Genomic DNA, 57671 nt, shown 5'->3' with positions numbered 1-57671 from the left:
GAAACAGCTACTCATTAAGGCAACACCTTTACCCGAACAACCGAAAACGATCGGGGCGCCAACGTCAGCGAGAGGGCTTTCTTCTTCACATCAACCGCAATTTGCTGCTCTACCGGACTCACATTGGTCGCATTTTCAAACGAGTTTACGGCGTCGAGTACGTTATTTTTCAGTAGCGTTAGTTTACCGTTTGCCGCCAGTTTTTTAACGCCATCGAGTTGAATAATACGTACCTGCGCTTTGTTCGATACGTTAGCTACTTTTAGGATCACCTCATTTGTGGCTTTGTCCCAGGCGGCTGATGCATACAGACTATCCTGCCCGGCCAGGGGCGAATTTTCCTGGGTCAAGTTCAATACGTTCGTGCCCTTGTTAATCGAATACAGTTTCTGAACGTAGTAATTGGGTGTGCCATATACGCGCAGGTTGTCTACCCAAATAAGGTCAGGCGTCCATTGCCAACCGTCCGCATGAGCAAACAAGGGCGCATATGACGCCATGTTCACAACAGCCGCGTTACGTTCGAGACCCGTCATAAAAGCGGCTTCGGACAGGGCGCACTGCCAGTTATTTTTATTATCTACACTGACGGTTTTGTCGCTCTGAGCGGCCCATTCACCCGCAAATACCTTGGACCCTTTACGTGGGTAACTGTCATACCGGCTGGCGTTCTGCAGAAACCATTCCGGCCGACGGTAATAATGCTCGTCGATCAGGTCCGCTTTCATGTCGCGTAACTTGCCATTCAGAAAGTCGAATCGTTCGCCGTTGGGATCGGTGCCCGAACTGCAAACCAGCCGCATAGCCGGGTATTTGTCTTTGATTACCTTCTGAAAAACCGCCAGCCGTTCGATGTATTGAGGACCCCAGTTTTCGTTTCCAACCCCTAGAAACTTCAGATTGAAGGGTTTAGGATGACCGAGATCGGCCCTCACTTTTCCCCATTTCGTTGATACGTCACCATTGGCAAATTCGATCAGGTCAACGGCATCCTGCACGTACGGGTCGAGTTGGTCCATCGGCACCAGCTCGGCGGTGTTGAACTGACACGCCATCCCGCAATTAAGAATCGGCAATGGCTCGGCTCCGATGTCTTCGCAGAGTTGGAAATACTCCAGAAAGCCTAAGCCAAACGTCTGGAAATAATCAGGAGCCGGACGATGACCAAACTCAAAATTCCAGCGGTTAATGATCAGTTGCCGATCTTCAGCCGGACCAAGCGTTTTTTTCCACTGATACCGTTGGTCAAGATCGTATCCTTCGACAATACAGCCACCCGGAAACCGCACAAATCCCGGTTTCATGTCGGCCAGCATCTGAATCATATCCGCCCGCATACCACCGGGACGGCCTTTCCAGGTATCTTCGGGAAAGAGCGAAATCATGTCCAGATCCACTACGCCCGTTCCCTCGAACCATACGCGTAATTTGCCTTTTTGTTCGCCCGCCGTCGATTTAAAACTGACCTGCTGCTTGTGCCAGCCTTTGTCTGTCTGTTCAGGCGTCAATATACCTGAGCCAATCACCTCATCTTTGGCATTGAGTAAATCAACGTGAAGTTTGGCATTCCCTGACTGTACGCGGCACAGCACCGAAAAATCGTAGCGCAGACCCGACTTTATCCCCATCCCCCGAAACCCTTCGTTGGTCAAACTCAGGCCGCCCTGGCTGGCGTTGTTGGCCGTAATCCGAACGTAGCGTGGATTGCTAGTCTGTTTATCCTGCCGGTTCTGCACCAGGATGTCGCCTTCGGTACGTTTACTCCCCTCAACTTTCCAGCCCATGAGTGGCTTAAAAAACTCAAACGAGCGATTCTTGACCATCTCGGCGTAGATACCGCCATCGGCTCCAAAGTTGATATCTTCGAAAAACACGCCCCACATCGTCGGCTGAATGTCGGCAATGGGTTGTGCTACGTTCACTCGCAAAATGGGCGCTGGCTGGGCTTGCCCGAGAAATGGGTTGATCGTTACGAGCAAGCTGGCGGCAATAGAAAAAATCTTTTTCTGTAACATATAGGGTTATGCGTTGAATTAGTGATAAGCATAGTCTCCAAACTGGAGCGCCAGCCCGGTACGCTCAACATGAATCACCTATTCACTACGTGGCAACCATACCTTCATAGGATCGACGCCCCGGTTCGACCAGGTGTAGTAGGGAATCGCGACCAGCGTAAGCTTGCTTCCCGACTGTCCGGTTAATGGCACGGTTCCCGTGATGACGTTGACGCCACCCAGCAGGTTGTCTTTCTTTTCGATACGTAGCTGGGCGGTATCGGGCAGTGTAATGTCAGCCACTTTATTCTGATTATCAATACCTTCTACGCAATAAACCACCGGGCCGTATTCTAACGACACCAACCCTTTATCGTCTTTTACGGCCTCATTGGCGACGACTCGTCGAATGCTCATGGGCAACTTGAGTTCAATTACATCGCCTTTCTTCCATTGACGCGTAATATCTGCATACCCGTTGGTGATGGCGGGTTGTACGGCTTTGCCGTTGACCGTCAGCGTTATGGGTGTTGTGGTGTGATTAGTAAAGCTGTACAGATTTCCCGGTAGCACCTCGTTTTGCGTCCAGCCGGGAATACGAACTTTTACAGTGAAACTGGCCTGCTTCGCTGGGTTCACCCCAATTCTGATCGCCCCATTCCAGGGATATTCGGTCTGCTGTTCAATGTTTACAGCCAGTTTATTTAGCATTACCTGCGCTTTGTTGGATGCAAACAGATTGATGTAAAGTTTGTCGTTCTGGGTAGCGTAAATCAGGTTCGGCACCGATGGCACGAAACGTACTAAATTGGTTGGGCAACACGAGCAATCGAACCAGGGTTGCCGGGTACTGGCGCCAAAGTTGAACTTGTATTCGCCATCCGATTCCAGTGGATTCGGGTAGAAAAACTGGTCGCCACTCAGCGAAATGCCCGAAATCAAGCCATTGTAGAGGGTGCGCTCGATCACATCGTAATATTTAGACTCACCGGTAAGCATAAACAACCGCTGATTCCAGTACACATCGCCGATGGACGCGCAGGTTTCGTTGTAGGCCGTTTTGTTGGGAAGTTCATAATTGTCACCGAAGGATTCGCCCTCGTGCCGCGAACCGATACCACCCGTGATGTACATCTTCTTATTTACCGTATTCTCCCAAAGCGCTTTAATGGCATTCAGGTAGGTTTTGTCGTTGTACAAAGCCGCTACGTCGGTCATGCCCGCATACATGTAGACGCCCCGTACCGCATGCCCAACCACTTCATCCTGCTGAGTCACAGGCTTATGGTCCTGGCTGTAGGGACCGTATAGTTTGTGCGTCGTCGAATCGCCCCGAACGTCGAGAAAGAATTTGGCCAGCTTCAGGTAGTCTTCCTTTTGAGTAATGTTATAAAGTTTAATAAGGCCTGTTTCCACAATCTGGTGTCCAGGAGGAGCCTTCCGTTTGCCCGGTTCCAGACCAAAGGTTTTAACCAGTAAATCGGCATTTTTAAGGGCGATGTCCAGAAAATTCCGCTTGTTGGTCGCTACGTAGTGCGTGGCGGCTGCTTCGTACAAATGTCCGGCGTTATAAAGCTCGTGGCTCATACTTTCGCTTTCCCAACGCGGCCCCGGTTTCACCCATTTGGCCGGTGGATTATTAGGGTCGATGGTGTGCCAGGTCGTGAGGTAGCCGTCAGGTTCCTGTCCAACTTTAATAATGGCGATAATCGAGTCTACATACGTTTCCAGCTTTTTGTCGGGCGAACTGATGAGCGAATTAGAAGCCCCTTCAATGAGTTTATAGACATCCGTATCGTCGAAGGGCATAGCACCCCGCGTTTTGCCTTTCATTTTGCCGCCCGCAATCAGAAAGTTATCCATCCGCCCTTCTTTATACGACTTATCGAAACCAAACGGAATGGTTGTTTTCTGGACTGTCTTGATTTTAGGCAACCAGAACTTATCCGTCAATTCGACGTGGTTGATTGGTACGGCGGCAATCGGGTATCCTTTCAGAGAGACCTGCCCCATGCACTCATAAGCACTTGAAGTCAATAAAAGGGCAAAAACGACTTTTTTCATGTTAGGCTGATTAAACTACTGTATAACAGTGAGTTTTAGCCCAGCGCGAATGGTAAAGATCCGTTGCGCTGAGTTTTAACCCAATGTTGCAAATGCTTAAAATCAAAGAAAGTGTAATGTTGACACAATTATAAAAAAGTAAAACCAATTCTCCAAATAGTTCTATAAATCAACTACGGAGTAAAATTGTATTCAAAAGCCTAAAGATTGGCAAAGTCATTTTAACCTTCCCCCATAATATCGGCAGAAAGGGCCGTTACAGTTTCCCACGAAAAAGGGAGCCATAGGGTTCGAAAGCTGTCGAACACTTCGGTAGCAGCTTCGCAGGGAAACAGCTTATAATCAAATTTGGGGAAATCGTTGGCCATGTAGCCGGGGTAGTAATACGCTTTTTGCTGAAGTCGGGCGTGGTTGATTTTCAGTAGCATCAGGTATTTACCCAGGCTATATTTACGATAGTCGGGGTGGTAAAAATTCATAATGCCGGCAATACTTTGTGCACCATTGTCGAAAATACCAGCGGCAATCAGTCGGTTTTCATCCCGCACTTCGATGACGTACGTATCAAACATGTTGTAGGTGGCTCCATCAAACAGGCAGGCTTCAACCGAGTTGGGAGCGTCGAAATTTATGGCTTCTTTATAGATCGCATAGAGCGTCTCCAGTTCTTCTGACAGCGCTAACGGTTTAATAGCCACAGAGAACTTTTCGTTGCTTCGCAACAGCCTGAGTTGCTTTGCTCCGTATCTGACATTCGCCAGGACAAGACGTAGCCAATGTACGGAGCATACCCGGTAGTCAAAAAGGACGGCATTGCAGGTGAAAATCTCCTGATGCATCCGAAAATAACCCCGACTCAGACATAGATCTAACTTACTTCCTTTCATCGCTCAGCACGCCTTTCTTCTACGGTTATCAATTAGCAGCAAGTTAAAGTCAAATCTTCAATTGGGCGTCAATCTGATCCAATACGTACTTAAAATCAGTTGGCTTGTTGGCATAATCGAGCGCATTCACGTCCAGAACCAGTACGGGGCCAAATTGATAGGAAGCCACAAACTCTTCGTAGAGCTGGTTCAGGCTGGTCAAATACTCGTCGCTGATACGTTGCTCATACGACCGCCCACGCTTCTGGATCTGTTCGCGAAGTTTAGGCAGACTGGCTCGTAAATAAATCATAAGGTCCGGGGGACGAACGAGGCTCATCATGTTCGCAAATAAATGTTGATACGTATCATAGTCGCGCTCGGTCATGCTGGCATTTTGATAGAGGTTACGGGCAAAAATAGCCGCATCTTCATAAATCGTTCGATCCTGCACAACCGTCTTCGGATGAGATGCGACTCGATTCGCCTGCTGGATATCCATGATTTTTTTAACCTGAGCGAATCGACTGTTCAGGAAATAGATTTGCAGATTAAATGACCAGCGTGGCATATCGTCATAAAAATCAGCCAGATACGGATTTCCTTCAACGGCTTCGTATAATACTTCCCAGCCATAATGAGCGGCCAGTTGCTCAGCCAGCGTTGTTTTTCCAGCCCCAATATTTCCGGTGATGGCGATGTGCATAATAGTCGTCAGTCGTCAGGCAATAAGTCGTAAGTGCTGCGCAAATTATACCTTATACATTACAACTTACTACTACTATTGACTAACGGCTGACGACTAATCACTGTTTTGGTTTAATTTTGTATATCTACTTATCATCGGGATAAACGATAAACGTTGCTTTTGCTAATGAAACCGTACCGCGTCCTTCTTTATTATATCTATTCACCCATCGAAAACCCCGAGCAATATCGCGAGGAGCATCATTTGCTATGTCTCCAGTTGAATCTGCTGGGACGTATTATTGTGGCCCCCGAAGGGTTGAACGGAACCGTATCGGGCCTGACCGCTGATTGTGAAGCGTACATGGCCGCGCTGCATGCTGATCCGCGTTTCGCCGGGATTGAGTTTAAGGTAGACGAAGCCGATGGGCACACATTTCAGAAACTGCACGTGCGGGTAAAAGCCGAGATTGTTCACTCCGAACTAGGCGTCAATCCACTTCGTCAAACCGGCATTCACCTCGAACCGGAGGAATTTCGGCAGCTCAAAAACGATCCCGACGTTGTGCTGGTCGATATGCGGTCGAACTACGAACACGAGGTTGGAAAGTTTAAAGGGGCCATTACGTTCGATATGGAAAACCTGCGCGAACTCCCCGAGCATGTGGCCGAAATCGAGCATCTGAAAAACTCGGGCAAAAAAATTGTTACCTATTGCACGGGCGGTATCAAGTGCGAAAAAGCATCGGCTTACTTGCTCGCTCAGGGATTCGAGAATGTGTATCAGCTCCACGGCGGTATCATCAAATATGGCATGGAAGCCGGTGGCGAAGATTTTGACGGCGAGTGCTACGTGTTCGACAACCGCGTAACGGTGCCCGTTAACCACATCAATCCGGCCATTGTATCGACCTGCTACCGGTGCGGAACCCCTACCAGCCGGATGATCAACTGCGCCAGCCCGCTCTGCAATAACCATATTACGCTCTGCGAAAACTGCGGTCACGAGCACGGCGGCACCTGCACCGACGATTGCAAACAGGACCCCAATATCCGTGCTTACGACGGTACGGGTTATTACGGCAAGCAAACCCAAAGCTACTCCCCCATTCAGGGTTACAAGAGTCGGCAGGGGCAACGGGTAGAGGTAGCACTCGGTAGTGAATAAACCGGATGCTACCAATCCATTAGCGATACCACTTTCCTTTGATATTATCCAGGTATTTCTGACCGGAACCGGTGTTCAACAGCAATACGTGCTCATCGGGCTGAAGCCATCCTTGGTGCAATAATTTCTTCGTGGCAGCCCAAATCGCTCCGCCTTCGGGAGCGGCAAAAATGCCCTCGTAACGAGCCAGCTCACTGACGCCTTCCAGCATGTCGTCTTCCGATACGGCAAGGGCCGTCCCTCCCGACTCACGTAGTACATTGAGCATCAGAGGTTCACCAATGGGGCGTGGTACGGCCAGACCGTTGGCAAGTGTTGGTTTGCCAATGTACTGTTTGCTGTTGGTCTGTTTCCCCAGATACGTATCAACCACGGGGGCGCAGTTCTCGGCCTGCACGGCCACCATCCGCGGAAGCTTCTGTTCTTGCGCCAGCCAGCCTAGTGCTTTCATTTCGTGGAAGGCTTTCCAGATGCCAATCAGTCCCGTTCCGCCACCGGTTGGGTACATGATCACATCCGGCAATTGCCAATCCAGTTGTTCAGCAATCTCGTAGCCCATCGTTTTTTTCCCTTCCAGCCGATACGGTTCTTTCAGCGTCGATACGTCAAAATAGCTCCCTTGCTGCATTAATTCCTGCACTTTAACGGCGCAATCATTGATCAGGCCATCGACCAGAATAAGTTGAGCGCCATAGCCAATACACTCTTCCTTAAACGCTTCGGGTGTGTGGCGTGGCATAACCACAACGGCGTCTAAACCCGCCCGAGCGCAGTAGGCCGCCATAGCTACACCCGCATTGCCCGCCGTTGGGATAATGCAGGCAACTTCGCCGTTTTCTTTGGCTTTCGAGATCGCCATACACAATCCCCTCGCCTTGAACGAGCCAGTTGGATTAAGGCCTTCATCTTTTAGCGTAAGGCGTTTAAATCCGTGATTACTAGCTAATCGATTGAGGGTTAAGAGGGGCGTAAATCCTTCGCCTAAACTAATCTGATTTTCGGGTTGAATAACGGGCAACAACTCTTCGTAGCGCCAGAGCGACTTGCTACGTGTTACTAAATCGGCTTTCTGGAGGACGCTTCGATCCAGCGAATAGGTACACAAAAGAGGAGCCTGGCAACAATTAGAGAGGGTTTGACGGATGAGTGCGTCGTGGACCGACCCGCATTGCGAACAATGCAAATCGCTTAAAAGTGATGAAGTTATGACAAGGCTCATGGTTGTATTTTTCCCGAAAAGTGCCGGTTAACAACATATGAAGCAAATATCGTTTTGGCATGAGTTATTCCTTTATGGAATAATGGCGTTGCATAAATTGAATAAAAGCGCTGACGAGCCGACTGTTTTCCGTTCCTTTCCGCTGAATAAAGTAGAAAGTACGCTGAATGGGCAAGTCCTGAATGGGCACTTCTACCAATTCTCCGGCCAGTAATTCTTTCAAAATAGCCCGCTTGGGTAAAAAAGCAAGACAGGTATCGGCCAGCACGAAGTTTTTTAAGGCTTCCGTACCACCCAGTCGAATCAGGATACGTAGCGCTGACAGAGCAATGCCTCGCTTACTCAACACATCTTCCATGATAGCCAGTGTACCCGATCCATTCTCCCGTACCGCCAGTGGAATAGTAGGTAGGTCGTCTATGGTAAGCGTTCGACCACGTAGCGGACTCCGGGCTGAGCAGACCGCCAGCACATCGTCGGTCATAAACGGGGTATAGACGAGCGTGTTGATTCGGGTCAGTCCTTCAACAATTCCAATGTCAATATCGTGAGCCAGCAGGGCATTCTGAATATTCGTTGAATTGCGGTTCAGTACGTTGATCTGAATGTTAGGGTATCGGTTCAGGTAAGCCGAGAGAACCGGTGGCAATACGTATAAACTGATGGTCGTGCTCGCACCAATGGCCAGTTTGGTAGGTGGCGAAAAGTCCTCATTGATTTGCTGTAGTTCCTGATGCAAATCTTCCTGTAGCTGATTAGCTTCCAGCAATTTAGCATACAATGCCTGCCCGGTTTGCGTCAGACTTATGCTGTTACCGTGTCGCTCAAACAGTCCTGTTTTGTAAAAATACTCCAACGATTTGATCTGCTTGCTGATCGCCGACTGGCTGAGGAATAACGTCTGGCTGGCTTTGGTAAAGCTTAACAAACGGGCCACTTCCATGAAAATCAGGTGGCGGGATGAGAGCATGTTTTTTTTTGCTGAGAAGTAGCCTCAAAGATAACGCAACTCAATAAACATAATATAATCGAATCAGGATGACATAGCCGTGCCACGGTTTTAAACCGTGGCACGGCTATGTCATCCTGATTCGATTATTCCCAGCTATCCAGACCCAGCAACTTCCGGCCCAGTGGGGAAAGTTCGGCGGTTTGGTAACGCTCCTTTTCCCAGTTGCGCGGGTCGCCGGGAAACGCGTAGCCCTCAGGAGCCTGCCGATCGCGCCAGGACGTAATGCGCCACTGCCGCAGGGCTTCGTTATCTTCTTCGGCGGGCATCATGGAAATGTATTGCGCCATTCTTACTTTATCGGTGGAGAGATTCGGGCGAATGCCGTGCGGTTGCGTACTGTTAAAAATCAGCAGGTCGCCCGCTTCCATTTTCACCTTCACGAAGTCGAAACCCGCGGTATCAGGTTTGAACCGGTTGCGGTCGGCGGGTTGGGTTAATTTCCAGGTGTCGTAGGTTCGGTAGAGTTCGGGCAGGCACTGAAAACCACCCATGTTCTCGTCGGTCTGATCGGCCAGTGCCAGCACGCCCTGTACGTTCTGCGGACGGGTTTCAGGGTCATAATCCCAGTGAATAAATCCTTTGAATTCGTAACCCGGCCGAACGGGCAAGTTCAGGTTGGCGCGGTCGATGGTCACCCACAATTTCTCGGTTCCCCAGATGTCAACAAACGCATCGTACACGCGTGGGTACTGCCGGTTATCCCATTCGTATTGGTGGTTATACAGTTCAACCATACCGCTGTTGGTCAACTCTTTCATTTTCATTTCGGCGCGGGGTGGCGCATACCAGGTCGTCTGATCGTTCGGGTCTTTTTCCTCAAACTCCCACAGAAAACTGGCGAGTCGATCGGCCTGCTCTTTGGGAACGGCCTGTTTAATTACAATGTATCCGTTGTGTTTCCAGAATTGCCAGTCGGCTTCCGACAGCACACGTAGCGGTTTCTGGTTTGAGCGGTCGTTTAAGTGGATTTTGCTGCTGGTGGCGGTGGATGGGTTTCCCGGAATGTGTTTATGTGCATTATCGGGAATCATTGTCGAAGCCATCGCGGCAGGCTTACCTGTGGGTTGCATCGTTTCCATTAGCGATTAGGATGTTAAGGTGTTTTTATTGAATCAAAGGTAGTTAGCCACGCCACTACGTTTCCACATCAATACTGGCCGTTTTTTGCACTATATTGCTCTAAACTCAGGGTATAGTTATAATTTATGGGCAAGTCTGATAAAAAATTATACCACAGAGATGCACGGAGATACACAGAGGATTTGACATAATCATTTCTCTGTGAAACTCTATCCTCCTCCGCTATCTCTGTGTTAAAGTGTTTAAAACCCTTTTCCTATGAAGCTGGCTTTAGAGCAAATTCGACCCGATACGGACAGCTCCTTTCATATCCTGCTAACGCCCCGGCTGAGCGATGTTTTCCTGTGGCATTATCATCCCGAATACGAAATTGTGTACATTACCGGAGCCAACGGAACCCGGCACGTGGGGGATCATATATCACGCTATGAAGGAAGTGATCTGGTATTCATCGGACCAAATATCCCGCACCTCAACTTCGATTACGGCGTCAAAACCGACCACCGAAAAGTGGTCGTTCAGTTAAAGGAATCGTTCCTGGGCGATCAGTTCTGGCAGGCACCGGAGTTTTCAGCCATTGCCCGGCTATTCGAGATGGCCCGAACCGGCATTTCGTTTCACGGCGAAACCAAACGTACTGTTGGCGAACGACTCGAAGCTTTGGCAACGCTCCCGCCTTTCGAGCGAATCATGGCGCTGCTGACCATTTTCCAGCAATTAGCGACCAGCACTGACGTAACGTTTCTACATGGTAAAACCGTTACGAACGCCTACAATCTGAAAGAGCAGCAGCGATTGAAACGAACGTATCAATTTATTGAGGACAACTACCAGCGCAAACTCGACATCGCCGAAGTGGCCGCCCTGACGAACCTGACAATCGCTGCTTTCTGCCGGTATTTCAAACGCATGACTCACCTGACGTTCACGCAGTTTCTGAACCAGTATCGCATCAGTCAGGCGCAGAAATTGCTTATCCTCGACAGCAACGTAACAGAGGCCTGCTTCGCCAGTGGCTTCGAAAGCTTATCCTATTTCAACAAGATTTTCCGGCGCGTAACGGGCGAGAATCCCCTACAGTTTAAGAAACGACATCAAGTCTGAACGTAACGCAACGAATCCAGTTGCGGGCTTGAACACACAAATTTCATCTACACCTTGCCCGTATTTGCGTAGTTTAGCGTTATTAATAGTCAATACTCCACAATTCATGGCTGAGCAAAAGCCCCTTATTTTAGTTACGAATGACGATGGCATCACGGCCCACGGCATTCGAACGCTCGTTGAGTTAATGAAGCAGTTAGGCACGGTCGTCGTGGTGGCCCCTAATAGTCCGCAATCGGGTATGGGTCACGCCATTACGATTTCCAATCCGATACGTCTCTACCCGTCCGATATTTATGGCGATGTGCCGGCATACGAATGTTCGGGAACACCTGCCGATTGCGTAAAACTGGCCAAACACCACGTATTAAAAGATCGCGCTCCCGATCTGGTCGTCAGCGGCATCAACCACGGCAGCAATTCGTCCATCAGTATTCTTTATTCGGGAACGATGTCGGCGGCCATCGAAGCGGCTATTGAGGGCATTCCGGCCATTGGTTTCTCACTCGGCGACTTCACCCGACAACCCGATTTTTCGCATACACACGAACATATTCTGTCCATCTCCCGTAACGTACTGGAACGAGGGCTGAAACGTGGAACAGCCCTGAACGTCAACTTTCCGGCTCGCACGGCCGAGCCTTTGCAAGGCATCAGGATTTGTCGGCAGGCCAACGCCAAATGGCAGGAGGTGTTCGATGAACGACGCGATCCAAACGGTCGTCGGTATTTCTGGCTGGCGGGCGATTTCGTCAATTTCGATACCCACGCCGAAGACACCGACGAGTACGCACTGTCGCAGAACTACATATCTGTTGTTCCCTGCCAATACGACCTCACGGCCTACGGCATGATGGACGAATTGACGAACTGGCAACTGTAATTATTAATGATAAATGATGAATGATGAATGATTGTGAGAGCAGTTGTTCATCATTAATCATTCATAATCGCACCGGCGACCCGGTCATCATTCAGCAATGGCTTTACTAGGTAACTTGCTCAAAAACGGGATTCGATTATCGAATGTCGTGAGACTGCGGAAGTTCAACGCCCTTCGGCAACAACGCAAAGTATTTCGTAAACTCATCCGCAAGGCTCAGTTTACGAAGTTCGGGGCAACGTACCATTTTGATGACCTGCTCCGCTCGGCCGAATTTGGCACCGACAAGGAGTTCTATTCGAAATACAAGGAATACGTGCCTATCCACGACTACAACAAGATGTTCGATGGGTGGTGGAAGCAAACGCTGGCGGGTGAGAAAAATGTGGCCTGGCCGGGTAAAGTAAAGTATTTTGCTCTTAGTTCCGGTACGTCAGAAGCCGCTACGAAATATATTCCGGTAACGAAGGCCATGTCGAAAGCCATCCAGCGAACCAGCATTCGCCAGATTCTGACACTCGGAAAATATCAGAATCTCCCCTCGACGCTCTACGAAAAAGGCTGTTTGATGCTCGGCGGAAGCACCGATCTGAATGCCCGGGAAGGTCATTTTGAAGGCGACTTGAGCGGCATCACGGCCAGCAGGCTCCCGCTCTGGTTCGAGCGGTTCTACAAGCCCGGCCGCGACATTGCGCAGGAGCGCGACTGGGCCCATAAGCTAGATGAAATCACGGAACAGGCGGCCAGTTGGGACATCGGCTACGTAGTGGGTGTGCCTGCCTGGATTCAGTTGCTGATGGAAAAAATCATTGCCCGCTACAACGTCAAAACCATCCACGACATCTGGCCGAATCTCATGGTTTTTTGTCATGGGGGCGTATCGTTCGAGCCGTATCGGCAGGGGTTCGAGAAGCTCCTCGCCCACCCTATTACGTACATTGAAACGTACCTGGCATCCGAAGGTTTCATCGCCTACCAGACCCATCCCGACGCGGAGGGCATGCAACTGGTATTGAACAACGGCCTGTTTTTTGAATTTATCCCGTTCAATGAGCAGAACTTCTCACCCGATGGCGAACTGGTTCAGAAGCCGCAAACCCTGATGATTGATGAAGTTGAAGAAGGAAAAGAATATGCCCTTTTGCTTTCGACCTGCTCCGGGGCCTGGCGGTATCTGATCGGTGATACGATTCGGTTTGTGGACAAAAAAAGCGCCGAAATCGTCATTACGGGCCGTACCAAGCATTTTTTGAGCATGTGTGGCGAACACCTTTCCGTCGATAACATGAACAAAGCTATCGAGATGGTGTCCGACGAATTAAACATTTCTATTCGTGAATTTACGGTAGCGGGCGTAGCCCACGATACGTTGTTTGCCCACCATTGGTACATCGGTACGAACGACCAGGTGGACGCAAACGAACTCCGCAACCGTCTTGACGCCAAACTTAAGGAACTCAACGACGACTACGCCGTTGAACGCAAACACGCGTTGAAAGATATTTCTGTGACGGTCCTTCCCACTAAAACGTTTTATGACTGGATGGAATCAAGGGGCAAAATGGGCGGCCAGAACAAATTCCCGAGAGTATTGAAAAAGGGACTAATTGGAGAATGGGAAGGGTTTTTAAAGAAATGATGAATTATGAATGATAAATGATGCTGGACTTTAACATCATTTATCATTCATAATTCATCATTGAAGTTCTTACCAGTTCAGCGCTTTCGACAGAGGCTCCAATAAACGATTGTAGGCAATATTAGCGGCTCCGATCAGGAAAACAACACCCGTTACCCGGTTGAAAATGACGACAACCCGGGGTGTGAAAAGGCGTTTCAGGCGGTTGGCATAATAGGCCAGCGCGTTTTCGGTTGCGAAGATGCCGACCAGAGCCGCAATCATAAATCCATATTGCTGTGCCTCTGAATAGTGTAGATGTGAGCGGATATAGGCCACAATAGCCACCCAGGCCACGAAGTTGACGGGATTCAGGGCATTCAGGAAAAAACCAGTCGTGAAGTAATATACAAAATTACCCAGCCGCGTTTTTGGGTAAGCCAGCCGGGGCGTTCCTTTCACAATGTTCATGATTCCGAGGATGACGAGAAAGAGCACCCCAACGGCGGCCATGATATTTTCAAAACCCTGCACTTTGGGAATAAAAGACGTACCAATTAAGGCCGCAATCACAAAGATGATATCCCCCGCAATTACGCCCAGAACCATTTTAAATCCAGAGCGAAATCCATTGTCCACACTGTTCTGAATCAGGGCAAAAAATACCGTTCCGAACGTCAGACAAAGGCCTACACCCAGCAAAAAACCAAAAACAATCGGTAAGAACACAAGTAATGAAGTTTAAATTTTAGGGCTTACGGTACTTGATTTATGATTACGATAGACCATCGCACGTATTTAACACGTCGTTCTACCATAAACCGAATACCGTAAACTGTGTTTTAGATTCCCCGTAGCCGCGCGACAATCAGCAAGCCGCTTACGCTAAGGGCATCGGTGATTCGGCTGGTCATCGCCATCTCGACGGCTTCGGCCAGCGGTAATTTCCAGACATGCAACTTTTCGGTTTCTTCGGGGGCATGCTCGCCCTGCACCAGATCTTCGGCGATGTACAAAAACCCTTCTTCATCCGTGGCCGAGTTGGACGTATGGATTCGTGCAATTTTAGTCCATTTCTGCGCTTCCAGTCCCGTTTCTTCTTTCAACTCGCGCCTGGCCGAATCCAGGGGATCGGTGTCGAGCGGAGAGCCGCCTTCGGGAATTTCCCACGAGTATTCGTTCAGGGGATAGCGATACTGCCCGACGAGGTACGTATTACCGTCGGCATCAATCGGGATAACCCCCACCGCTTTGTTTTTGAAGCTAACGACACCATAAATTCCCGGTGTACCAGCGGGCGTCAATACGTCTTCGTGCCGGATAGAAAGCCAGGGGTTTTCATATTTGACTGACGAATTGAGCGTCTGCCAGGGATTTTCAGTTGTATTCATGCAGGCAATAAACGTTTCAAAAAGCTAACTGTCACTGTAGCCCACCAGATTTTAACGAGGGGCTACAATGGGAGCCACGAAGTTAACGGCTTTCGCGCATACACTTTCGTTGCGTTCCACTGATTCGGTGGATTCTTATCAGACAGCAACGTAGTAACAACAGAATTCAGAGAATCAATAGAACCCATTGAATCATCTGTTATCTTCGGGCTACTACCCAATCGATCAACAGGCATGCATAACAAACTACTCGTAATCGGTCTACTTCTTGGCACTACGCTACTAAGCTATGGGCAGGATGATAAACTGGACATGACGACGATCCAGAAAATTCGCGAAGAGGGTTTACAGCACTCACAGGTCATGGAAACGGCCTTCTACCTGACCGATGTCAACGGTCCGCGCTTGCAGGGTCCCGGTTTTATTAAAGCCGCTAACTGGGCCAAAGGCAAACTCGCGGGCTGGGGATTGCAAAACGCCCGCCTGGAATCCTGGGGTGACTGGGGCCAGGGTTGGGCTGTAGAACATAGCTATCTGGCCATGACGGCCCCTTACTACAAAACGATTATTGCCGTACCCAGAGCCTGGAGCGGTAGCACAAACAAGTTGCAGGCGGCCGATATTCTGTATATCAGCGCATCAGACACAACGGCATTAGAAAGCTACCGCAGCCGGTTGAAAAACAAAATTATTCTGCTGGATCAGTCCTACAAGATCACCCCTACGTTCAGGTCCGATGCCAATCGGTATAACGACGAACAGCTCCAGAAAATGGCCAATGAATCCGTGACGCCACAGGCAGGACCGGACACGACGATGCGCAGCCGGATGCTGGCGATGCGCACGCAGAATGCGTTTAACCAGAAGATGCGAAAATTAGCGAAGCAGGAAGGTGCATTGGGCATGCTTAACACGACGCAGAACAGCGTGGATGGTACGTTGTTTGTCAGTGGTGACTACGCCAACGCTGCTCTGGGTGCCACGCCAGATGATCTGGCCGATCTGTCGATAGCGGTTGAGGATTACCTGACGCTTTGCCGACTGATGAAAGCGGGCATTCCCGTCAAGCTGGAGATCGACGTGAAAACGAAATTTTATAAAGATGATATCAAAGGTTATAACGTACTGGCCGAAATTCCGGGTACTGACCCCAAGCTGAAAGACGAAGTGGTGATGTTGGGCGCTCACCTGGATTCCTGGCATGCCGCCACGGGAGCTACCGACAATGCCGCGGGCAGTTCGGTCATGATGGAAGCCGTTCGCATTCTGAATACCATTGGCGCCAAACCCCGACGGACCATTCGCATTGCGCTCTGGAGTGGGGAAGAACAAGGGTTACATGGATCAAAGAATTACGTCACCAAGCACTTTGTTGATCCGGCTACGAATAAGCTAAACAAAGAGGGAGAAAACGTAGCAGCCTATTTCAACGTCGATAACGGAACCGGTAAAATCCGGGGTATTTATTTGCAGGAAAATCTAGCAGCCGGCCCCATTTTTTCGCAATGGCTGAAACCGTTTGCCGACCTGGGGGCCACAACGGTAACGCCCAAAAATACGGGCGGAACCGATCACCTTTTCTTTGATCGTGTTGGCCTGCCGGGCTTCCAGTTTATTCAGGACCCGATTGAGTACAGCACGCGCACGCACCATACCAACATGGACACCTACGACCACCTGATACCGGACGACCTGAAACAGGCCGCTACCGTTGTGGCCGCTTTCGTTTATAATGCGGCCATGCGGGACCAGAAAATTCCGCGCAAAGCCCCAGCCGCCAATACAGCCCGGTAAGTTTTTCTGACAGGATTTACAGGATTGCTCTTGCCAATAAAATCATCCCTTGTCCGAAACGTCGGCCCGGCTGTAAATCCTGTCAGAAAAATTTAGAGTAGTCCTTATGACTAAAGTAACGTATTACATCTGGCTTTTAATCGCCCTGACAAACACTACGTTTGGGCAAAATACGTCATCAACAAAACCGTTCGTTCTGGGACTTGTTGATGCTATTTCATCGAAAGAGCTAGGCGAAACCAGAACATTAAATATTTACCTGCCGGAAGGTTACTCGAAAGATTCCATCGCTACGTATCCAGTTATTTATCTACTGGATGGTTCGGCGGATGAAGACTTCATTCACATCGCCGGTTTGGTGCAATTCGCCAGTTTTCCATGGGTTAAGTTGTTGCCTAAATCGGTTGTTGTCGGCATTTCCAATGTCGATAGACGGCGGGATTTCACGTATCCGACCACGATTGAGAAAGACAGAAAGGACTTTCCGACAACAGGTCACTCGCAGAAGTTTATCGCCTTTATCGAGACCGAACTGCAACCGTACATCCAAAAAAACTACAGTACCAATTCTTCGAAAACGATTATTGGGCAATCGCTGGGTGGGCTTTTGGCCACGGAAATTCTGTTCAAAAAGCCCACCTTGTTCAACCACTACATTATCGTGAGTCCAAGTTTATGGTGGGATAACGAATCCTTACTATCTGTTGCGCCTGTATTTGCAAAGCCTGATTTTCAACAGAACACAACTGTTTTTGTGGCCGTGGGAAAAGAAGGAAAGATTATGGAGGCCGATGCCAGCCGATTGACAGACTTATTGAAAAAGAGCGCTGCCAAAACGATCAAGACCGACTTTCACTACTTCACAGATGAAAATCACGCGACTATTTTCCACCTGGCCGTGTATAAAGCCTTCGAGAAGCTCAAAAAATAAATCCTCCGTATCTTCGTCAACATGAAAACCACTACACTGCTCCTTCTTTCTTTTTTTCTTTTTCACGTCAGTTACGCCCAGACTATCCGGTATGACGTTTCCTTTCCGAACGCCATTCACCACGAAGCCCGGATTAGCCTGACGGTTTCGCAGTTGCCGAAACAGACCGCTACGTTCCGAATGAGTCGTTCGTCGCCGGGACGGTATGCCACCCACGAGTTTGGGAAGAACGTTTATAATGTTACAGCAGTAGATGAGCAGAATAAGCCGCTGACACTCGTTCGCACAGAGGGCGACGTCTACACGGTGCCTATCCACAACGGTACGATCAAGATCAGCTACACGCTATTTGGCAACCATCCAGACGGCACTTACCTGGGCATTGATCCGCAGAGCATTCACCTGAACATGCCTGCTACGTTCCTATGGATCAAGGGGTTCGACCAGCGGCCGATTGAGGTGAAGTTTAACGTGCCGAGTGAAAATATGGGCGTAGTCGCCACGCAGTTGGAACCTACGGCTGACCGCTTTACGTTTACGGCCCCTAATTTTCAGTACTTCATGGACTCGCCTACGAAAATCGGAAAGTTGGCTGTAAAGGAATGGCAACGTACCAATTCGGATGGCAAGCCCATTACCTTTCGGGTAGCGCTGGAAGCCGCCGTGCCCGACTCAACTGCCGATGGATTCGCGAAGAAAATTGCCCGCATTGTCGATCAGGCGAAGGCCGTTTATGGTGAATTTCCGCAATACGATTACGGCAGCTATACGTTCCTGGCCAGTTTGAACCCCTATGTTCGGGGTGATGGTATGGAACACCGCAACTCAACTATGATCGCCGTTCCCATTGCCTTCACCGGGCCAGAGCGCGTGCTAGGTGTATTTGCGCACGAATTTTTCCACTGCTGGAATGTTGAACGAATTCGCCCAAAAACGCTGGAGCCATTCAATTTCGAGAAAAGCAACATGAGTTATGAACTCTGGTTTGCCGAAGGTTTCACGCAGTATTACGGGGAGTTGCTGCTGGTTCGGGCGGGTTTCACACCCATTGAGGACTATACCAACACGTTGTCGGGTATTGTTTACACCAAACAGCAAACGCCCGGCGCAACGCACTATTCGCCAATTGACGCCAGTAGCCACGCCGTTTTTGTTGATGCGGGCGTGTCTATCGATAAAAACAATTACGTGAACATGTTCACGTCCTACTATACCTATGGAGCAGCCGTTGCCCTGGCCCTTGATCTGGAATTACGCCAGCGCAATCAGTCGCTCGATACGTATATGCAGGCCGTCTGGAAGAAATTTGGCAAAACTGAACAGCCTTACACCGTCGATGGCTTACAAACAGTACTCGGCAGCGTAACGACGCCCGATTTTGCCAGGTCATTTTTCAGTAAATACATCTACGGTCACGAAGCCATCGATTATGCTACGTTGCTGGCGAAGGCAGGCCTTACGCTCAAGAAAGCGCAGGAGGGCAAGGCCTGGCTCGGCAATATCCGCTACAATGAAACCGACAAAGGGTTGGCTATAGGGGCTAATACGGTCCGGGAAACGCCCATTTATAAAGCGGGTCTGGACATTGATGACGTAATCACGGCGGTAGATGACCAGGCCGTTACCAGGACAGAAGCCATTCAGTCAGCGCTTGCCCAGCACAAACCCGGCGATGTGATTCAGGTTGCCTATACGCACCGGGGCGACCCAAAAACGGCGTCAGTTACGCTGGCTGAAAACCCGGCGACCTCCGTTCAGCTGTACGAAAAAACGGGGGGTGCCCTTACGCCAGACATGCAGAAATTTCGGGATAGCTGGCTGGCGCCGAAGGCAGTTAAGTAAGACAGGAGGACAGATGTTACGTTTGGCGTAGTCTCCGACTACGCCAAACCCGGTGGTTAACCAGAAGACAAACTCTTTCCCCGGCTGATTTCAGGTAAACATTCCCCTTTCGAATCGTTACCTTTGCGGCACCAAACGCAATTCCACAGGCCCGCATGAGTGTCAGTCAACAAACGAAATACCGCTGGATGGGCATCTCGCTGGGCCTAAGTATTGTCCTGCTGATTCTCAAATTCACCGCTTACTTTCTGACCTCGTCAACGGCTATTCTGAGTGATGCGGTTGAGTCAATTGTCAACGTAATAGCCAGTGGGTTTGCGTTTTACAGCATTTACTTAGCCGGGCAGCCCCGCGACCAGAACCATCCTTACGGCCACGGAAAGATCGAATTTCTATCGTCTGGATTTGAGGGCGCCATGATCCTATCGGCAGGACTGGTTATTATCTGGCAGGCCATTAACAGCTTTTTCGAGCCCAAAGTGCTTAGTAACCTCGACTGGGGGTTTGCGCTCGTGGGCCTGACAGCCGTAGCCAACGCCTTTGTAGGCTGGATGCTTATTCGGTCGGGCAACCAGGCTGATTCTGCAGCCCTGACGGCCGATGGTAAACATCTGCTCACCGATACGTTCAGTAGTATCGTCGTTATGATAGGCGTGGCCCTGGTTTTGTGGACCGGCAAACACTGGATTGATAGTGCGCTCTCGGTGGTGCTGGCGCTGGTCATAATTTATAATGGATTTCAGATTACCCGCCAGTCGGTGGCCCGGCTTATGGACGAAGCCGATGTGCCGACGCTCCATCGCGTGGTGTCCCTCCTGAACGTCCACAAAGACCGTAACTGGATTGATGTGCACAACCTGCGCGTTCAGAAATACGGTGCCGATCTGCATATCGACTGCCACTTAACCCTACCCTATTACTGGAAGCTAAATCAGGTGCACGAAGAAGTGCATCATTTTGAGGATACGCTCAAAGCTGGCTTTCAGGGCGAAGTCGAAATTTTCGTGCACACCGACCCCTGCGAGAAGGAATGTTGCCATTATTGCCAGGTAGCCAATTGCCCGGTGCGAGCGTTTGCGTTTGTAAATGACGTAGACTGGACCGCTGATAACCTGCCGCTTAATCAGAAGCACTTTGTCCCGTTGGTAGCACCAAACGCCTGAATACCAGGCAACCTGTTAAACTAACTTTCGCCTGTACCAGGGTGCAACAACGGAAGAAATCTGTTTTCCCGGTTAGGAACCAATGGGCAGCGAAATAGTCGTACCAAGACCAGCAGTACTATGGCCGGTCGTTTATATACCTAAAAATAAATTAAGTTTTTTTACAAGAAGATAAGATAGCACGACGCTGGCCCGGCGTCTGGCAACTAGTATTCGTTACTGGTCCTTGACTTTAAGCCATGAACGTTAGTAAAAGCAATATTTTTTACTGAAATAGTTGTATTAAATCTTTTTATTTACCAATTTTGTCCCACTTGCTGCTCAACGAGTAGCATCCAACATTGCTTTTTTCAATTCAGGTTGTATTCAATAGGAAAGCCTGGTCGCCCTACGATCAGGCTTTTTTTACTGGCAGAGGGCATGGGGGTAAGGGCCTAGGGAAAGGCAATCTTCCAGAAACCCTATGCCCCTTCACCGTCCGCAAATGCCTTTAAAATCGCAATATTGGCAGGTCTCGAGCTGGTCTGTCTTCTTAAAAGGCTCGTTCGGATCGAGTAGTTGTTGAATCAGTTGGCGCAGTAACGCTTCTGAATCGTCGATGTATTGCTGCGGACTGTCGTCGTCGCCAAACCGGACGGGATTTGATTTAAACCCACCCGTTACGTCGCGAAACGAATAAAAACCTGCTTCTACGGGTAGACCCACCGCGGGAAAAATATCTTTTTTTGCTTTGTCGCGGGGTAATCCCCCGTAGGCGCTGATGTTTTTAAGGGCCAAATAACGGTAAAGCCACAACTGCCGCATTTTATCCTCCCGGCCATCTTTCAGGAGCTTTTCGGCCAGATCCAGGGGCGTTTTTTCGGGCAGGCTGACCTTGCCTGTTTTGTAATCGACAATCCGGATAATGTCCCCGTAGCGTTCAATCCGGTCAACTTTTCCGGCAATACGTACCTGAATTGACGCTCCTCCATCAATGGGCACGGTCAGATAGGTTTCGAGGGTTTGCTCGGTTCCGATAACGGTCAGGCCGGTAAGTTTGCTTTGCTGGCGTTGAAAGTCGAGCATTAGTTTCTGCGCTAATTCGTACAGCAACAAATTCATTCCCGACTCAATGACCCGCCCTTTCATCGACTTAGCAAACTCTTCGTCAAGCAGCTTTTTGATGATTGACTCATCAATGGGCAACGCTTTTAGATGATACTCAAGGTCTAACCGCTCCATTACTTTGTGCAACCAGCTCCCGAACTCAGCCGCACCCATTTTCTCTTCAATATCTTCGTCTTCACTAATACTGACTATCCGACTGAAATAAAACCGCATCGAGCAACTGACAAACTGGTTCAGGTGTGATGGATATAATCCTTTCGTTGTCAGGCTTTTGATAAGGTCTGCCCGGATAGATTCCGTTTTAGGAACGCGCAGGGCGGTCAGGTCAGCAACGGTGTCGGCGCCTGTACGTCCAAAGCGCACCGTTGGGTAACTAATCCGAACGAGACCTTTCGAACGGGGTACCAGTTCATGCTCAATCTGCCGAATGAATCGACTGGGTTCTCCCTTGCTGTTTCCATAAGCGTCGGTCGACGTAGTATGCAGTAAGACAATCTCGCTGGCCCGTTGTAGCAATCGGTAAAAATGGTAGGCCATAACAGCCTCCTGTTCACGGTATGTTGGCAGGTTAAGTTCGGAAGCAATATCGAATGGAATCAGCGAGTTCAGTTTCCGGGACTGCGGCAAAATACCCTCATTCACGGACAGAATAATGACGCGATCAAAATCCAGGGCCCGCGTTTCGAGCATCCCCATAATCTGTAACTGGCTCTTTCCTTCGCTTGTGAACGGGATGCTTGTTTGCCGAATCAATTCATACAAAAACTGCCGAAAACTACGCACGGTGACGGTGGCATGGGGCAAGGAGCTTGAAGCATAGGGGGCGGAGCCTGGAATTTCATCGTCTCCTTGTGCCAGTCCTTGCTCCCTTCTCCACACTCCTCGCTCCTCGCTCTCTACCCCCTGCCGCTCCAGCGTGGCTTCGAGTTGCTTGAGGAGGGTAAAAAACAGATACAGGTATTCAATTTCGATAGCATCCTGACTGACTTTGTACACGTCGCGCAGCAGTTCGATCAGGTCGTAGAAAGCACGTAGCGCCTTCATAGGATCTTCATTGGGCCAGCGCGTAAACAGCACCTGCACCAGCGGATCATACTGGCCTAACGCCTGAATTTCATGCTCGGTCAGGTAGACTCGCTGGTCTTTCACGATTGTCTTCGCAATCCACTGAAACAGCGGTTCCGGCGGAAAAAACTCGCCATTTTCCTGAACGCCACCGGGCCATTTCAAGCCCATAATCCGCTCATACTGCGTCACGAACGGGTGATTTAGTACTTTCACCACGTGCCGGTGGTGGAACTTTGGAATACGCAGGTCACGACCGTCTTTCGCCCGAAACTCATGAACGGTTCGCTGCATCTCGAACAACGTATCGACCAGCGTAAATAACAACGACGAACGTAGCGACAGACCCATCGTTACGTTCAGATCGGTCACATTTTCATCCAGTGCATAGAGCACCGGTACCAGCAGCGTTTCATCAGCCAGCACGATGGCGGTCTTTTTAGTCGATAGTTGATAGTCATCAGTTGTCAGTAGATTGTCAGTCAGTTGCTGATAACTATTGACTGACGACTGATGACTATTTTGCCAGTCACTGTAAATTTTCCCGGCCACCTTGGCCTGCATACTGGCGTTCGGCACGCCGACGATACGAATGTTTTTTTCGGTGCCGAGCAGGTTATTGGCTTGCTGGGCAAGGTCTGCGTGATTTTGTTTAGAGAAAAACCAGCCATTATCCCGGTATCGACGCAGAAATTCGCCCGCTTCCTGGCCTTTGTCACCCATGTAATACTGATCGGCGTCCCAAATGAGTTCGGCTTGCTGCGCATCGACCAGGACTTTTATGATGTGTTCCTCTGCCCGGCTAAGGGCATTGAAACCGACAAAATAAACGCGCTCATAAGCCGTATTGTCCCGAATCAGCGACTCAACATTTTGGGCTAGAATCCGGTACGCCATACCTCTGTAGGCCAGCCCCTGCTGGGTCAGGCGTTGATGCAGCGCGTTGTAGGCCGTATGTAAATTCTCAAAAAGTTTGAAGTAGCGTGTCGTGCCCGGTGTTTCGACAATGGGTTTGGCGGCCGACGGCCTATCCACCTGCCAGCGTTCGAGGGCTTTGGCCGCCGTCAGGTAACTGAACAGTTCATTAGGACTAACGAGGTATTGGTCAATACGGTCGAAGTCGGCCAGCAAGATCGATGCCCACCCCACAAATTGCTCAAACTCAACCAACGGGTCAATCTCCCGAAAGACATCGTAGAGTTCAAAGAGCAGACTAACGGAGTCAATAAGTTGTACACCAGCCGCCTGCGTAATGAAATCATCGACAGCAAGGGTATGCGGAGCCAGAAAAGGGCGATCAGAACGTGCAGCCAGTTCGTCCAGAAATACAGACACGGCCCGGCGGGTTGGCAAAATCACCCAAACATCACTCAGGCTGGGACCGTGGGTGTCAAAAATACGTTGGGCCGTTTGCCGAAGAAAAGTCAATAGTCGTTGTTGTTAGTCGTACAGTAAAGATAACTGACCAGTCAGCGAGTATTCGCTAAATGGTCAGATAAATTCAGTAATCTAGTTGATTTGGCAGGCTATCGACCTGGCTATAGATGCCACTACGTTACGGATAGACGATTCGGGCATAGTAATGCGCTTACTGACCAAAACGGTATGCCGTTGTCAGGCCAACGTATTGTTCATTCTGCCTCATCCGTGCGGTTTCCCGCTGTTTGAATGAATACACCACCTGGAGCGTCCATCGGGCCTGCGAAAAGACAAACCCAATATCATTCCTATATCCCCAATGCCTGAGAGGAGACAAAATGGCCCCTGCATTAGAACTGAAAAGACCGCCCTCTACCGTGGCATTATACAATTGATATTGGTAGGATGGATGAAAGAAGCCATACAATTCCGTCGTTTTTTGGGTAGGTGCCTGAACCCGGTCAATGCGGGCATTAAATAAAGACGATTGGTCGGGTCGGGCAAAACGGCCCACCTGAAACAGAAATCCTGCGGAGGCATTGGTGAACGTGTTTCCAATTGTTACCTGAGACGTAGCGTGAACATTGAGCCAGGTTTTGCGCCAGGAGTCGGGAATAAGTTCATGCCAGTACTGCCCCTGTAGATTGACGCCTATCTCATTTTTAACCTGATAATTCCAGCCTTTGGGCTTGATCAGATCGAAGGTTCTATGGATAAAGAGCTGTGATTGCTCAGCCAGCGCATCTTTCCCGACCACACCCACGGCTACTGAAGTTTTCAGTACATGCCCTTTTTTGTAAAAGAATGTCATGCCCTTTTCAGCGAACAGATAGCCCGCAAACGGTCTGTCAATCAGATCAACCGTGATGGCGGGACCAATAGAACCGGGCGTGAAGATCAGTTGTCCCAGTTGATAAGAGGACGTAATTTTAGTGAGCTTATTGGCGTCGGTGATACGTTTATTTAATCGGTTGGGCAGGTAGTTCAGGGTTAAAAACAACCCATTTGTGTAATATCCGTCATGAAACTGCAGGCAGTAATTATCATTTTCGGATGTAACTTTTAGCTCATATGGATGCTGTTGACTATAACCACAATAGGTAAAGCAACACAAAATGACTAATCTTAGTACAAAATTTATCGGGCAACTCATAGCGTTAATGACCGCTCAAGTAACCGACAAATTCATCAAATTGTTGCTAATGAGCCATGTCTGGTCGCGCTTGCCTACCAATTCCACCGAAGTACCATAGTCGGATAAGATTCCGTTCAACCGTCAACGTCACAGACGCGGTTGTTCATTTACGCGGCTACCCCACTAATCGCCTGTCTGATAGTACAGCTCCGTAACGTCCGGGTATACGATCCATGCAAGTTGCTCGTATCAATTGTTAAGCAGGAAAATACTGGATCATTGACCAACTATGGCGGTTAAGCTTACCACTACCAACGCAGGCAACTGGGTACTGACAGCTACGATTCTGGCCTCCAGTATGGCCTCTATCGATGCCTCTGCCCTCAACGTAGCGTTGCCCGTCATCCAGCAAAGTCTGAAAGCCAATGCGACCCAATTGGTATGGGTTGTCAATGCCTACGCCTTAATGCTGGCTTCCCTGATTTTGATGGGCGGTGCTTTGGGCGACCAGTTGGGGCGCAAGAAAATCATGATGACGGGGATTGCCCTGTTTGTAGTCGCTTCGGCGGCTTGTGGAGCGGCTTCTTCTATCGAATGGCTAATTGCCACGCGTATTTTGCAGGGTATGGGTGGCGCTCTCATGATTCCGGGCAGTCTGGCCATTATCAGTGCTTTATTTGAGGGTAAAAAACGAGGAAAAGCGATTGGTACGTGGTCGGCAGCAGGTGCTTTCACGGGGGTGGCAGGCCCCTTGCTCGGCGGTTTACTGGCCGACGCCGGCATGTGGCGATATATCTTCTTATTGAACCTACCGCTTGGCCTGGCATCTTTTGCCATTATTTATGTTAAAGTGCCTGAAACCCGTGACGAATCGGACACCGGGCCCATCGACTACTGGGGAAGCCTGCTGTCGTCCTTGGGACTGGCGGGTCTGACGTACAGTTTCACTATGTGGTCGTCGCTGGGCCCCGCAAACCCGGCTGTCTACGGTTCGCTGGTTGGAGGGCTCGCTAGTTTAGGTGCATTTGTCTGGGTAGAAACCCATCAGAAAGCACCCCTGGTACCCCTCCATTTATTTGCCTCCCGAACATTCACCGGGACCAACTTGCTCACACTGCTCTTATATGGGGCCTTAAGTACAGCCTCTTTTTTCCTGACGCTCAATCTGGTACAAATTCAGGGGTACCGACCCGCTCTGGCGGGTATGGCCTTTATTGCGTTGCCTTTACCCCTGATTTTATTCTCCCGGTGGGCGGGAGGTTTTTCAGACCGGCATGGTCCCCGACTCCCGTTGATCATCGGGCCTATTATTGTTGGTTTTGCTTTTCTGTGGTTATCGTTTATTGGCCTTACGCCTGGTCCGAGTCATTACTGGTTCACCTTTCTGCCAGGTCTGTTACTCTTTGGAATAGGTCTGATCTTTACCGTCGTACCGCTGACCAACGCGGTGATGAGTTCGGTTTCCACGCACTACGCGGGCACCGCATCGGGCATCAACAATGCGGTTTCCCGAACGGCTGGTGTGTTATTTCTGGCGATAGCGGGTTCAGTAGCCATTGTCAGTTTCCGTTATGAATTGATCGAATTCATTAAACCGTTACATCTCACACCTTCCGTTGTTTCGGCTTTGCGCGCCGAGGCCGATCAACTAGGTGGCATCAGCGTGCCGGAGGGCGTTACGTTTACCCATCGAATCGAACTGCAAAAAACCATCAAGCTGGCCTTTCTGCACACATTTCAGCTTGTGATGTGGGGCTGCACAGGGCTGGCCTGGTTGAGTGCCCTTATGGCTACGGTCTGGGTAGAAACCCGCCAGAAAGTATTGGCCTGAGCCTTAGTATCTGCGCAACGTACTTATATGGCTGCTAAGTATACAGGCAAAGTTGCCTGCTGTTACTTCAGAGCATCCCGTTGTTAATCACCCCTAACGGATCGATAGCGACATACCTACTTTTGTCGGGCAAGTTAGCGTATGAATACACTCGTTTGCCTTCTGCTACATGGCAACAAATTGCTTGTCTGCTACGTGGCAGTCTGCCCTACTCCACAAAACAGTCCAACGAATGAAATCTACAGGTATAACCGTAACCTTAGCGTTGATAAGTTTCATCGCGCCAGCCGATCACCGCAAGGATCTGCTACGTGCCCGGCCCTGTGCTGACATGGCTATTGTGGCCCCCAATGACCCTGTCCAGGCCAGGCAAACCGTCATTACGTTCCTGGTCTGGTATAAAACTCACATTCAGGTAGCCAGCCGCATTTCGTTAGTCAATCAAAAAGCGGGGAAGCCTTATTCGGTTAATTTACCAAATGGAGAACGCTACCTGGCTTATCTTAAAAGCAGCCATCTCCTGACCGATGCCTACCTGAATGAATGGCGGATATTTTTCAGGCAACGTAATGAAGGCTTTCAAAAAATCCCCCAGATCGAAGGTCCACCCACCGGATTTGACTATGATCTGGTGCTTCTTACGCAGGATGTCGACATGATGCTGGCTTCCCTGAAATCGCTAAAAATTGACACCGTAACGATCGTAAAAAACCGGGCAACAGTAACATTTACCTTATTTGACGCCTACCAATTCCGATTGATACGTAGTGGTAATGGCTGGCTGATCAACGAAATCCTGAATATCAGCCAGGAATAAATGGCAGGAAAATTAGTCTTCATCAATTCTGTCCGCCATCTCAGCTATTTGTGAACCATGAAATTTCTCCCCTTTCTGTTTTCTCTTCTTGAACTGGGATGGCTGACGTCCTGTAAAAATTCCGGTTATCAGACGAAAAATGGCTCCGTCTACTATAAAGACAATCTTATCAATGAAGCAGACGAGGCTACGTTCGTGGCCCTGAATGACGTTTTTGCCAAAGATAAACGTAGGGCGTATTATCGGGGACTATCTATTGATGGCGCAAATGGGGCCAGTTTTACGGCGCTCGATGACCATTTTGGCAAAGACCGGGCAACCGTTTTTTATTGTGATAATTACATTGACTTTCAGTTGTTCAATACGACCCGAAAGGATAAGATCATTTCGATTCCTACGGCCGATGTGGGCTCTTTTGTAGCTATTCGCAATGAGTATGCGAAAGATAAGTTTCGTTGTTACTATAAAGATTCAGGCTTTGCCGTGAACGACGTGGCCTCCTTTGAACCCCTCGATTACGGATTTGGGAAAGATAAGCAGGTGGGCTATTTTGAGTTTAAGCCAATCCCTGGCAGCAACGGCAGTTCCTTTGCGGTGTTAAGCAGAAATTTTTCTAGGGATCAGCAAGCCGTTTATTACTCCTGGACCAGGCTGGATACGCCGGCTGGAAAGTCAGCCTCGGGCATTCGCGTCATTCATGAGGCTGATCCAAACAAGTTTACCACCGCTGGTATGTACTATGCGCTGGATAAAGACCACGCTTTTTATAAACATAACGTAGTAGAAGCGGCTGACCCAGCCACGTTTAAACAATGGGATGAGTCGACCATTGATTATGCCTCCGACAGCACGCACCTTTATTTCCAGGAGAAATGGATCAGAGAGGCCGATAAAGCGTCGTTTAAATTAGTATCAGATAACTATGCTTGGGACAATAAAGCCGTTTTTCATAAAGGCAGCCGCATTGAAGAAGCTGATATAACATCCTTCACAGTTCTTGAATCCGGATACGCCAAAGATGATAAACGTGTTTACTACAACGGAAACGTGTTGAACGGAGCGGACCTGGCTTCGTTTGCACTCGTCCGTAACGAAGCCGATCGGGATGCTGCGGATAAAAAACATTCCTACTACGCTGGCCGACGATTTACCCCAGAGAAAGATTTAAACTAACTACCATTACCAACAAACAGATGTAATATAACAAAACTCAGGCAACAGCATTTCAATTCCACTACGGTACGAATAGTAGACCAGACTGTAGGAGACGTATGCCCTTCAATATTATATTTCTATGCCACTTTTACATTACCAGGATTCACAGGATGTATCTGGTGGCTAACCCTGCTTTATTCTGTCAATCCTGGTAATGTAAGACTAATGCATCCGGTCGCTACGTACCTCCAGATTGGCCATGATGTCGGCTTCTATGGACAGGAATTCTTTCCAGCGTATCCGGACGCGCTCGGCGGGCAAATAGGTCTCGGCCAACTCGATGAAGGTGCGATAATGGCCTGCTTCCGAAACCATTAACTCCCGATAGAATTTCTGTAAGCTTTCGTCGGCCAGATGTTCCGAAAGAAGTTTAAAACGTTCGCAACTTCGGGCTTCGACGAGGGCGTTGATCAGCAGGTTGTCCATCATCTGCCCCTGCTGATCGCCACTCGTCCGGCGAATTCGGGTGCGGAGTTGATTTACATAGTCATCTTTTCGCTGACGCCCCAGCGGAATATTCCGTTTATTAAGCTCTTTGAGTACACGCTGGAAATGTCCCCACTCTTCGGTCACGATGGGCGTCAATGTTTCTACCAGTTTCACATTGTCGGTGTACATGACAATAAGCGAGATACACGACGATGCGGCTTTCTGTTCGCACCAGGCATGATCGATCAGAATTTCACCGATGTTCATTTCGGCGATGTTAACCCAACGTGGGTCGGTAGGCAGTTCAAGTCCTAAGGTCGTGAGCGACATAGATTACAGTCGTAAGTCGATAGTCAGTTGTTGTAAGTAAAGCAAAGTTAGCGATATGCGCGATAACCTACCGGGCTGGTTTTGTGTTATTCGAACGTAGCGATAGCCTTATGAAATCAGTTGTTCATTTCGTCTTTCAGGTATTTTTAGTCGGGCTGTTGGTAGGTTGCAATCAGCAACCAGCCGATAAAACCAGCAACGTTATCGACATTAATCCGGCTAAATTACCGACGCTACGTTCCGGGGAGGCCGTGGCTACGGTAGCTGGGGGTTGTTTCTGGGCTGTGCAGGAAGAAATGAAATCACTCAGGGGTGTTCGGGAAGCCGTGTCTGGCTATGCCGGTGGTGATCTCGACTACCCAACCTACGAGCAGGTCGGTACAGATCAGACGGGGCATGCCGAAGCCGTACAAATCTACTATGACCCAAAGGTGATTTCTTACGACGTACTAATGGATGCTTTTTTTGCCGGTCACGACGCTACTCAGTTGAACAAACAAGGCCCCGACATTGGTAAACATTATCGATCCGTTGCTTTTTATAGGACTCCTGACGAAAAAACACGTATTGAAGGGGCCATCCGGCGCGATCAGGCGAATCATAAAGCACCCATTGTCACTCAGGTGGAATCGTTTAAGGCATTCTTTCCTGCGGAGGTCTATCACCAGGATTATTATCGCCACAACAAGTACAATATGTATATTACGCTTGTTTCGAAACCTAAGGTGGAAAAATTCAGAGACCGGATGGAGGATAGGTTGAAATAGGGATATGGTCCTAACATTCGGCACGCCCTGTGGCAATTTGTCAAGTCCCGTAACCGTTCGGCCAAATCTCATATTGCGGGATTGGCCTGAACCCCTTAACATTGCTTAATCTTTTGATCGAACGGGCGCTCCCGAAACGACAGACCTTTATGCCAGAACCAGATAAATCGCTAGGCCGTAAAATCCTGGGTTTCTTCGTCAAAGAGGAAGAAACCGGAACCGTTTCAACCGGAACGCCACCCGTTGCCTCAGCCGCTTCGGGACCCAGACCGGCCACCAACTCGACCGATCCAGGTCCCTCAACGGTAGCATCGGCATCGCCATCAGGCGGTAACGTGCCTACTTCGGCTCCGTCGGGAGCTGTGGATTCGAAGTTCGCGGAGCATTTTGCGAATGTGCTGGCGCAGAACAATCCACCCGGCCCCGACTATTTCGAGTTTCGCGAAACACTACGTAGCCTAAGCAACCTTGGCCTGCCGGAAGACAAGCAGTATCAGGCGGCCTGGGCAAGTTTTAAGGCGCTTGGCGGTCCGGCCGACATAGGTGTGTTGACGAATACAGCCAATCAATACATTGCGGTACTGAATAAGGATCAGACAGCCTTTGGCAAAAGTGTTGAAGCAGCCCTGGCCGAACGGGTGGGCGGCCTGCAGACAGAACAAAAGCGTCTGCAAATGGAAAATGAAAACCTGGCCAAACAGTTGATCGAGATTCAGAAGCAGATTGACGCTAACACAAACCGACTGACGGCGATTGGTGGCGAAGTAAACGAGCAAAGTGCAAAAATCACGCAGAATCAGAAAAACTACGAGTCGACGTTTGCGCACTTTACCGACCAAATTAAAGCTGACATTGCTAAAATGGCGCAGTATTTGAAATAGGTGTTCGGTTCTCGGTTTTGGCTGGCGGACCGGCGAAAGAAACTAAGTGTCAGCCAACCAAAAACCGTAAACCGAATACCCAAAAACCTATAACTTAAAACTAAATGGCAACACCTGATTTTTCTCAACTTGGCGGCAATACGGACGTAGAGAAGCGTTCGTTCTGGAGCCGCCCCGAAGGTATTCTAGGTATGATCACACTGGCCGGGGTGGCTGGTCTGGGATTGGTTTACTTCAACCGAATCGTTGAATTTCTGATCCGTGCTACGTCGAATATTCTCGAACTGGCGCTGTTACTGGGTGCGTTGGGCGTACTGATTTTCCTGTTCACGAGCAAAGATGTTCGGACGGCGGTTTTCTTCCTGTTTAAAACATTGATGCGCAGCATTACGGGCACGGTCATTCAACTGAATCCCATCGCCATCATGAAAATCTACATTCAGGATTTAAAAGAGAAGCGCGAGAAGATGCAGGGACAGATCAATATTCTGGCCGGGCAGTTGGTGAAGCTGAACAAAAAAATTAACGAGAACAACGAGACGATCAAGCAGAAATTTGCGGAAGCCAACAAGGCGAATTCATTGAGTGACAAACCCGGCATGCGCGAAACAGCGCAACTGGCCACTATCGAAGGAGCGGGTTTGCAGGAGATGAACGAGAAGTTGCTACCCCTTCAGCGGAACATGAAAAATGTGCTGGCGTTCATGGAAAAAGTAAACCAGAGCGCCGACTACATCATCAAGGAAACCGAAATCAAAGTTCGGCTCAAAGAAACTGAATACCAGATCGTTAAAGATAGTTCGAACGCGCTCAAAACGGCGGTTAGCATCTTCAAAGGCGACCCTGACAAGAAGTTTTACTTCGACCAGTCGATGGAATACATTCAGGACGATATGAGCATGAAACTCGGCGAAATGAAGCGGGCCATGGACCTTTCGATGGACTTCATTAACGGCGTAGATATTCAGAATGGCATTCTGTCGGACAAAGGCGAGGCTTTGCTTGAGGCTTACAATAAAGGGGAGTTCAAGATGGTTCAGTTAGATGCCCCTGCTCAACCAGTTAACCTCGGCCCTACCCCGGCTAAAGATGCCGGGTATAAAAATTTGCTTGACTAATTTTTAAAGAGCGAAAGAGTGAATGAGCGAAAGCGCGAAAAGCTGACGCAGGTTTTTACTCACTCTTTCGCTCCGCTCCGGCGTTCCGGTTCACTCTTTCACCTTTAAAACTATGCAACGTTTAACCGTGGCCGGTCGGCTACTCATTACGGCCCTGATACTGGGCGCTGCCTTCTTTGCCTTCCGCTACTTCGGTGGTAATGCCGCTTTGCGCAAACTGGCGCCCAAAGACAAAGAATATTCTGAATCGCAAACGCTGCCCCGCGCGGATGACAAAACCGCTGAAGGGGCCGTGGAGGAATCCAGCGCATCGGATGATAAATCGTCGAGTGAAGCCTCCAGCAATCAGTCGCAGAAATCGTTCACATTTACACCCCCAGAACCCCAGAATGGCAAGCTAAAAGGGGTTGTCGAAATGGGGGCCAGCGGCTTCAACTCGTTCATCGTTCGGATTGATGACCAGAAACACTGGAAACTCGAAAAAGCTGAGTTTGGCAATAGTCTCGTCATCGAAAACATGGCGTCGGATGATGACATCCGGGCAGGTTTGAAGAGCTACATCGGCAAAATGCTCGACTTTGGGGTTGGCGGTCGTGATATTCAGTTTGTGGTTAGCTCGGGAGCGGTTAAAGCCGAGGGAACCCAGAAAATTATCAAAGCCCTGAAAACACTCAACTACGTAGTCAATACGGTTACGCCTGAACAGGAAGGTTCGCTGGGGTTGCGGGCGGTACTCCCAGCCGAATATGCTGACAATTCGTTCGTAGCGGATATTGGCTCGGGGAACACCAAGATTTCCTGGAAAGAAGGCGGCTCAACCAAAGCGCTGGAAACCTACGGGGCTAAGTATTTCCAGAATGGAACCAGCGACGAAACGGTTGCTACCGATGTGCAGGCGAAAGCAAAGCAGGTGCCAAGTGATCACCGCAAAACCTGCTTCATTATTGGGGGTGTACCATTTGAGCTGGCGAAGAGTGTTCGGAAAGGCAAAGAACGCTACACCGTTCTTGACGCGCCATCGGCTTATAAACTCGACAATGCGAAATCGAAAGCGGGGCTGAACATCTACAAAGCCATCGCCGACGCGACGGGCTGCGACCAGTTCGTTTTCGACTGGGATGCCAACTTTACCATCGGTTATTTGCTAACGTTGAAATAAAAAGCATGGGGCTTGGAGCGGGGCGCACGGCGAAAACAACCCGTGATCCTTGCTCCAAGCCCCGTGCTCAATGCCCCTTCCCCCATGACCCTCCGCGCTATTTTTGAGTCCATATCGGGCCACCCGGCTATACTTTTTTTGCTCCTGATGGCTGTGCCGACAGGAGCTTTTTTAGTGAATTTATGGTCGGGGAATACGGCGGAAGAAATCTGGAAATGGCGATACGTATATGCCGTTCTGGTTTATTTAGCCTGTATTCCGGGTATTTTTGCCGTCACCCTGAACGTTTATCTTTTCCTGTTTGAACGCCAGAGCATCTGGGATATTAATCTCGGCGCGCAGGTGCTTCCCATTTTAACGATGGCGGGCACACTGATGCTAATCCGACAGAAAATTCCGTTTACGTACATTCCGGGTTTCGGTAAACTGTCCGGCTTCCTGACCCTCATGACAGCCATAATGGGTATTTTGTGGATCGTTGATCGTACCCACCTGTATGCCGTCAGCTATGTCCCGTTCACCTACGTTGTCATTGGCTTTATCGCCCTCCTGCTGATCATTCGCTTCGCCTGGAGTCGAATTTTCTGAATATGAGTAAATGTAATGTCTGAGGCCAGGTTATGATAATTTTCCGCTGGAAACGGGTCGATCCGTTATCTAGTATATTCAGGATAGTCAATATGTGGGGAATGTTGTGCCCGTTCAACGAACGTATCAACGCAAGGAAGTTACCGGAGCGGCTGACGTAGCAGGAGCACCCGCCTATCGACTCATGCGGTATCGGCGGTTCTCTTACAGTTAGCACTGGCAGCCGGATTCCATCTGGTCACCCGATTGCGTAATAACGAAGGCACCCGTACTGGAAATCGGCAGGATTTCATTAAATTAGTCTTCCCAATCAGCGATCAGCTTTTCCGGAATGGCATCCGACGTAATACATCAGATACAGATCATTATGAACGGCGCAACGTCAGTCAGCCTTTTCGCGTACAGGGGATAGAATTTGACGAGACGGGACCGTTGTTGCGCAAAACGATTCGACCCTTTTTACACAAAATAAACGTATTGATAGGTATGCCCGGCAGATTGGGTTAATGTACAAAGAGCGGACACAAATACAGTTTTGCTTATCAACCCTTCTGCTTAGGACACACCCAGCTTGAATATGGCATTCGACAAGTATACCGCATCCGTAGCTATAGCAAGGAATAAGAAATCGGCCTTATATCGACTGCTGCGTCAGGCAAGTCGTTCGTTGATGCTGATATTGCTGATTCAGAATACGGGTCTGGCTCAGACAGCCCAGAAATACCTGGTTTTGCTCCGTGACAAAGTCAACTCACCCTATAGCGTTTCTCAACCGAACCAGTTTTTGTCGCAGCGGTCCATTCTTCGTCGGCAGAAGCAGAACATTGCAGTTCAGGAGCGTGACCTGCCTGTCAATCCGGCCTATGTGACGCAGTTGCAACAGGCGGGTGCCAAAATCTGGTTTTCGTCGCGCTGGCTCAACGCGGTACTGGTAGAAGCCACCGCAGCCACCATATCGACCATCCAAACCCTGCCTTTTGTCAAAGGACTTGAATTTAATCGGTCGCTGGCCAATGTTCGCGTCAGTGCCGAAACCCGTAGCCATTCGAACAAGGTGCGGGATCATGTTGACAGTGTAGCCGATGATCAGCCGTTAGACTACGGCAATTCAGTATATCAACTTACCCAACTCGGGGTCGACAAAATGCACCAGCAGGGCTATCACGGCGAAGGTATGCTCATTGGTGTGCTCGACGCGGGTTTTCGAAATGCCGACAAACTTGCCTTTCTGAAACCCGTCTTCGACGAAAAGCGCGTGCTGGCAACCTACGATTTTGTCAAGAAAGAAACCAGCGTTTACGAAGATGACTATCATGGATTATCGTGTTTGTCGGCCATTGCCGCCACTGCCGACAAACAACTGTATGGAACAGCCTACAAAGCGTCGTTCATTTTGCTACGTACCGAAGACGCAGACAGCGAGAAACAGATAGAAGAAGCCAACTGGCTTTTCGGCGCCGAATATGCCGATAGTGCGGGGGTTGATGTTATCAGTTCTTCACTTGGTTACAGTGTATTCAGGGATACGCCGTGGGCCGACTACACGTATCAAAATATGGATGGTAAAACGGCTTTATCAACCCGTGCAGCTCAGATAGCCACCGAAACAGGCATGGTTGTCGTCGTAGCCGCCGGTAACGAAGGTAGTTCGGGCTGGCATTATATTACCGCGCCCTCCGATGCGGCTTCGGTGCTGGCGATTGGGGCCGTTACGCAGTCGGGTGTGCATGCGTCCTTTAGTTCATTTGGACCATCGGCCGATGGGCGTGTAAAACCGGATCTGGATGCGCGCGGCCAGGGAACGGTCGTGGGGAATCAAAATGGGCAGATCGCCCAGGGTGACGGTACGTCCTTTGCTGCGCCCCTGATAGCCGGTCTGGTAGCTGGTTTCTGGCAGGCCCATCCGCGGATGACAGCCGCGCAGGTAACCGACGCGCTACGCCGATCGGGGAGCCAGTACGGGTATCCCGACGATTTGATGGGCTACGGTATTCCAAATTTTGAGCGTGCCTCAACCATTTCCAATGCCTACGACCAGTTATTCGTTTTTCCCAATCCGTTTAGCGACACTCAGGACCTGGGCGTTCAATGGGGTGAAATCGAAGCAAACGTCCCGCTCGACGCTACGTTAACGGATGTTACCGGACGCATTGTGTGGCAGAATCGCTATACTTCTCCAGGCCTGGCAGCCTTTGTATTACCCAGGCTCGGCTTATCGACCGGTATCTACTTTATGTCGCTCGTGGCAGGCGACAAGAAACGTACATTAAAAGTGGTGAAACAGTGAGGTTTGGTATACGGTTTATAATATACGGTGGGCTAATGCACGCGATTACTGATGCGTCAGCCCACCGTATACCCTAAACCGAACACTGTAAAATGATCCGCGTTATTCAGGGCGACATTACCAAACAAGCCGTTGATGCCATCGTCAACGCGGCCAATACAAGTTTGCTGGGTGGGGGCGGTGTCGATGGCGCAATTCACCGGGCAGCCGGACCGGATCTGGTGTTCGAATGTCGGATGCTGCATGGTTGTAAAACCGGCGACGCCAAAATCACGAAAGGATATCGCCTACCTGCCGAACATGTTATCCATGCAGTTGGGCCAGTTTGGCGGGGCGGCTCTCATGGTGAACCAAATCTTTTAGCGAGTTGCTACCGCCGAGCGCTGGAAATTGCGGCCGAGAATAACCTGACAAGCATTGCCTTTCCCAATATCAGCACGGGCATTTACGGCTATCCGAAAGACAAAGCAGCCGACGTAGCGATTGCGACCGTTAATCAGTTTCTGGAACAACCCTCAACCATTCAGGAAGTTACCTTCGTATGTTTTGATATGGAGAATCTTACCTTGTATCAGGATCGAATTCATGCGTCCCAGTAAGCCGATCACCTGCTAATCGAGATAACCTTGAAGCCCGGTCATACGGGCTTTTTCATTTTCTACGCTTCCCTGACCTTTCGTACCAGATTACCAGGCCAACCCGCTTTTCAAACTTAAGACGCTGGCTGTACGAACGAAGTATTTATACGGACGGCAATTGCCTTTGAAAGGATGTCGGAACGGACAATTATATCTACGGATACTCGATCTATTTTGTCGCTCTGGAATCAGCCATGAGCCAATCATATAAATTAAAATAGATTATCTGTCAATAATCAAGTTTTATAAAATCTTATTGCGTAATTCGACTTTTAATTAAAATATTATAATTTATAATTGCCGTTTAATCTCCTCCCATAATCATTCATTTTCATATTCTATGCTTACAGCTCTATGAAAGTATGCTTACTCTCTCTTGTCCTCTTTTTGCCCATTTTCTCGCTTGCCCAGCAACGTGTTGTTAAGGGAAAAGTTAGCGATGCAGCTGGCAAAGAAGCCTTACCCGGCACAACCGTTACCGTAAAAGGTAGCACGTCTGGAACCGTCACCGATGCGCAGGGGACGTATCAATTAAACATCCCCGATAAAAACGCTACGTTGGTTTTCTCGTCTGTCGGCTTTCAGTCGCAGGACGTAGTGGTCGGTAATCAGCAAACGATCGACGTGCTATTAATCCCTGATACCAAGCAACTTAGCGAAGTCGTTGTCACGGCAGCGGGTATTAAACGGGACAAAAATGCGCTGGGTTATTCCGTTAGCACGCTGGATGCGAATAAACTTGCCCAACGGTCGGAACCAGATCCGCTTCGGGCGCTGACGGGTAAAGTCGCTGGGGTAAACGTACAGGGATCGGGTGGTGCTGCGGGCGGTGCCACCAACATCACCATTCGGGGAAACTCATCACTGGGGAATAACAACCAGCCCCTGTTCGTAGTGGACGGCGTTCCCTTCGATAATTCCAGTTTCGGCAGTACCGATGGCACCGTTGGTGGAGCAACCACCACAAACCGCGCCTTTGACCTCGACCCCAACAACATCCTGACCATGACCGTTTTAAAGGGTGCTGCAGCAGCCGCTCTCTACGGTTCGCGGGCAGCGAACGGGGCCATTATCGTTACAACCAAAGCCGGAAAAAGCCAAAATCGGAAAGGGCTGGAAATAACGTATAACGTTGGGTATTCGACCGAAACCGTAGCGGGGTTACCAGACTATCAGACCAAATATGGCCAGGGAACCAACTTCGATTACCGGAGCGGTGTGTTCGGCTCCTGGGGGCCTCCCTACGCGGGCTATACCAGCCTGATTCCAACACGGTCAACTATTCCACACCCATTAACGACGAACAACCGCTACCCATCGACGGTATTTCCGCAATTTTATCAGGCCGACGGCATAACGCCCATTCAGGTTCCTTACCAGTCCTATTCGCAGGATAATGCAAAAAACTTCTTCCGAACGGGAAACGTATTTGAAAACGCCCTTTCAGTATCAACGGGTGGCGACAAAGGCAATTTTACGGTAGGCTTATCCCGAACGGTGAATCAGGGTGTTGTTCCTGAAAACCAGATAAGTCGCACAGGGGTAAACATCGGTGGTAATGCGCAACTGGCGAATAAATTCTATGTTAGTGGGGCGCTGAACTACGTCAACACGAATCAGGTTTCGCCCCAGTTGACAGCGGCTAATGGCAGCGGCAGTTCCATTATGGACATCCTGATGTTCGTGCCCACCAGTTTTGATCTGACAGGCTTCCCAAACACGAATCCACTAAACGGCAACAACGTATATGACCGGGTGGGTACGGATAACCCCTACTGGTCGGTCGTGAACAGCCCCACCACCAGCAAGGTCGATCGCTATTATGGGAACGTAGTACTCGGCGTTGATCCCCTCCCCTGGCTGAATGTACAGAACACAGTTGGTTTCAATGCTTACACCGACCGGCGCACGGTGGTGAATGGCAAAGGCGGAGACTATTTCCCGAATGGCAACATTACCAACGACAACATTTACCGGCAGGAATTGGACAATACATTGCTGCTGACCGCGACCAAACCGCTGAGTGAAAACATCGGGCTGAAGGTTATTCTGGGAAATAACGTGAACCAGCGGATTACCGAGCGTCAGGTTGTTTTTGGTGATGGCATTATTTTCCGGGGCATTAACTCACTAAACAACACCAGCGTAACAATCCCCCGCGTGCTGCCCAATAACCGAAATAACTTCAAGCAGCGGTACTTCGCCTTCTTCACGGACATTTCGCTGGATTATAAAAACTTCGCGTTCCTGAATTTAGTGGCCCGTAACGACGTATCATCCACGCTGCCCGAAAGCAACCGGAGTTACTTATACGGCGGAGCGAGTGCCTCGTTGATTTTTACCGAAGCCCTAAAAATCCCCAAGAACGTACTGTCGTTCGGTAAGTTCCGGGCGGGCTACACGCGGGTAGGCAACGAAGCAACGCCCTATCAGACGCAAACCGTTTACATCGCCAATCCGGTGTTAGGCGCTGGAACAACTACTGGTGCGATTTCGTCGCCCTTCAGTGGACAAAGCACCCTGACCGAATCGGATTTACTGGCCAATGCCGCGCTAAAACCTGAGTTCATTACTGAGCTGGAATTAGGGACGGAATTGCAGTTTTTCAACAATCGGCTTGGGTTCGACATTACTTACTACAAGAAAATCAGTACGTCGCAGATCTTCACCGTTAATGCCGTTCCGTCATCAGGCTACACGCAGAAGGTAATTAACCTGGGTAAGTCATCGAATGAAGGGATTGAAATTGGCTTTAATGCCACGCCCGTAAAACTCAAGAACGGGTTTACCTGGGATATTTCGTCGGCCTTTACCATGAACCGGAACATCGTTCTGGACATAGGTTCGCTGAAAGAATTGCCCTATGGCGGCTTCTCGGATCTGGGTAGCGTACACATTGCGGGTCAGCCGTATGGCCAGATCCGTGGCTCTACCAACGCGCGGGATGACGAAGGAAATATTCTGGTTAACCCCAACACAGGCAAGCCCATTCTGAGCGGTAAAACAACGGCGATTGGGAATCCAAACCCTGATTTCATCTGGGGCATCACCAATACGTTCAGTTACAAAGGCATTACGTTAAGTGCGTTGTTCGACTGGAAAAAAGGGGGCGATATGTATTCTTTCACGGCTTACGAACTGCTAAGCCGGGGTGTTACGAAAGATACCGAAGAACGGGAAGCGATCATCATCGGGCCGGGCGTATTGGGTGATGTCAATACGCTGAAACCGCTACTGAATGGCGATGGCAAAAAAATTCCGAACAACATTGGGATTGGCGTGGCCGATTACTATTTCACTGGTGGGTTTGGACCGGGTGGCGCAGGCGAAACAAATATCTTCGACGCAACGGTTTTCCGGCTTCGCGAAGTGTCGCTGGGTTACCTGTTTCCGAAGAAATGGCTGGCAAAAACGCCGTTTGGTTCGGCGTTTCTATCGTTTAGCGGTCGAAACTTATGGTACCTGGCTCCCAACTTCCCTAAGCACCTGAATTTCGATCCAGAGGTCAGTTCGTTGGGTGCCGGAAATTCGCAGGGTTTCGATTTCATCGGCATTCCAACCACGCGCCGGATGGGTGTAAATCTTCGGTTCAGCTTCTAATCAAGCGTTTGCAGTATTCGGCATCAGCCTGACGTAGTGACGGACCACTGAATACCGTAAACCTAAAACCCCTATTAAATTTATGCGATTCATAACTACCATACGAAGTCTTTCTTTGCTGGGCCTGCTGCTTGTTGCCGGTTCCTGCAAAGACTTCGTCGATATTAACGCCGACCCAAACAACCCAACCACACCGGTACTGGAGTTACTGTTACCGGCCACACAGGTGTCGATGACCGGTAGCCTGCGGGATGTGAACCAGGGTACGTCGATCCTGATGCAGCAATTGTATACGAGCAATACCAGCCGTAATTTCCAGGATGGCACCGATTATCAGCAGTCCTGGAACGCACTCTACACGCAGGTGCTCAACGACATCGAGATTGTGATTCGCGAAGGTACGCGCCAGCAGCGGTGGGACTACGTAGCGATTGCCAAGTTGCAGAAAGCGTATATCTACAGCATCATGGTCGATTTGTGGGGTGATATTCCTTATACAGATGCCTCGCAGGGCCTCTCCATTTCCGACCCGGTATTTGAGAGTGGATCATCCATTTACGACAAACTGTTTACACTACTTGATGAAGCACTGGCCGATGCGAACAAAGGTAATTTTGCCATCCAGCCAACAACCGCCGACATTATTTACAAAGGTGACAAAGCGGCCTGGCTTCGGATGGGGAACACGCTGAAGTTGAAGTTATTCAATCAGATCCGGCTCGTGCAACCTGATAAGGCCAAAGCCGGAATCAGTGCGTTATTAAGCGCCAACGCGCCCCTGATCACCACCAACGCGCAGGATTTTTCGTTCCGCTTCGGTACCACCGAAACTCCGGCTAACCGGCACCCCTGGCACCGCACGGAGTATCAGGCGAGCAAAAGCTACTACATGAGCCAGAATTTCATGGAGCGTTTGTTTACTACCGACGACCCCCGGCTCCGGTTTTACGTCTACCGCCAGACGTCGAATTATACCGTTGGCTTCACCCCTACCGGCAACGGGTATTTTGGTCGCTACACGGGCGACGCCACGGCATCACCCAACGACAACGCCCTAAAAGCGACCGTCGGCGTTTACCCCGCGGGTGGTTTGTACGACAACAGTCCCATAAATAACCTAACAGCTTCTAACGTCTTCATAACCAATACCGGTGCTACGTCAGCACCCAAAGTTGTTACCAATACCGACGGCTCGGGGGCGGGTGTGTTCCCGTTCATTACCAACGCGATGGTGAAGTTCATCCTGGCCGAAGCTGCGTTAACCTTAGGCACTACCGGCGATGCCAAGCAGTTGTTTCAGGATGGCATCACGGCAAGCCTGAATAGCATCAATACCATTTCGACAACGTCGGGAAATTCGGCTACACCGCTGGCAACGGCTACGATTACCGCTTTCGTTGCCAACCGAACCGCCCAATATGATGCGGCCGATGCGGCTGGCAAATTGAGTGCGGTGATCACCCAGAAATACATTGCCCTGTACGGAAATGGCATGGAAGCGTACAACGATTACCGCCGGACGGGCTTGCCCGTTTTACCCGCGCCCATTGCCCCGCTGAATACGTTCCCGCTACGTCTGTCCTATTCCGTGACTGAGCTATCGACAAACGCCAACGTATCCGACAAGGCCGATCAAATTCAAACCGCGCAACAGATAACCCCTGTTTTCTGGGATAAGTAACCAATCACTATGAAAAATATCACCTTATACTTTTCCCTCCTGCTGTTGATAGCCCTCGATGCCTGCAAAACGGAGAATTACGTTTGGGAGAACTATTCCTACACGGCTGTCCCGCTGGTAGCCGTCAATATTGCCAAGTCAGCCCTGCCTACGGTGAGTAGCGCCAATACATCTTTTTTCGACATAGGCGCAACCAATCTGGCCAGTCAGGAATTCGAATACACGCTAAAATGGGAAGGCTTCGGGAAAGCGGAAGTACAGTCCATTGATGTGTATCTGGGATTCGTGAAAGCGCCTACCACGGGCAATCCGGCCTATCCGATTATTCTCTCCCAGCCGGGTGGCGTGTATCCCAGCGTAACACAATACCCACTACCAAGTCGGGTTGGAACGACCGACAAATTATATGCTACAGTTACCGAATTTCCCAAAACATTCACGACCACGGCGGCCCAGTTAGCCGCATTTACAGGAACTGATTTAACGAAAGTCGTTCAGAATGACTATTTTCTGTTTAAATTTATCCTCACACTCAAAGACGGTCGCCGAATAGAAGGATTCCAAGAAAATGTATGCGATGAAGCACGTGGCGAGGTCGGTGATTGCCGGGTTGGCGTGCGTTTCCGCAAAAAGTAGTCGAATTATTTACCCTAACTCCAAATAAATTTCCAAATCAATTACTCACTAATGCGTTATTCTCCTTACTCACTTCTCATCCTGCTGGCGGTTAGCCTGAGCACTGCATTTGCTCAGACACTTCCGTCGCCGAAAGAACATTTTGGCTTTACCATCGGCGACGATTACCAACTCGCTACGTATACCCAGACTGAGGCTTATTTCCGAAAACTGGCCGCTGGCTCCGACCGGGTGAAACTGGTTGATATTGGCATGACCGAAGAAGGCCGTCACCAGTTGATGCTCATCGTTTCGTCGCCGGAGAACCTGAAAAAACTGGACCGCTACAAAGAGATTTCCCAGAAACTGGCCCGCGCCGAAAACCTCACCGATGAGCAGGCCCGCGCCCTGGCCAATGAAGGCAAAGCCATCGTCTGGATCGACGGGGGTATTCACGCGACCGAAACCGTTGGTACACACCAGCTCATCGAAACGATCTGGCAACTGGTCAGTCGCAAAGATCCCGAAACGATGCGTATCCTGGATAAGGACGTGATTCTCCTTACCCACGCTAACCCGGACGGTCAGGAGCTGGTTACGAACTGGTACATGCGCGAGCCAAAGGCTGAAAAGCGGTCATTAGATAACTTGCCAAGACTGTATCAGAAATACATTGGCCACGACAATAACCGCGATTTCTTCATGCTCAACATGAAGGAAACCCAGAATATCGGTCGCCAGTTGTTTGTCGAGTGGATTCCGCAAATCATGTACAATCACCACCAGAGTGGTCCGGCGGGGTCGGTGCTGGCGGGTCCTCCCTATCGCGATCCGTTCAACTACGTATTCGATCCGCTGATGGTAACGGGTATCGACGCGCTTGGCGCTGCCATGATCAACCGGATGAACGCCGAGAACAAACCGGGCTTTACCCGGCTGGGCGGCTCCGTTTTCTCGACCTGGTATAATGGCGGTCTACGTACCACGACGCACTTTCACAACATAATCGGGTTGTTGACAGAAATCATTGGCGGACCAACGCCGGAAGATATTCCGCTGGTGCCAAAACGCCTGATTCCTAACGGAAATACACCGTTCCCGGTTACGCCCCAGAAGTGGCATTTCAAGCAGTCGATTGATTATTCGGTGTCGCTCAACTACGCCGTCCTGAACTATGGCGCTCGGTATTCCGACGACCTGCTGTTCAATATCTACCGGATGGGTAAAAACTCCATCGAACGAGGCAGCAAAGATTATTGGGCGCTGTCGCCAAAGCGTATCGACGCCATTGAAGACGCCTTCAAGAACGATCCAAAGAAAGTGGTGCCACCTACCAACGCGGCACTGGCTCAATATGGCTTCGTTCCCCGCGGTGGCGGTATGCCCCTCAAATATTACGACACGATCATGAAAGCGCCGGTGCTGCGCGATCCTCGTGGGTTTATCATTCCAACGAACCAACCTGATTTCGCTACGGCGGTTAAATTCCTCAATGCCCTCATCAGAACGGGGATTCAGGTACAGCAGGCCACGGCTGACTTCACGGTAGCCGGTAAAAAATACCCAGCAGGTTCATACGTTGTGAAAACCGATCAGGCGTTCCGGCCTCACCTACTCGATATGTTCGAGCCACAGGATCACCCGAATGATTTCCAGTATCCAGGCGGTCCTCCAGTACGTCCGTACGATGCTGCGGGCTGGACACCAGCTTTCCTGATGAATGTTAAATTTGACCGTATCCTGGATGGTTTCGACGGTCCTTTCAAAAAGCTGCCAATTGGTGAACTACAGTCGCCGGAGGGCCACATCAACGGTGCGCCAAGTGCTGGCTACGTACTGAGCGCTAAAGCGAACAACTCATTTATTGCCGTTAACGATCTGCTGGCATCGGGCGTTGAGGTGTATCGTTTGCCCAATGGCGTCGGTGGCAAATCGACGGTTGAGTCAGGTGCGTTCTTCGTTCCAGCGTCGGCAAAAGCAAAATCGTTGCTTGACAAATCCGCTAAAGATCTTGATCTGGAAATAACGGGGGTCTCTAAAAAGCCAACCGCGTCGATGACCAAAGTATCGCCCATGCGGATTGCCTTGTGGGATACCTACGGGGGATCGATGCCTTCAGGCTGGGTACGCTGGTTGATGGAACAGTACCATTTCCCGATGAAAGTTATCTATCCCAAGGACATCGATGCCGGTGATCTGCGGAAGAAATTCGATGTAATCGTATTCGTAACGCGGGCTATTCCTGCCGTTGGCGGCCGCGAGGAGGACATTTTTGCAGCACTTTCCCGTGGCGAAGCCAAGGAAGAAACCACACCCGAAGAGTATCGTCCACGGTTGGGTAAAATCACCGCAACCAAGTCGATTCCAGAGTTGAAGTCCTTCATGGAAGCGGGCGGTACGGTGGTCACCATTGGCAGCAGCACCAACCTGGCTTATCACTTGAAATTACCCGTCAAAAATGCCCTGACCGAAATGACGGCCAGCGGTCAGGAACGCCCACTACCCGGTGAGAAATATTACATTCCAGGCAGCGTATTACGCGTTGCGTTAGATTCGACCCAGCACGCGACCTGGGGGATGCCCAATCAAACGGATGTGTATTTCGACGCCAGCCCGGTCTTCAAACTGGCGCCCGAAGCTATCGCTAAAGGCACCGTTGTTCCCCTGGCCTGGTTCGATTCCAGCAAACCACTACGTAGTGGCTGGGCCTGGGGCCAGTCGTACTTACAGGATGGGGTGGCCGCGTTTATGGCACCCGTTGGTTCCGGTAAATTCTATGCGTTTGGTCCAGAAATTACATTCCGTGCACAGGCACAGGGTACGTTCAAACTGCTGTTCAATCAGTTGTACACCGTTGGTTCGGCCGCATCATCCGGCAACGGTCACGTAGCCGATGAATAGGTAAATCGATAACACAATCAGATAAATAGGTGGGTTAAATGCCTGCCTATTTATCTGACTTAGTGTACTTTTCTGGCAAATCCCCCATCTATTTGTCAGTTCTACCCGTGATTAAGGTAAACATATCTACAGACCTGTAGGAAGCCCAGTCACAGGTATAAATTAATACGTTGCAGGCCGGCAATCTTGCCCTGTCTCTGCATGACTGGCATTGAATTCTCTGGCCATTTCCGGCTTTTAGTGAACGTTTTTTCGTCTTAAACGAACCGCCCACCATGTCCAGACTTCGCTCCCTGGCCGTCCTCCTCTTTTTGCTTTGTCCACTCGCCGGGCACCCCCAATCGATTCCCTCACCGAAAGAACATTTTGGTTTCAACATCGGCGACGACTACCAACTCTCCAATTACACGCAGACGGAAGCCTATTTCAAGAAATTAGCTACGTCGGATCGCACGAAGCTGGTCGATATTGGCCTGACAGCCGAAGGTCGCCATCAATACATGCTGATCGTAACCTCACCCGAGAACCAGAAAAAACTGGCTCGGTACAAAGAAATTTCCCAGAAGCTGGCCCGCGCTGAAAACCTAACTGGCGAACAGGCTCAGACACTGGCCAATGAAGGCAAAGCGGTTGTCTGGATTGATGGCGGACTGCACTCGACCGAGACAGTCGGCACGATGCAGTTGATCGAAACGGCCTGGCAGTTAGTGAGCCGAAAAGACCCCGAAACGCTACGTATCCTGGATAACGTTATTGTGCTGCTCACCCATGCCAACCCCGACGGCCACGAACTCGTTGGCAACTGGTACATGCGCGAGCCGGTCCCCGAAAAACGCACGCAGGAATATTTACCGAAGCTTTACCAGAAATACATCGGCCACGACAACAACCGCGATTTCTTCATGCTCAACATGAAGGAAACCCAGAATATCGGCCGTCAGTTATTCATCGAATGGTACCCGCAAGTCCTGTACAATCACCACCAGCGCGGCCCGGCGGGATCGGTGCTGGCGGGTCCTCCCCTACGCGATCCGTTCAATTTTGTGCTCGATCCAATGATCGTGACCGGTATGGATGCGCTCGGTTCGGCTATGATCAACCGGTTGAATGCGGAGAAAAAACCAGGCTACACGCGCTTGACCGGTACGCCATATTCAAACTGGTTCAACGGTGGTTTACGCTCCATCAATCTGTTCCACAACATGATCGGGCTGCTGACGGAAATCATCGGTAACCCCACGCCCGAAGAAATTCCACTGGTTCCCGAACGACTGGTTCCGAATGTAAACACTCCTTTTCCCGTTACGCCCCAGAAGTGGCATTTCAAGCAGTCGATTGATTATTCGGTGTCGCTCAACTACGCCGTCCTGGATTATGCCGCCCGGCAACACGACCAGATGCTGTTTAATATCTACCGGATGGGCAAAAACTCCATCGAACGGGGCAGTCAGGATAACTGGACATTGTATCCAAAACGAATTGACGCCATCACACAGAATTATCAGGCGAATCAGAAAAAAACGGGTCCGGGCAGCAATACAACGGCTTCGGTTTCACGCAACAGGGAGCTTCCGGTTGCTTATTACGATTCGGTGATGAAGGCCCCGACGCTACGTGATCCACGTGGGTTTATCATCCCAACTACCCAGCCCGATTTCGCCACGGCCGTTAAATTCATCAATGCGCTTATCCGGCTCGGTATTCAGGTGCAGCAAGCCACGGCCGACTTCACGGTGGCCGGTAAAAAATACCCGGCGGGTTCCTACGTCGTGAAAACGGATCAGGCGTTCCGGCCCCATATTCTGGACATGTTCGAGCCACAGGATTATCCGAATGATTTCCAATATCCAGGTGGTCCGCCGGTACGTCCCTACGATGCCGCAGGCTGGACACCGAGTTTCCTGATGAATGTCAAATTTGATCGGTTGCTGGATACGTTCGACGGTCCTTTCAAGAAGTTGCCAATCGGTGAACTACAGTCGCCGGAGGGTCATGTAAACGGGAGTCCGAGCGCGGGGTATTTGCTGAGTGCCCAGGCTAACAACTCGTTCATTGCGGTCAATGATCTACTCGCATCCGGCGTTGAGGTCTATCGACTGCCCAACGGGACCGAAGGGAAAGCGAACGTAGCAGCCGGGGCCTTTTTTGTCCCCGCTTCGGCGAAAGCCAAATCATTGCTTGATAAATCGGCAAAAGACCTCAGCTTGGAAATAACCGGGCTCGCCAAGCGACCCAGTGCAGCCATGACGAAAGTAGCGCCCGTGCGGATTGCCTTGTGGGATACGTATGGTGGCTCGATGCCGTCGGGTTGGGTACGGTGGTTAATGGAACAGTACCATTTCCCCATGACCGTCATTTATCCGCAGGACATCGATGCCGGAGATCTGCGGAAGAAGTTTGATGTTATCGTCTTCGTTACGCAAGCCATCCCCGCTCTAAATCCGTCGGGTGAAGCAACCGGCTTTGCGGCACGGCGCGATCCAAAAGCCGAAGAAATTCCGGCTGAATATCGACCGCGTTTAGGCCGGATTACAGCCGAGAAATCAATTCCGCAGCTTAAATCATTCCTGGAAGCGGGCGGCACGGTAGTCACCATTGGCAGCAGTACCAACCTGGCTTACCACCTGAAACTCCCCGTTAAAAACGCGCTGACAGAGATGAACAATGCGGGTCAGGAGAAACCGCTGGTGAATGAGAAATTCTATATTCCGGGCAGTGTACTACGTGTCACGCTGGATTCGACCCAGCGCGCAACCTGGGGTATGCCCAGCCAAACGGATGTGTATTTCGACGCCAGCCCGGTCTTCAAACTGGCGCCCGAAGCCATCGCCAAAGGTACTGTTGTTCCCCTGGCCTGGTTCAATACCAACAAACCACTACGTAGTGGCTGGGCCTGGGGCCAGTCCTATTTGCAGGATGGTGTGTCGGCTTTCATGGCCCCGGTCGGCTCAGGTAAATTCTATGCCTTCGGACCAGAAATCACGTTCCGGGGACAGGCACAGGGCACCTTCAAGTTCCTGTTCAATCAGCTGTATACCAACAGGGCAAGCGCAGGAACCAGTCAGGCAAGCGAATAATTGAGTCAGTAATACGTATACATTTCCATTCTTCATAACAATGAATCAATTTATTAAAGTAGCGTTAGTTGCACCGTTATTGATAGGCGGCACAGCCCACCAGTTGTTTGCCCAGGAAGAAGGCGCTGATGAAGCCACCAAGAACGTTACGCTCGACAAGAAGTACGAAACTGAAATTAATGCTTTGTCCAAACGGCCAGCGGTTCAAACAGCATTCAAGTATTTTACGGAGCTGGAACCTCAGACGAAAAAAGACCTGATCTTGCTGACGGAAATCCCTTCGCCCCCGTTCAAGGAAGTCGAGCGTTCTAAAAAATACGCGGCCATGATGAAAGAAGCCGGGGCGGATTCGGTCTGGATCGACAAGGTCAACAATGTCCTGGCGAAACGCAAAGGCAAATCCGGCAAGAAAACGGTCATCGTGGAAGCGCACCTGGACACTGTGTTTCCGGCCGGAACCGACGTAAAAGTCAAGCAGAAAGGTGATACGCTCTATGCACCCGGTGTTGGCGACGACACCCGTGGCCTGACCGCCGTGCTGGCCGTTTTGAAAGGGATGGAACGCGCCAAAATTGAAACCGATGCCGACGTTATTTTCGTAGGTGCCGTTGGTGAAGAAGGTTTGGGCGACTTGCGGGGAGTCAAAAATCTGTTCATGCCCGGTGGTCCCAAAATTGATTCCTACATCGCCGTCGATGGACACGGGATCGACGGGATCACGCACCGGGGTTTAGGCTCGCATCGGTATCGAATTACGTTCAAAGGCCCGGGTGGCCACTCCTATGGCGCTTTTGGCATCGTCAATCCGCACGGCGCGCTGGGAAAAGCCATCTATTACTTCACTACCGAAGCAGATAAATTCACGAAAGAAGGCGTCAAAACAACCTACAGCGTCAGCGTTGTGGGGGGCGGTACGTCCGTAAACGCCATTCCTTACGAATCGTGGATGGAAGTAGACATGCGGTCGGAAAGTCCCGAGAAATTGAATGGCGTCGATGCCCTGCTACAGGCGGCTGTTCAGCGGGCACTAAAAGAGGAGAACGCCATAAAACGCCGTGGCCCCGACCTGACCGTTACGGTAAAACTCGTTGGTGATCGCCCGTCCGGACGTATTGAACCGACGGTTCCACTGGTGCAACGGGCTATGGCGGTGTCCAAATACCTACAGGCCGAACCCGTCCTGAGCGTAGGCTCCACCAATGCCAATATCCCCATTTCGAAAGGCGTTCCGTCGGTCACGATTGGCAGCGGAGGCACAGGCGGAGGAGCCCACTCCCTGAATGAATGGTGGCTCAATGACAAAGGGACGCTGGGGTTGCAGCGCATCCTGCTCGTTTTACTGGCCGAAGCTGGCCCAGCGAATTAGGCATTTTCTCCGTCATCCCGATAAAGGAGGGATAACAGAGAAACGAAAATTTAATTGACTACCTCAACAAACCTCCCTCTATTTCTATGAAACTATCTATTCAAAAAATTACCCTCTATCGGCTCCTGCTGTTGGGATGCGCGATTCTCATTGCCAGCGTATTGGCGATGGCACAGGTACCGAAACCCGCCGATGTGTTTGGCTTTGAGCCCGGCGCTGATTATAAGCTGGCGAATACCAAAATGTTGCTCGATTACTACCAGCGACTGGACAAAGCCAGCAACCGGGTTCAGATGGTCACGATTGGCAAGTCGGTGCTGGGGAAACCATTGCTCCTGCTGATGGTGTCCAGTGAAGCCAACATGAAGCAGTTGGAGAAATGGCGTAGCACGAGTGAGCAACTTTCGCGGGCTAAAATCGACGAAAAACAGGCTCGGGCTTTGGCCGCTGCCGGCAAAGCTATTGTCTGGATTGATGCCGGTATGCACGCGTCAGAAGTCGCGTCGGCGCAGATGATGCCTGAACTGGCTTACCGTATGGCTACCGAAGAATCGACGGAAATGAAGAAAATCCGCGATCAGGTCGTTGCGCTGCTGATGGTCGAAATGAACCCCGACGGCCTTGACATCGTCGCAGACTGGTATAACGGCAACCTCGGTACGGCCTTCGAAACGACCCAACCACCCTGGCTGTATCATCACTACGTTGGGCACGACAACAACCGCGACTGGTTTACGAACAACATGCCCGAAACCAAAGCGATTTCGGAAGTACTTTACAATCAGTGGTTTCCGCAGATCGTTTACAATCAGCACCAGACCTCGCCCGCCTGGACCCGGATTTTTATTCCGCCTTTCGCCAATCCAGTCAACCCACAAATTCACCCCGGCGTAACAGCAGGCGTTAATATGGTTGGCACGGCGATGGCCAGCCGGTTTGCGATGAAAAAGATGCCCGGTGTCGTGTCTCAATTACGGTTCAGCATGTGGTGGAACGGCGGTATGCGCACCGTGCCCTATTATCACAACCAGATTGGTATCCTAACCGAAACAGCCCACGCCACGCCATCACCCCGTTTCTACCCACCCGATTCGTTGCCTAAAACGGTGGGCGTTGGCGTAACAGCCGCCACAAACGGTACGGAAATTTTCTACGCCGATCCCTGGAAAGGTGGCCAGTCCCGTTTTCGGGACGCGGTCAATTACATGGAAGAAGCTTCGATGGCCACCCTCGTGCTGGCCGCCGATAAGCGGGAGGAGTTTCTGTACAACATCTACGTGATGGGGCGCGATGCGATTGAATCAGCCGGTAAAAATCGACCCTTCGCCTACGTAGTACCCACTGAACAGTGGGACAAAGGCGAAGCGCTGAACCTGGTCAACATGTTCAGCCAGAGTGGCGTAGAAGTCCATCGGGCGACGCAGGCGTTTCAGGCGAACAACGTATCGTATGCCGCTGGTGCCTACATCATCTATTGCAATCAGGCCTTTAGCCCATACATCGTGGATTTGATGGAGAAACAGGTACACCCGAACCAGCGGCTCTATCCCGGCGGTCCGCCAATTCCGCCTTACGATCTGGCTGGCTGGACACTCCCCATGCAAATGGGCGTTACGGTTGCCAAGATCGGCAGTACGTTTACCGCTTCTACCGAGTTGATTAAAGGCTTGGCTCCCGTTGTGGCAGGTCAGGCGACGGCGAGTTCAGGCTATGGCTACAGCCTATTGCGCACGCAGAATGCCAGCGTCATGGCGGTCAATCAATTGCTGAAAGATGGCGAAAAAGTGTCTGTGCTGACTGATGAAACCGGCAGTTTCCTGATCGAAAAAGGGACCAATACCGACGCTAAGATTCAAAAACTGGCTAAGGAACTAGGCATTAGTTTTACCGCCGTTGCCAGCAAACCAACGGTTGCCGCCAAGCCCTTGAAATTACCTCGTATTGGCCTATATAAATCGTGGGTCGCCAATATGGACGAAGGCTGGACGCGCTGGCTGATGGAAAGTTATGGTTTCCCCGTCGATACGTTGCACGACGCCGACATCGCGAAAAAAGACCTGTCAATGTATAGCACTATCATTATTCCGGATCAGGAAGTTAAGCAGATTCTGAATGGTCATGCGCCAAACACCATGCCCGCGCCTTATGTGGGTGGTCTGGGGTTGGGTGGTACGATGGCGCTGCAACAGTACGTGAATAATGGTGGCACGCTGATCACGTTCGACGAAGCCAGCGATTTCGCCATCGAACTCCTGGGGTTACCCGTTAAAAACGCTACCGAAGGGCTATCGACCCAACAGTTTTACATTCCGGGTTCGTTAATTCGAACGGTCATCGACACCAAGCATTCGCTGGCGTATGGCATGCAACCCGAAGTAGCCGCAGCGTTCTCGAACAGCCGGGCGTTTGAGGTGGTCAAACAGAAAAAAGAAGGCGAAGGAGGCAGCGAAACCATCAAATCTGCCCCGGAACCTAAAGTCGAAGTGATTGCCAACTACGCGAAGAAGAATCTGTTGATGAGCGGCTGGGCCCTGAACGAAGACCGATACATTGCCGGAAAGCCTGCCGTTCTTCGGGTGAGTCAGGGCAAAGGCAATGTTGTATTGTTCGGCTTTAGACCGCAGTTCCGTGGTCAGCCCCGCGCTACATATAAACTTATTTTCAACGCGATCTACGAGAGCACGCTACCCAAAAGCTCAGGTGAGGCTAGTCCGAAAAGTGAGTAATCGTTTCTCTAGTTTGTAAAAGCAGAAAGGCGTGCCACGGTTCTAAACCGTGGCACGCCTTTCTGCTTTTACAAACTGGCACTTACTGCCCAACCGTTGTGCCCGTCGAATCCTTCGACCGTTTTCTAACGTAATACTCACCGGTTGATTCACTTGTCGGCGGTTCGCTTACGCGCTGAATTTTGTAATTCCGGTCGGCTAAACTCATCGCTGGCGTATGATCAACCGTAACGCCCCCTGCTGGTTGCCGGTTCGGCATCTGGTTCTTGTAATTTGCCATCCGTGCATCCGTTGGAGTGGGTTGTTGAACGGCAACACCCGTTTTATTTTCAGAACGGCGGGCAGCCGCTGCCATATTCGGATGCTTGTAGTTATGCGTCGAATACATCGGATTGTTCAACGGTTTAGGTCCAACATCCTGTGCGTATGTTTGGCTCGTCATAGCGCCCAGAAGGGCACCAGCAAGCAAAAAAGTTAATGATTTCATGGCTATTTCTGTGGTTTTGTTGTCTGGCAAATCTATTCGCTGTCAGATTAAAAAACAATTAAAACAGCTACTATGTTTATAGTTTAATTATATTTTTCGTATCATTCTGCAAATAGACTCCGAATCTGTATAGTTATCGATCATTTCTGATGAAAACCATCTAATATTCTTAATTTCGTCAGAATCACCAAATGGTTCATTTGGGTCCGCTTCAAGTAGGAACCGGATATCATAATGCAGGTGTTCGGGAACGTCGCCACGAGCAGGAATTGGATGAATATCTACGTCGAAGATAGCGGAACTAACCAGCTGCAGCGAAGTTAATCCCGTTTCCTCCCGGGCTTCGCGCAATGCTACAGCTGCTACGTCGGGATCACCATCGGCATGACCTCCGGGTTGCAACCAGCGATCAAGTTTACGATGATGAATCAGCAAAATCTGCTGGCGATCGGGACTCACAATCCAGGCCGATCCCGTCACATGTCCCGCCAGCAGTGACCGCTCAAAGGCCTTTGGGTTGGCTTCGACAAACGAGATCATGGCCTGCGTCATAGCCTGTTCATCCCGATCGGTTGTCGAATGCTGCCGTAGCAGATTGAGCAAGGGTAGTCGATGCATTAGTTGGCTTTGTTATGAAAAAGCCGCAATTTGGTGGGATTTTTCAATAGTCTATAGACAATCATGCACAAACTTTCGCTTACAGCCGCAACCATTTGCCTGGCTGCCCAATTAACTACCGCCCAAATTAAATTGCCCTCACCCAGTCCTGGTGCCTCTGTTATGCAAACCGTCGGCACCACCGATATAACTGTTACGTATTCCCGGCCAAGTCTGAAAGGTCGCCAGCCCTTTACAGATTCCTTTGTTCCAGTAGGTAAAGTATGGCGGACAGGTGCTAACGGCGCCACGATGTTTACCACATCAACCGATTTGATGGTTAATGGAAAAACGCTGGCGGCTGGCAGCTATGCCATTATGTCTATTCCTTCTCAAGAGAGCTACACACTGATTTTCAATAAAAACAAATCAGTAACCGAACAGACATACAAACAGGAAGAAGATGCGCTACGTGTGCAACTTACCCCCGCCGAAAACAGCGAAAAAATCGAGACGTTCACGATCGGTTTTAGCGACGTAACAGATAGCACGGCTAAAATGAATTTCATGTGGGCGAACGCCAAAGCCGCTGCCGATTTGAAAGTCGATGTCAACACTAATGCAGCGGCTAACGTTGATAAGGCTGTAGTCGAAAAGCCCGATGATGCCGCTGTTTTACAGGCAGCCGCCAGCTACAATTTGTCAAAAGGCCGTAACCTGGACCAGTCGTTAAGCTGGATAGACAAATCAATCGCGAAACAGGAAACGTATCGGAATCTATTCGTCAAGTCGCAGATTCTGGCCAAAATGGGTAAGTATACGGATGCCCTGCCGATCGCTCAAAAAGCGCTAACGATGGGACAATCATCCAACGATGCGGCCTTCTCGTTCTTCAAGGATGGTATCGAAAAAAGCATTGCAGAATATACAGCCAAAGTACCGGCTATGCCTGCGATGAAAGCAGGTAAAGGCAAGAAAAAAGCCTAAAAACTCGTTGTTATTCATTAATAAAAAGACCCGCCCGATATGTGTTGAGCGGGTCTTTTTGTTGACGAGATTATCGTAAAATCCGGCTAAAAACGTAATTGTGACCAATGTACAAATTACGGCTTGTCAGTAAAATTATACTTTAGATAGATTGACGGCAGTAAGTGACAAATTTTATACAAAACGAAGACGACCTAATTTATTTTTAGTTGACCTTCGTAATCTGTTACTGCCTTTAACCAGCTTTCAAACGAATACTTTTTCCTAATTTTTTCATCTAATGGAACATAAGGCCGTTTTAAAAAATCGTCAAGTTCATTTTCATTACGTTGAGTTAATACAAAAAAATTATGAGGGTGATAAAAGTCTTCGTTTATAACAAAAGGATTGGTAGTAATGACTTTTTTCCTCAATTTAATTCCGTCAAAAATCCTGAATGAGAAGCCTGAATGGCTGGTCATTTTAATATCAATAATTATTTCGGTATTCTGAATCAACTTCAACTGTTCTTCGTAAGGAACAATCGTTTCTATACAATTGAAATGTTGTTTTATGTATTCGGGAATTTCATTTTCATTACTTTTATTATATACAAAGTCAAACTGTATGGGTGAAAGTCGCTGGGTGATGTATTTGTGAAGAGACTGGACAGTATCTATCCGACAAGAATTATAGGAACTAATATAATAAATTTTATTTTCGCCAGGGTACGTATTCTCCGTGAGTTCTGGATAATCAAAGTAAAAGTTGGGAGCATACTTAATATTATACTCTTTGAACGAATGTAATTCTGTTTTATCGAATATATAAAAACGATCAAAAAGGGATATAAGAGGAAGTATATGTTGATTGTAGGTTAAACCATCGTAAAAAAAAGATATAAACTTACGACTTCTTTTTTTAGCTTCCCTTAACAGACCTTCGGGAAATCCATCAGCCCTGATTACTAAGCATAAATCATAATATTTACGTGATTTAATCAAAGACATTTTCTTTTCTTCTAAATATATATTGTTTAATTTTTGATTACATTCTTTTTTTCTCGAAAATATTTTCCTTAATAGGTATTTTATTTTGATTAATAAGTCTTTTGAACTAGATGGATAATGATTGTTATGAACAACGGTCACTTCATAGCCTAAGTACCTAAGATTTTTCTCAATTACTACATATAGCTGATAATCCCACGGAGCAATAAGTAGAAATTTCTGTTTCGTTGGCATCTGAAAATTGAGGATTCAATTATGAAATTGAGTAATGAGTGCACCTGAATTATTACAGGCCTAAAAAATTCTTGCAGGGCAACTTCAGTTTCTAAAACGCATCGCCGACTCTTTACAGAGAGGCACGGTTCATATACAGGAGAATACGTTAGAAATGCGATGATTTACGTGACAAATAAGTTATCCGAATAATACAAGGTGCATCTTACAAAGCAGACTGCGTCAACGTTGTTGAAGGATTGTCATATTGCAAAAGACCACTCCATTTACCCCTTAAACTGTATCGTTGACCGGTCGTTGTATTTTCTAAAATAGCATCAAAGGAGCAAGCGAGTTGATAAGCCATAATCTGACGGCTGATGTCAAGTTTGGATTTGGGCGGAATCTTAACGGTTAGCATCTCCTTCGAATTGAAGCCATAGGGCTTTTGTTGTTCAACAACGCTGAAGGAGTAGGTGTCAACGTGTCCTTACCCCGTTATATGAGCCAGTTTTGACTGGAGCTTAAGCCGCCTGCCGGTATTCAACGGGCGTCATAAACTTCAATGCTTGATGAGGGCGCTCCGTATTGTACTCCACCAGCCAAGCATCCACCGTTCGGCGTACCTGCGCCAGACTATTGAACGTGTTGGCGTTCAGTACCTCTCGTCGAAATGTGCCATTGAATCGTTCAATATAAGCATTTTGCGTGGGCTTGCCCGGTTCAATCCAATGTAATACCACCTGCTTTTCAGCACACCAATCCTGCAAGGCTTGGCTAATAAATTCAGGTCCGTTGTCGCTTCGTAACCGCTCTGGTTTGCCGTATTG

General features: G+C 49.7%; 43 protein-coding genes. 27 read left to right on the top strand and 16 right to left on the bottom strand.

The annotated features are described in order from the left end of the window. Positions 1-14: 14 nt before the first annotated feature. From BM202_RS30310 to BM202_RS30295, 4 genes are all read right to left on the bottom strand, one after another. A complete protein-coding gene (locus BM202_RS30310; protein ID WP_093833303.1) occupies positions 15-2015 on the bottom strand; it encodes an alpha-L-arabinofuranosidase C-terminal domain-containing protein in 2001 nt (666 codons plus the stop codon). 78 nt (positions 2016-2093) lie between these two features. Continuing rightward, positions 2094-4058, bottom strand: a complete 1965-nt coding sequence (locus BM202_RS30305) for a glycoside hydrolase family 127 protein (RefSeq protein ID WP_093833301.1) — start codon at positions 4056-4058, stop codon at positions 2094-2096. 221 nt (positions 4059-4279) lie between these two features. Continuing rightward, entirely contained in the window at positions 4280-4945 is a 666-nt protein-coding gene (locus tag BM202_RS30300) for an arginine-tRNA-protein transferase (RefSeq protein WP_093833299.1), read from the bottom strand. 49 nt (positions 4946-4994) lie between these two features. After that, positions 4995-5630 carry a deoxynucleoside kinase gene (locus tag BM202_RS30295; RefSeq protein WP_093833297.1) on the bottom strand — a complete coding sequence of 212 codons (636 nt, stop codon included), beginning with the start codon at positions 5628-5630 and terminating at the stop codon, positions 4995-4997. Positions 5631-5798: 168 nt separating this feature from the next. On the opposite strand from BM202_RS30295, the gene trhO reads away from it, so the two are divergent. Continuing rightward, positions 5799-6779: an oxygen-dependent tRNA uridine(34) hydroxylase TrhO gene (gene trhO, locus BM202_RS30290; RefSeq protein WP_093833295.1), complete on the top strand. Its 981-nt coding sequence runs from the start codon at positions 5799-5801 to the stop codon at positions 6777-6779. Positions 6780-6798: 19 nt separating this feature from the next. Here trhO and BM202_RS30285 read toward each other — a convergent pair whose 3' ends face one another. The 3 genes from BM202_RS30285 to BM202_RS30275 form a co-directional block, all read right to left on the bottom strand. Continuing rightward, on the bottom strand, positions 6799-7998 hold the full coding sequence (locus tag BM202_RS30285; protein ID WP_093833293.1) for a threonine synthase: 1200 nt from the start codon (positions 7996-7998) through the stop codon (positions 6799-6801). Positions 7999-8062: 64 nt separating this feature from the next. Beyond that, entirely contained in the window at positions 8063-8968 is a 906-nt protein-coding gene (locus tag BM202_RS30280) for a LysR substrate-binding domain-containing protein (protein WP_093833291.1), read from the bottom strand. 125 nt (positions 8969-9093) lie between these two features. After that, positions 9094-10080 carry a phytanoyl-CoA dioxygenase family protein gene (locus BM202_RS30275; RefSeq protein WP_218160626.1) on the bottom strand — a complete coding sequence of 329 codons (987 nt, stop codon included), beginning with the start codon at positions 10078-10080 and terminating at the stop codon, positions 9094-9096. A 268-nt stretch (positions 10081-10348) separates the two neighbouring features. Between BM202_RS30275 and BM202_RS30270 the strand changes: the two genes are divergently transcribed. The 3 genes from BM202_RS30270 (at position 10349) to BM202_RS30260 (ending at position 13716) form a co-directional block, all read left to right on the top strand. Next, positions 10349-11194: an AraC family transcriptional regulator gene (locus tag BM202_RS30270; protein ID WP_093833289.1), complete on the top strand. Its 846-nt coding sequence runs from the start codon at positions 10349-10351 to the stop codon at positions 11192-11194. Positions 11195-11300: 106 nt separating this feature from the next. Further along, a complete protein-coding gene (surE, locus tag BM202_RS30265; protein WP_093833287.1) occupies positions 11301-12077 on the top strand; it encodes a 5'/3'-nucleotidase SurE in 777 nt (258 codons plus the stop codon). 97 nt (positions 12078-12174) lie between these two features. After that, the gene (locus tag BM202_RS30260; protein WP_093833285.1) at positions 12175-13716 is read left to right on the top strand and encodes a GH3 family acyl-acid amido synthetase; all 1542 of its coding nucleotides are present in this window, start codon (positions 12175-12177) and stop codon (positions 13714-13716) included. Between the two features lie 69 nt (positions 13717-13785). On the opposite strand, the gene BM202_RS30255 is transcribed toward BM202_RS30260, so the two are convergent. Then, complete coding sequence (locus BM202_RS30255) at positions 13786-14424, bottom strand: LysE family translocator (protein WP_093833283.1); 639 nt, start codon at positions 14422-14424, stop codon at positions 13786-13788. A 113-nt stretch (positions 14425-14537) separates the two neighbouring features. Beyond that, on the bottom strand, positions 14538-15086 hold the full coding sequence (locus tag BM202_RS30250; protein ID WP_093833281.1) for an NUDIX domain-containing protein: 549 nt from the start codon (positions 15084-15086) through the stop codon (positions 14538-14540). A gap of 234 nt (positions 15087-15320) precedes the next feature. Between BM202_RS30250 and BM202_RS30245 the strand changes: the two genes are divergently transcribed. The 4 genes from BM202_RS30245 (at position 15321) to BM202_RS30230 (ending at position 20816) form a co-directional block, all read left to right on the top strand. Beyond that, entirely contained in the window at positions 15321-16880 is a 1560-nt protein-coding gene (locus BM202_RS30245) for a M28 family metallopeptidase (RefSeq protein WP_093833279.1), read from the top strand. Between the two features lie 106 nt (positions 16881-16986). Continuing rightward, entirely contained in the window at positions 16987-17811 is an 825-nt protein-coding gene (locus BM202_RS30240; protein WP_093833277.1) for an alpha/beta hydrolase, read from the top strand. 21 nt (positions 17812-17832) lie between these two features. Beyond that, a complete protein-coding gene (locus tag BM202_RS30235) occupies positions 17833-19653 on the top strand; it encodes a M61 family metallopeptidase (protein WP_093833275.1) in 1821 nt (606 codons plus the stop codon). 155 nt (positions 19654-19808) lie between these two features. Beyond that, a complete protein-coding gene (locus tag BM202_RS30230) occupies positions 19809-20816 on the top strand; it encodes a cation diffusion facilitator family transporter (RefSeq protein ID WP_093833273.1) in 1008 nt (335 codons plus the stop codon). Positions 20817-21287: 471 nt separating this feature from the next. On the opposite strand, the gene BM202_RS30225 is transcribed toward BM202_RS30230, so the two are convergent. Together BM202_RS30225 and BM202_RS30220 are read right to left on the bottom strand one after the other, a co-directional pair. Beyond that, the gene (locus tag BM202_RS30225) at positions 21288-24416 is read right to left on the bottom strand and encodes a PD-(D/E)XK nuclease family protein (RefSeq protein WP_093833271.1); all 3129 of its coding nucleotides are present in this window, start codon (positions 24414-24416) and stop codon (positions 21288-21290) included. Between the two features lie 160 nt (positions 24417-24576). Further along, on the bottom strand, positions 24577-25560 hold the full coding sequence (locus BM202_RS30220; protein ID WP_093833269.1) for a lipid A deacylase LpxR family protein: 984 nt from the start codon (positions 25558-25560) through the stop codon (positions 24577-24579). 271 nt (positions 25561-25831) lie between these two features. Between BM202_RS30220 and BM202_RS30215 the strand changes: the two genes are divergently transcribed. From BM202_RS30215 to BM202_RS30205, 3 genes are all read left to right on the top strand, one after another. Then, positions 25832-27373: an MFS transporter gene (locus tag BM202_RS30215; RefSeq protein ID WP_093833267.1), complete on the top strand. Its 1542-nt coding sequence runs from the start codon at positions 25832-25834 to the stop codon at positions 27371-27373. Between the two features lie 232 nt (positions 27374-27605). Next, on the top strand, positions 27606-28190 hold the full coding sequence (locus tag BM202_RS30210) for a hypothetical protein (protein ID WP_245776848.1): 585 nt from the start codon (positions 27606-27608) through the stop codon (positions 28188-28190). 57 nt (positions 28191-28247) lie between these two features. Beyond that, positions 28248-29363 carry a DKNYY domain-containing protein gene (locus BM202_RS30205; protein ID WP_093833265.1) on the top strand — a complete coding sequence of 372 codons (1116 nt, stop codon included), beginning with the start codon at positions 28248-28250 and terminating at the stop codon, positions 29361-29363. A gap of 204 nt (positions 29364-29567) precedes the next feature. Here the strand turns inward: BM202_RS30205 and miaE are convergent, their stop codons facing one another. After that, positions 29568-30164, bottom strand: coding sequence for a MiaE family protein (gene miaE, locus BM202_RS30200; protein ID WP_093833264.1), 597 nt, complete (start codon positions 30162-30164; stop codon positions 29568-29570). 110 nt (positions 30165-30274) lie between these two features. Here miaE and msrA point away from each other — a divergent pair, with 110 nt between their 5' ends. From msrA to BM202_RS30125, 15 genes are all read left to right on the top strand, one after another. Then, complete coding sequence (msrA, locus tag BM202_RS30195; RefSeq protein WP_093833263.1) at positions 30275-30931, top strand: peptide-methionine (S)-S-oxide reductase MsrA; 657 nt, start codon at positions 30275-30277, stop codon at positions 30929-30931. A 149-nt stretch (positions 30932-31080) separates the two neighbouring features. Then, positions 31081-31812: a hypothetical protein gene (locus BM202_RS30190; protein ID WP_093833261.1), complete on the top strand. Its 732-nt coding sequence runs from the start codon at positions 31081-31083 to the stop codon at positions 31810-31812. A gap of 104 nt (positions 31813-31916) precedes the next feature. Then, on the top strand, positions 31917-32930 hold the full coding sequence (locus BM202_RS30185) for a hypothetical protein (protein ID WP_093833259.1): 1014 nt from the start codon (positions 31917-31919) through the stop codon (positions 32928-32930). A gap of 112 nt (positions 32931-33042) precedes the next feature. Beyond that, a complete protein-coding gene (locus BM202_RS30180; RefSeq protein WP_093833257.1) occupies positions 33043-34089 on the top strand; it encodes an acetate and sugar kinases/Hsc70/actin family protein in 1047 nt (348 codons plus the stop codon). Between the two features lie 84 nt (positions 34090-34173). After that, complete coding sequence (locus tag BM202_RS30175; RefSeq protein WP_093833255.1) at positions 34174-34677, top strand: hypothetical protein; 504 nt, start codon at positions 34174-34176, stop codon at positions 34675-34677. Positions 34678-34923: 246 nt separating this feature from the next. Continuing rightward, positions 34924-35184 carry a hypothetical protein gene (locus BM202_RS30170; RefSeq protein WP_093833253.1) on the top strand — a complete coding sequence of 87 codons (261 nt, stop codon included), beginning with the start codon at positions 34924-34926 and terminating at the stop codon, positions 35182-35184. Positions 35185-35254: 70 nt separating this feature from the next. Then, on the top strand, positions 35255-36964 hold the full coding sequence (locus tag BM202_RS30165) for a S8 family serine peptidase (RefSeq protein ID WP_093833251.1): 1710 nt from the start codon (positions 35255-35257) through the stop codon (positions 36962-36964). Positions 36965-37056: 92 nt separating this feature from the next. Beyond that, positions 37057-37563 carry an O-acetyl-ADP-ribose deacetylase gene (locus BM202_RS30160; protein ID WP_093833249.1) on the top strand — a complete coding sequence of 169 codons (507 nt, stop codon included), beginning with the start codon at positions 37057-37059 and terminating at the stop codon, positions 37561-37563. 393 nt (positions 37564-37956) lie between these two features. Next, the gene (locus BM202_RS30155) at positions 37957-41202 is read left to right on the top strand and encodes a SusC/RagA family TonB-linked outer membrane protein (protein WP_093833247.1); all 3246 of its coding nucleotides are present in this window, start codon (positions 37957-37959) and stop codon (positions 41200-41202) included. A gap of 82 nt (positions 41203-41284) precedes the next feature. Next, positions 41285-42883, top strand: a complete 1599-nt coding sequence (locus tag BM202_RS30150) for a SusD/RagB family nutrient-binding outer membrane lipoprotein (protein WP_093833245.1) — start codon at positions 41285-41287, stop codon at positions 42881-42883. Between the two features lie 9 nt (positions 42884-42892). Further along, the gene (locus BM202_RS30145) at positions 42893-43519 is read left to right on the top strand and encodes a hypothetical protein (RefSeq protein WP_093833243.1); all 627 of its coding nucleotides are present in this window, start codon (positions 42893-42895) and stop codon (positions 43517-43519) included. Positions 43520-43570: 51 nt separating this feature from the next. Then, positions 43571-46399, top strand: a complete 2829-nt coding sequence (locus tag BM202_RS30140) for a M14 family metallopeptidase (protein WP_093833241.1) — start codon at positions 43571-43573, stop codon at positions 46397-46399. Positions 46400-46674: 275 nt separating this feature from the next. Then, the gene (locus BM202_RS30135; RefSeq protein WP_093833239.1) at positions 46675-49476 is read left to right on the top strand and encodes a M14 family metallopeptidase; all 2802 of its coding nucleotides are present in this window, start codon (positions 46675-46677) and stop codon (positions 49474-49476) included. A 40-nt stretch (positions 49477-49516) separates the two neighbouring features. Further along, positions 49517-50842, top strand: coding sequence for a M20/M25/M40 family metallo-hydrolase (locus BM202_RS30130; protein WP_093833237.1), 1326 nt, complete (start codon positions 49517-49519; stop codon positions 50840-50842). Between the two features lie 86 nt (positions 50843-50928). Next, positions 50929-53568, top strand: coding sequence for a M14 family metallopeptidase (locus tag BM202_RS30125; protein WP_093833235.1), 2640 nt, complete (start codon positions 50929-50931; stop codon positions 53566-53568). 82 nt (positions 53569-53650) lie between these two features. On the opposite strand, the gene BM202_RS30120 is transcribed toward BM202_RS30125, so the two are convergent. Together BM202_RS30120 and BM202_RS30115 are read right to left on the bottom strand one after the other, a co-directional pair. After that, on the bottom strand, positions 53651-54055 hold the full coding sequence (locus tag BM202_RS30120) for a hypothetical protein (protein ID WP_093833233.1): 405 nt from the start codon (positions 54053-54055) through the stop codon (positions 53651-53653). An 87-nt stretch (positions 54056-54142) separates the two neighbouring features. Next, complete coding sequence (locus BM202_RS30115; RefSeq protein WP_093833231.1) at positions 54143-54673, bottom strand: NUDIX hydrolase; 531 nt, start codon at positions 54671-54673, stop codon at positions 54143-54145. A 63-nt stretch (positions 54674-54736) separates the two neighbouring features. Between BM202_RS30115 and BM202_RS30110 the strand changes: the two genes are divergently transcribed. Beyond that, a complete protein-coding gene (locus tag BM202_RS30110) occupies positions 54737-55639 on the top strand; it encodes a DUF2911 domain-containing protein (RefSeq protein WP_093833229.1) in 903 nt (300 codons plus the stop codon). Positions 55640-55833: 194 nt separating this feature from the next. On the opposite strand, the gene BM202_RS30105 is transcribed toward BM202_RS30110, so the two are convergent. Together BM202_RS30105 and BM202_RS30100 are read right to left on the bottom strand one after the other, a co-directional pair. Continuing rightward, positions 55834-56862 carry a WaaS/CpsH family glycosyltransferase gene (locus BM202_RS30105; protein WP_093833227.1) on the bottom strand — a complete coding sequence of 343 codons (1029 nt, stop codon included), beginning with the start codon at positions 56860-56862 and terminating at the stop codon, positions 55834-55836. 503 nt (positions 56863-57365) lie between these two features. Then, positions 57366-57671, bottom strand: a 306-nt coding sequence (locus BM202_RS30100) for an integrase core domain-containing protein (protein WP_143100796.1), incomplete at its 5' end; no start/stop codon positions are given.

The sequence above is a fragment of the Spirosoma endophyticum genome (assembly GCF_900112365.1).
GTDB lineage: Bacteria > Bacteroidota > Bacteroidia > Cytophagales > Spirosomataceae > Spirosoma > Spirosoma endophyticum.
The sequence above is the reverse complement of the archived record's forward strand: the minus strand, read 5'-3'. Positions and strand labels throughout refer to the sequence as shown.

Bases quoted from the DNA above. Each gene is read 5' to 3' on its own strand.
- BM202_RS30185 (WP_093833259.1), top strand. From the start codon at position 31,917: ATGGCAACACCTGATTTTTCTCAACTTGGCGGCAATACGGACGTAGAG.
- BM202_RS30140 (WP_093833241.1), top strand. From the start codon at position 43,571: ATGCGTTATTCTCCTTACTCACTTCTCATCCTGCTGGCGGTTAGCCTG.
- BM202_RS30310 (WP_093833303.1), bottom strand. From the start codon at position 2,015: ATGTTACAGAAAAAGATTTTTTCTATTGCCGCCAGCTTGCTCGTAACG.
- BM202_RS30105 (WP_093833227.1), bottom strand. From the start codon at position 56,862: ATGCCAACGAAACAGAAATTTCTACTTATTGCTCCGTGGGATTATCAG.
- BM202_RS30180 (WP_093833257.1), top strand. From the start codon at position 33,043: ATGCAACGTTTAACCGTGGCCGGTCGGCTACTCATTACGGCCCTGATA.
- miaE (WP_093833264.1), bottom strand. From the start codon at position 30,164: ATGTCGCTCACGACCTTAGGACTTGAACTGCCTACCGACCCACGTTGG.
- BM202_RS30235 (WP_093833275.1), top strand. From the start codon at position 17,833: ATGAAAACCACTACACTGCTCCTTCTTTCTTTTTTTCTTTTTCACGTC.
- BM202_RS30300 (WP_093833299.1), bottom strand. From the start codon at position 4,945: ATGAAAGGAAGTAAGTTAGATCTATGTCTGAGTCGGGGTTATTTTCGG.
- BM202_RS30115 (WP_093833231.1), bottom strand. From the start codon at position 54,673: ATGCATCGACTACCCTTGCTCAATCTGCTACGGCAGCATTCGACAACC.
- BM202_RS30205 (WP_093833265.1), top strand. From the start codon at position 28,248: ATGAAATTTCTCCCCTTTCTGTTTTCTCTTCTTGAACTGGGATGGCTG.
- BM202_RS30260 (WP_093833285.1), top strand. From the start codon at position 12,175: ATGGCTTTACTAGGTAACTTGCTCAAAAACGGGATTCGATTATCGAAT.
- BM202_RS30145 (WP_093833243.1), top strand. From the start codon at position 42,893: ATGAAAAATATCACCTTATACTTTTCCCTCCTGCTGTTGATAGCCCTC.
- trhO (WP_093833295.1), top strand. From the start codon at position 5,799: ATGAAACCGTACCGCGTCCTTCTTTATTATATCTATTCACCCATCGAA.
- BM202_RS30155 (WP_093833247.1), top strand. From the start codon at position 37,957: ATGAAAGTATGCTTACTCTCTCTTGTCCTCTTTTTGCCCATTTTCTCG.
- BM202_RS30285 (WP_093833293.1), bottom strand. From the start codon at position 7,998: ATGAGCCTTGTCATAACTTCATCACTTTTAAGCGATTTGCATTGTTCG.
- BM202_RS30250 (WP_093833281.1), bottom strand. From the start codon at position 15,086: ATGAATACAACTGAAAATCCCTGGCAGACGCTCAATTCGTCAGTCAAA.
- BM202_RS30230 (WP_093833273.1), top strand. From the start codon at position 19,809: ATGAGTGTCAGTCAACAAACGAAATACCGCTGGATGGGCATCTCGCTG.
- BM202_RS30135 (WP_093833239.1), top strand. From the start codon at position 46,675: ATGTCCAGACTTCGCTCCCTGGCCGTCCTCCTCTTTTTGCTTTGTCCA.
- BM202_RS30160 (WP_093833249.1), top strand. From the start codon at position 37,057: ATGATCCGCGTTATTCAGGGCGACATTACCAAACAAGCCGTTGATGCC.
- BM202_RS30305 (WP_093833301.1), bottom strand. From the start codon at position 4,058: ATGAAAAAAGTCGTTTTTGCCCTTTTATTGACTTCAAGTGCTTATGAG.
- BM202_RS30270 (WP_093833289.1), top strand. From the start codon at position 10,349: ATGAAGCTGGCTTTAGAGCAAATTCGACCCGATACGGACAGCTCCTTT.
- BM202_RS30165 (WP_093833251.1), top strand. From the start codon at position 35,255: ATGGCATTCGACAAGTATACCGCATCCGTAGCTATAGCAAGGAATAAG.
- BM202_RS30240 (WP_093833277.1), top strand. From the start codon at position 16,987: ATGACTAAAGTAACGTATTACATCTGGCTTTTAATCGCCCTGACAAAC.
- BM202_RS30220 (WP_093833269.1), bottom strand. From the start codon at position 25,560: ATGAGTTGCCCGATAAATTTTGTACTAAGATTAGTCATTTTGTGTTGC.
- BM202_RS30125 (WP_093833235.1), top strand. From the start codon at position 50,929: ATGAAACTATCTATTCAAAAAATTACCCTCTATCGGCTCCTGCTGTTG.
- BM202_RS30190 (WP_093833261.1), top strand. From the start codon at position 31,081: ATGCCAGAACCAGATAAATCGCTAGGCCGTAAAATCCTGGGTTTCTTC.
- BM202_RS30280 (WP_093833291.1), bottom strand. From the start codon at position 8,968: ATGCTCTCATCCCGCCACCTGATTTTCATGGAAGTGGCCCGTTTGTTA.
- BM202_RS30120 (WP_093833233.1), bottom strand. From the start codon at position 54,055: ATGAAATCATTAACTTTTTTGCTTGCTGGTGCCCTTCTGGGCGCTATG.
- BM202_RS30150 (WP_093833245.1), top strand. From the start codon at position 41,285: ATGCGATTCATAACTACCATACGAAGTCTTTCTTTGCTGGGCCTGCTG.
- BM202_RS30245 (WP_093833279.1), top strand. From the start codon at position 15,321: ATGCATAACAAACTACTCGTAATCGGTCTACTTCTTGGCACTACGCTA.
- BM202_RS30275 (WP_218160626.1), bottom strand. From the start codon at position 10,080: ATGCAACCCACAGGTAAGCCTGCCGCGATGGCTTCGACAATGATTCCC.
- BM202_RS30210 (WP_245776848.1), top strand. From the start codon at position 27,606: ATGAAATCTACAGGTATAACCGTAACCTTAGCGTTGATAAGTTTCATC.
- BM202_RS30110 (WP_093833229.1), top strand. From the start codon at position 54,737: ATGCACAAACTTTCGCTTACAGCCGCAACCATTTGCCTGGCTGCCCAA.
- BM202_RS30130 (WP_093833237.1), top strand. From the start codon at position 49,517: ATGAATCAATTTATTAAAGTAGCGTTAGTTGCACCGTTATTGATAGGC.
- BM202_RS30215 (WP_093833267.1), top strand. From the start codon at position 25,832: ATGGCGGTTAAGCTTACCACTACCAACGCAGGCAACTGGGTACTGACA.
- surE (WP_093833287.1), top strand. From the start codon at position 11,301: ATGGCTGAGCAAAAGCCCCTTATTTTAGTTACGAATGACGATGGCATC.
- BM202_RS30175 (WP_093833255.1), top strand. From the start codon at position 34,174: ATGACCCTCCGCGCTATTTTTGAGTCCATATCGGGCCACCCGGCTATA.
- BM202_RS30295 (WP_093833297.1), bottom strand. From the start codon at position 5,630: ATGCACATCGCCATCACCGGAAATATTGGGGCTGGAAAAACAACGCTG.
- msrA (WP_093833263.1), top strand. From the start codon at position 30,275: ATGAAATCAGTTGTTCATTTCGTCTTTCAGGTATTTTTAGTCGGGCTG.